General features: G+C 62.5%; 57 protein-coding genes, 1 tRNA gene and 2 rRNA genes (2 of these 60 cut by a window edge). 52 read left to right on the forward strand and 8 right to left on the reverse strand.

The genetic code is table 11. From position 1 onward, the window contains the following. From AYJ57_RS09190 to gghA, 5 genes are all read left to right on the forward strand, one after another. Window positions 1–1,961 (forward strand): 23S ribosomal RNA (locus AYJ57_RS09190); it begins 873 nt to the left of the window's first position. A gap of 195 nt (window positions 1,962–2,156) precedes the next feature. Further along, window positions 2,157–2,271: ribosomal RNA gene (rrf, locus tag AYJ57_RS09195) — 5S ribosomal RNA — on the forward strand. 57 nt (window positions 2,272–2,328) lie between these two features. Next, window positions 2,329–2,405: transfer RNA gene (locus AYJ57_RS09200), tRNA-Met, on the forward strand. Between the two features lie 335 nt (window positions 2,406–2,740). After that, entirely contained in the window at window positions 2,741–4,915 is a 2,175-nt protein-coding gene (gene glgB / locus AYJ57_RS09205; RefSeq protein WP_066104000.1) for a 1,4-alpha-glucan branching protein GlgB, read from the forward strand. Between the two features lie 48 nt (window positions 4,916–4,963). Continuing rightward, window positions 4,964–7,342 carry a glucosylglycerol hydrolase gene (gghA, locus tag AYJ57_RS09210; RefSeq protein WP_237220138.1) on the forward strand — a complete coding sequence of 793 codons (2,379 nt, stop codon included), beginning with the start codon at window positions 4,964–4,966 and terminating at the stop codon, window positions 7,340–7,342. On the opposite strand, the gene AYJ57_RS09215 is transcribed toward gghA, so the two are convergent. From AYJ57_RS09215 to AYJ57_RS09235, 5 genes are all read right to left on the reverse strand, one after another. Next, window positions 7,299–7,808 (reverse strand): hypothetical protein, encoded by a 510-nt coding sequence (locus AYJ57_RS09215; protein ID WP_066104004.1) that lies wholly within the window; start codon window positions 7,806–7,808, stop codon window positions 7,299–7,301. The two genes, gghA and AYJ57_RS09215, sit on opposite strands and share 44 nt — an antisense overlap. Before the next feature lie 128 nt (window positions 7,809–7,936). Further along, window positions 7,937–9,418 carry a S8/S53 family peptidase gene (locus AYJ57_RS09220; RefSeq protein WP_066104007.1) on the reverse strand — a complete coding sequence of 494 codons (1,482 nt, stop codon included), beginning with the start codon at window positions 9,416–9,418 and terminating at the stop codon, window positions 7,937–7,939. A gap of 12 nt (window positions 9,419–9,430) precedes the next feature. Then, entirely contained in the window at window positions 9,431–10,339 is a 909-nt protein-coding gene (locus tag AYJ57_RS09225; RefSeq protein ID WP_066104009.1) for a phosphatase PAP2 family protein, read from the reverse strand. Window positions 10,340–10,355: 16 nt separating this feature from the next. Next, entirely contained in the window at window positions 10,356–11,885 is a 1,530-nt protein-coding gene (locus tag AYJ57_RS09230) for a tetratricopeptide repeat protein (RefSeq protein WP_157374039.1), read from the reverse strand. Between the two features lie 435 nt (window positions 11,886–12,320). Beyond that, window positions 12,321–12,878, reverse strand: coding sequence for a hypothetical protein (locus tag AYJ57_RS09235; RefSeq protein WP_066106917.1), 558 nt, complete (start codon window positions 12,876–12,878; stop codon window positions 12,321–12,323). Between the two features lie 413 nt (window positions 12,879–13,291). Here AYJ57_RS09235 and secE point away from each other — a divergent pair, with 413 nt between their 5' ends. The 9 genes from secE (at window position 13,292) to AYJ57_RS09280 (ending at window position 26,895) form a co-directional block, all read left to right on the forward strand. After that, entirely contained in the window at window positions 13,292–13,483 is a 192-nt protein-coding gene (secE, locus tag AYJ57_RS09240) for a preprotein translocase subunit SecE (RefSeq protein WP_066104015.1), read from the forward strand. 290 nt (window positions 13,484–13,773) lie between these two features. Further along, complete coding sequence (gene nusG, locus AYJ57_RS09245) at window positions 13,774–14,307, forward strand: transcription termination/antitermination protein NusG (RefSeq protein ID WP_066104017.1); 534 nt, start codon at window positions 13,774–13,776, stop codon at window positions 14,305–14,307. 123 nt (window positions 14,308–14,430) lie between these two features. Continuing rightward, complete coding sequence (gene rplK, locus AYJ57_RS09250) at window positions 14,431–14,880, forward strand: 50S ribosomal protein L11 (RefSeq protein ID WP_066104020.1); 450 nt, start codon at window positions 14,431–14,433, stop codon at window positions 14,878–14,880. Window position 14,881: 1 nt separating this feature from the next. Continuing rightward, entirely contained in the window at window positions 14,882–15,580 is a 699-nt protein-coding gene (gene rplA / locus AYJ57_RS09255) for a 50S ribosomal protein L1 (protein ID WP_066104024.1), read from the forward strand. Window positions 15,581–16,075: 495 nt separating this feature from the next. Beyond that, window positions 16,076–16,588, forward strand: coding sequence for a 50S ribosomal protein L10 (gene rplJ, locus AYJ57_RS09260; RefSeq protein WP_066104027.1), 513 nt, complete (start codon window positions 16,076–16,078; stop codon window positions 16,586–16,588). 74 nt (window positions 16,589–16,662) lie between these two features. Next, window positions 16,663–17,043, forward strand: a complete 381-nt coding sequence (rplL, locus tag AYJ57_RS09265; protein WP_066104030.1) for a 50S ribosomal protein L7/L12 — start codon at window positions 16,663–16,665, stop codon at window positions 17,041–17,043. 252 nt (window positions 17,044–17,295) lie between these two features. After that, on the forward strand, window positions 17,296–21,432 hold the full coding sequence (gene rpoB, locus AYJ57_RS09270) for a DNA-directed RNA polymerase subunit beta (RefSeq protein ID WP_066104033.1): 4,137 nt from the start codon (window positions 17,296–17,298) through the stop codon (window positions 21,430–21,432). 77 nt (window positions 21,433–21,509) lie between these two features. Next, window positions 21,510–25,763 carry a DNA-directed RNA polymerase subunit beta' gene (gene rpoC, locus AYJ57_RS09275; RefSeq protein WP_066104036.1) on the forward strand — a complete coding sequence of 1,418 codons (4,254 nt, stop codon included), beginning with the start codon at window positions 21,510–21,512 and terminating at the stop codon, window positions 25,761–25,763. A gap of 223 nt (window positions 25,764–25,986) precedes the next feature. After that, a complete protein-coding gene (locus AYJ57_RS09280) occupies window positions 25,987–26,895 on the forward strand; it encodes a DMT family transporter (protein WP_066104039.1) in 909 nt (302 codons plus the stop codon). On the opposite strand, the gene AYJ57_RS09285 is transcribed toward AYJ57_RS09280, so the two are convergent. Then, on the reverse strand, window positions 26,871–27,671 hold the full coding sequence (locus AYJ57_RS09285; RefSeq protein ID WP_066104042.1) for a putative rhamnosyl transferase: 801 nt from the start codon (window positions 27,669–27,671) through the stop codon (window positions 26,871–26,873). The two genes, AYJ57_RS09280 and AYJ57_RS09285, sit on opposite strands and share 25 nt — an antisense overlap. Before the next feature lie 375 nt (window positions 27,672–28,046). On the opposite strand from AYJ57_RS09285, the gene rpsL reads away from it, so the two are divergent. The 28 genes from rpsL (at window position 28,047) to AYJ57_RS09425 (ending at window position 45,819) form a co-directional block, all read left to right on the forward strand. Then, a complete protein-coding gene (gene rpsL / locus AYJ57_RS09290; RefSeq protein WP_005862801.1) occupies window positions 28,047–28,418 on the forward strand; it encodes a 30S ribosomal protein S12 in 372 nt (123 codons plus the stop codon). Between the two features lie 12 nt (window positions 28,419–28,430). Further along, a complete protein-coding gene (rpsG, locus tag AYJ57_RS09295; protein ID WP_066104045.1) occupies window positions 28,431–28,901 on the forward strand; it encodes a 30S ribosomal protein S7 in 471 nt (156 codons plus the stop codon). A gap of 21 nt (window positions 28,902–28,922) precedes the next feature. Then, a complete protein-coding gene (fusA, locus tag AYJ57_RS09300) occupies window positions 28,923–31,046 on the forward strand; it encodes an elongation factor G (RefSeq protein WP_066104049.1) in 2,124 nt (707 codons plus the stop codon). A gap of 82 nt (window positions 31,047–31,128) precedes the next feature. Continuing rightward, a complete protein-coding gene (gene tuf / locus AYJ57_RS09305; RefSeq protein ID WP_066102746.1) occupies window positions 31,129–32,304 on the forward strand; it encodes an elongation factor Tu in 1,176 nt (391 codons plus the stop codon). Window positions 32,305–32,608: 304 nt separating this feature from the next. Continuing rightward, window positions 32,609–32,914 (forward strand): 30S ribosomal protein S10, encoded by a 306-nt coding sequence (gene rpsJ / locus AYJ57_RS09310; protein ID WP_066104052.1) that lies wholly within the window; start codon window positions 32,609–32,611, stop codon window positions 32,912–32,914. Between the two features lie 11 nt (window positions 32,915–32,925). Next, window positions 32,926–33,651, forward strand: a complete 726-nt coding sequence (gene rplC, locus AYJ57_RS09315; protein WP_083191199.1) for a 50S ribosomal protein L3 — start codon at window positions 32,926–32,928, stop codon at window positions 33,649–33,651. After that, window positions 33,648–34,265 carry a 50S ribosomal protein L4 gene (gene rplD / locus AYJ57_RS09320; protein ID WP_066104056.1) on the forward strand — a complete coding sequence of 206 codons (618 nt, stop codon included), beginning with the start codon at window positions 33,648–33,650 and terminating at the stop codon, window positions 34,263–34,265. Before rplC ends, rplD begins: the two co-directional genes overlap by 4 nt. Next, complete coding sequence (locus tag AYJ57_RS09325) at window positions 34,262–34,558, forward strand: 50S ribosomal protein L23 (protein ID WP_066104059.1); 297 nt, start codon at window positions 34,262–34,264, stop codon at window positions 34,556–34,558. The genes rplD and AYJ57_RS09325 overlap by 4 nt, the downstream gene beginning before the upstream one ends. Window positions 34,559–34,901: 343 nt before the next feature. Next, window positions 34,902–35,744: a 50S ribosomal protein L2 gene (rplB, locus tag AYJ57_RS09330; RefSeq protein WP_066104062.1), complete on the forward strand. Its 843-nt coding sequence runs from the start codon at window positions 34,902–34,904 to the stop codon at window positions 35,742–35,744. 3 nt (window positions 35,745–35,747) lie between these two features. Next, entirely contained in the window at window positions 35,748–36,026 is a 279-nt protein-coding gene (gene rpsS / locus AYJ57_RS09335; RefSeq protein WP_066104065.1) for a 30S ribosomal protein S19, read from the forward strand. A 3-nt stretch (window positions 36,027–36,029) separates the two neighbouring features. Continuing rightward, a complete protein-coding gene (gene rplV, locus AYJ57_RS09340; RefSeq protein ID WP_066104068.1) occupies window positions 36,030–36,410 on the forward strand; it encodes a 50S ribosomal protein L22 in 381 nt (126 codons plus the stop codon). Beyond that, window positions 36,410–37,120 (forward strand): 30S ribosomal protein S3, encoded by a 711-nt coding sequence (gene rpsC / locus AYJ57_RS09345; protein ID WP_066104071.1) that lies wholly within the window; start codon window positions 36,410–36,412, stop codon window positions 37,118–37,120. Before rplV ends, rpsC begins: the two co-directional genes overlap by 1 nt. Before the next feature lie 13 nt (window positions 37,121–37,133). Beyond that, complete coding sequence (gene rplP / locus AYJ57_RS09350) at window positions 37,134–37,547, forward strand: 50S ribosomal protein L16 (RefSeq protein WP_066104074.1); 414 nt, start codon at window positions 37,134–37,136, stop codon at window positions 37,545–37,547. Between the two features lie 118 nt (window positions 37,548–37,665). Continuing rightward, a complete protein-coding gene (locus tag AYJ57_RS09355) occupies window positions 37,666–38,286 on the forward strand; it encodes a 2OG-Fe(II) oxygenase family protein (protein ID WP_066104077.1) in 621 nt (206 codons plus the stop codon). 207 nt (window positions 38,287–38,493) lie between these two features. After that, window positions 38,494–38,700, forward strand: coding sequence for a 50S ribosomal protein L29 (gene rpmC, locus AYJ57_RS09360; protein ID WP_066104080.1), 207 nt, complete (start codon window positions 38,494–38,496; stop codon window positions 38,698–38,700). 13 nt (window positions 38,701–38,713) lie between these two features. Continuing rightward, a complete protein-coding gene (gene rpsQ / locus AYJ57_RS09365) occupies window positions 38,714–38,944 on the forward strand; it encodes a 30S ribosomal protein S17 (RefSeq protein WP_066104083.1) in 231 nt (76 codons plus the stop codon). Between the two features lie 115 nt (window positions 38,945–39,059). After that, window positions 39,060–39,428: a 50S ribosomal protein L14 gene (gene rplN / locus AYJ57_RS09370; protein WP_005854833.1), complete on the forward strand. Its 369-nt coding sequence runs from the start codon at window positions 39,060–39,062 to the stop codon at window positions 39,426–39,428. Further along, complete coding sequence (rplX, locus tag AYJ57_RS09375; protein ID WP_066104086.1) at window positions 39,428–39,739, forward strand: 50S ribosomal protein L24; 312 nt, start codon at window positions 39,428–39,430, stop codon at window positions 39,737–39,739. Before rplN ends, rplX begins: the two co-directional genes overlap by 1 nt. Next, window positions 39,732–40,292, forward strand: coding sequence for a 50S ribosomal protein L5 (gene rplE, locus AYJ57_RS09380; protein ID WP_066104089.1), 561 nt, complete (start codon window positions 39,732–39,734; stop codon window positions 40,290–40,292). The genes rplX and rplE overlap by 8 nt, the downstream gene beginning before the upstream one ends. A gap of 12 nt (window positions 40,293–40,304) precedes the next feature. Continuing rightward, window positions 40,305–40,610 (forward strand): 30S ribosomal protein S14, encoded by a 306-nt coding sequence (rpsN, locus tag AYJ57_RS09385; protein ID WP_066104093.1) that lies wholly within the window; start codon window positions 40,305–40,307, stop codon window positions 40,608–40,610. 12 nt (window positions 40,611–40,622) lie between these two features. Continuing rightward, window positions 40,623–41,015, forward strand: coding sequence for a 30S ribosomal protein S8 (gene rpsH / locus AYJ57_RS09390; RefSeq protein WP_066104096.1), 393 nt, complete (start codon window positions 40,623–40,625; stop codon window positions 41,013–41,015). 10 nt (window positions 41,016–41,025) lie between these two features. Continuing rightward, window positions 41,026–41,559, forward strand: a complete 534-nt coding sequence (gene rplF / locus AYJ57_RS09395) for a 50S ribosomal protein L6 (protein WP_066104099.1) — start codon at window positions 41,026–41,028, stop codon at window positions 41,557–41,559. 11 nt (window positions 41,560–41,570) lie between these two features. Further along, entirely contained in the window at window positions 41,571–41,933 is a 363-nt protein-coding gene (rplR, locus tag AYJ57_RS09400; protein ID WP_066104102.1) for a 50S ribosomal protein L18, read from the forward strand. A 205-nt stretch (window positions 41,934–42,138) separates the two neighbouring features. Then, window positions 42,139–42,714, forward strand: a complete 576-nt coding sequence (gene rpsE, locus AYJ57_RS09405) for a 30S ribosomal protein S5 (protein ID WP_066104105.1) — start codon at window positions 42,139–42,141, stop codon at window positions 42,712–42,714. A 5-nt stretch (window positions 42,715–42,719) separates the two neighbouring features. Further along, the gene (gene rpmD / locus AYJ57_RS09410) at window positions 42,720–42,908 is read left to right on the forward strand and encodes a 50S ribosomal protein L30 (protein WP_066104107.1); all 189 of its coding nucleotides are present in this window, start codon (window positions 42,720–42,722) and stop codon (window positions 42,906–42,908) included. Window positions 42,909–43,242: 334 nt separating this feature from the next. Beyond that, window positions 43,243–43,707, forward strand: coding sequence for a 50S ribosomal protein L15 (rplO, locus tag AYJ57_RS09415; RefSeq protein WP_066104110.1), 465 nt, complete (start codon window positions 43,243–43,245; stop codon window positions 43,705–43,707). Between the two features lie 109 nt (window positions 43,708–43,816). Further along, entirely contained in the window at window positions 43,817–45,181 is a 1,365-nt protein-coding gene (secY, locus tag AYJ57_RS09420) for a preprotein translocase subunit SecY (protein WP_066104115.1), read from the forward strand. After that, a complete protein-coding gene (locus AYJ57_RS09425) occupies window positions 45,178–45,819 on the forward strand; it encodes an adenylate kinase (RefSeq protein ID WP_066104118.1) in 642 nt (213 codons plus the stop codon). Before secY ends, AYJ57_RS09425 begins: the two co-directional genes overlap by 4 nt. Window positions 45,820–45,933: 114 nt before the next feature. Here the strand turns inward: AYJ57_RS09425 and AYJ57_RS09430 are convergent, their stop codons facing one another. Further along, the gene (locus AYJ57_RS09430) at window positions 45,934–46,326 is read right to left on the reverse strand and encodes a BLUF domain-containing protein (RefSeq protein WP_066104125.1); all 393 of its coding nucleotides are present in this window, start codon (window positions 46,324–46,326) and stop codon (window positions 45,934–45,936) included. A 321-nt stretch (window positions 46,327–46,647) separates the two neighbouring features. On the opposite strand from AYJ57_RS09430, the gene rpsM reads away from it, so the two are divergent. The 8 genes from rpsM to AYJ57_RS09470 all read left to right on the forward strand — a co-directional run bounded on the left by rpsM (window position 46,648) and on the right by AYJ57_RS09470 (window position 52,608). After that, entirely contained in the window at window positions 46,648–47,016 is a 369-nt protein-coding gene (gene rpsM / locus AYJ57_RS09435) for a 30S ribosomal protein S13 (RefSeq protein WP_066104127.1), read from the forward strand. Between the two features lie 13 nt (window positions 47,017–47,029). Next, window positions 47,030–47,422, forward strand: coding sequence for a 30S ribosomal protein S11 (rpsK, locus tag AYJ57_RS09440; RefSeq protein ID WP_066104130.1), 393 nt, complete (start codon window positions 47,030–47,032; stop codon window positions 47,420–47,422). 115 nt (window positions 47,423–47,537) lie between these two features. Next, window positions 47,538–48,554 (forward strand): DNA-directed RNA polymerase subunit alpha, encoded by a 1,017-nt coding sequence (locus AYJ57_RS09445; RefSeq protein ID WP_066104134.1) that lies wholly within the window; start codon window positions 47,538–47,540, stop codon window positions 48,552–48,554. 117 nt (window positions 48,555–48,671) lie between these two features. Then, on the forward strand, window positions 48,672–49,097 hold the full coding sequence (gene rplQ, locus AYJ57_RS09450) for a 50S ribosomal protein L17 (protein ID WP_066104137.1): 426 nt from the start codon (window positions 48,672–48,674) through the stop codon (window positions 49,095–49,097). A gap of 263 nt (window positions 49,098–49,360) precedes the next feature. Continuing rightward, window positions 49,361–50,488 carry an S-(hydroxymethyl)glutathione dehydrogenase/class III alcohol dehydrogenase gene (locus tag AYJ57_RS09455; RefSeq protein ID WP_066104142.1) on the forward strand — a complete coding sequence of 376 codons (1,128 nt, stop codon included), beginning with the start codon at window positions 49,361–49,363 and terminating at the stop codon, window positions 50,486–50,488. Window positions 50,489–50,601: 113 nt separating this feature from the next. Beyond that, the gene (locus AYJ57_RS09460; RefSeq protein ID WP_066104145.1) at window positions 50,602–51,378 is read left to right on the forward strand and encodes a potassium channel family protein; all 777 of its coding nucleotides are present in this window, start codon (window positions 50,602–50,604) and stop codon (window positions 51,376–51,378) included. Beyond that, a complete protein-coding gene (locus AYJ57_RS09465; RefSeq protein WP_083191200.1) occupies window positions 51,378–51,881 on the forward strand; it encodes a GNAT family N-acetyltransferase in 504 nt (167 codons plus the stop codon). The genes AYJ57_RS09460 and AYJ57_RS09465 overlap by 1 nt, the downstream gene beginning before the upstream one ends. 19 nt (window positions 51,882–51,900) lie before the next feature. Continuing rightward, entirely contained in the window at window positions 51,901–52,608 is a 708-nt protein-coding gene (locus AYJ57_RS09470) for an NYN domain-containing protein (protein ID WP_066104148.1), read from the forward strand. A 35-nt stretch (window positions 52,609–52,643) separates the two neighbouring features. Here the strand turns inward: AYJ57_RS09470 and AYJ57_RS09475 are convergent, their stop codons facing one another. Further along, complete coding sequence (locus tag AYJ57_RS09475) at window positions 52,644–53,261, reverse strand: TetR/AcrR family transcriptional regulator (RefSeq protein WP_066104151.1); 618 nt, start codon at window positions 53,259–53,261, stop codon at window positions 52,644–52,646. A gap of 150 nt (window positions 53,262–53,411) precedes the next feature. Here AYJ57_RS09475 and mbfA point away from each other — a divergent pair, with 150 nt between their 5' ends. Further along, entirely contained in the window at window positions 53,412–54,386 is a 975-nt protein-coding gene (gene mbfA / locus AYJ57_RS09480; protein ID WP_066104153.1) for an iron exporter MbfA, read from the forward strand. A 250-nt stretch (window positions 54,387–54,636) separates the two neighbouring features. Then, window positions 54,637–55,972, forward strand: the beginning of a protein-coding gene (gene polA, locus AYJ57_RS09485; RefSeq protein ID WP_066104156.1) for a DNA polymerase I. The gene runs 1,478 nt beyond the window's last position; 1,336 of the gene's 2,814 nt are visible here — the first part of the coding sequence; its start codon is at window positions 54,637–54,639; its stop codon lies beyond the right edge, outside the window.

Below are 55,972 nucleotides of genomic sequence, written 5' to 3' on the forward strand. Positions count from 1 at the left end.
CCCCTGGGGGTAGAGCACTGGATGGGTAATGGGGCCCCACAGGCTTACTGATCCTAACCAAACTCCGAATACCAGGGAGTACTAGATGGCAGACACACTGCGGGTGCTAACGCCCGTAGTGGAGAGGGAAACAACCCTGACCTCCGGCTAAGGCCCCCAATTCATGGCTAAGTGGGAAAGCAGGTGGGACGACCAAAACAACCAGGAGGTTGGCTTAGAAGCAGCCATCCTTTAAAGATAGCGTAACAGCTCACTGGTCTAATTAAGTTGTCCTGCGGCGAAGATGTAACGGGGCTCAAGCCATGAGCCGAAGCCGAGGATGCGCATAGCGCATGGTAGCGGAGCGTAGTGTGACATAGGACTACTCCTCTTCTGCATCCTTCGGGATGTAATGGAGGAGCAAGTCCTTTCTGTGAAGCCGGGCTGTAAGGCATCCGGTGGAGAGATCACTAGCGAGAATGATGACATGAGTAGCGACAAAGAGTGTGAGAGACACTCTCGCCGAAAGTCCAAGGGTTCCTGCTTAAAGCTAATCTGAGCAGGGTAAGCCGGCCCCTAAGGCGAGGCCGAAAGGCGTAGTCGATGGGAACCAGGTCAATATTCCTGGGCCATGTGGTGGTGACGGATTGCGAAGGTTGTTCCTCCTTATCGGATTGGAGGGGCCGCTTAGCAGTTCCTGGAAATAGCCCCACTTTGAGACCGTACCCTAAACCGACACAGGTGGACTGGTAGAGAATACCAAGGCGCTTGAGAGAACGATGTTGAAGGAACTCGGCAAAATACCTCCGTAAGTTCGCGAGAAGGAGGCCCAGTTTCAACGCAAGTTTTGGCTGGGGGCACAAACCAGGGGGTGGCGACTGTTTACTAAAAACACAGGGCTCTGCGAAGTCGCAAGACGACGTATAGGGTCTGACGCCTGCCCGGTGCCTGAAGGTTAAAAGGAGGGGTGAGAGCTCTGAATTGAAGCCCAGGTAAACGGCGGCCGTAACTATAACGGTCCTAAGGTAGCGAAATTCCTTGTCGGGTAAGTTCCGACCTGCACGAATGGCGTAACGACTTCCCCGCTGTCTCCAACATCGACTCAGCGAAATTGAATTGCCTGTCAAGATGCAGGCTTCCCGCGGTTAGACGGAAAGACCCCGTGCACCTTTACTACAGCTTCACACTGGCATCAGGCCATGCATGTGCAGGATAGGTGGTAGGCTTCGAAGCGGACACGCCAGTGTCCGTGGAGCCTCCCTTGAGATACCACCCTTGCATTGCTTGATGTCTAACCGCGATCCCTTATCGGGTTCCGGGACCCTGTGTGGCGGGTAGTTTGACTGGGGCGGTCGCCTCCTAAAGCGTAACGGAGGCGCGCGAAGGTTGGCTCAGAGCGGTCGGAAATCGCTCGTTGAGTGCAATGGCAGAAGCCAGCCTGACTGCAAGACTGACAAGTCGAGCAGAGTCGAAAGACGGCCATAGTGATCCGGTGGTCCCAAGTGGGAGGGCCATCGCTCAACGGATAAAAGGTACGCCGGGGATAACAGGCTGATACTGCCCAAGAGTCCATATCGACGGCAGTGTTTGGCACCTCGATGTCGGCTCATCTCATCCTGGGGCTGGAGCAGGTCCCAAGGGTATGGCTGTTCGCCATTTAAAGAGGTACGTGAGCTGGGTTTAGAACGTCGTGAGACAGTTCGGTCCCTATCTGCCGTGGGTGTAGGATACTTGAGAGGAGTTGCCCCTAGTACGAGAGGACCGGGGTGAACGATCCACTGGTGGACCAGTTGTCGTGCCAACGGCAGTGCTGGGTAGCTATGATCGGACAGGATAACCGCTGAAGGCATCTAAGCGGGAAGCCCCCCTCAAAACAAGGTATCCCTGAGGGCCGTGGAAGACCACCACGTCGATAGGCCGGAGGTGTAAGTGCAGCAATGCATTCAGCTGACCGGTACTAATGGCCCGATAGGCTTGATCCGATCCAGGAACAGCAAGGCTGTTCCAAGATCAATCGAAGCATACAACCCCTACACATACTTGACTTGGTAACTCGTTGATTAGCGCTGCGCCCGGCATGGAGAGGTGCGGCAACGCGTCGTCGCTTCGCGAGACGCTGTCTGCCGCCAACCAAACCAAAAAAAGCCACAACGCGCAGCGTTGTGGGTTTTTCTTGGTTTGGTGGTCATAGCGCAAGCAAAACACCCGGCTCCATTCCGAACCCGGCCGTTAAGTGCTGCCGCGCCAATGGTACTGCGTCTCAAGACGTGGGAGAGTAGGTCACCGCCAAACCTAGTAAAACCCTCAATAAATCAACGTATCTCTCAAAACGATACAAATCGACTCTGTCGCGGGATGGAGCAGCCCGGTAGCTCGTCAGGCTCATAACCTGAAGGTCGTAGGTTCAAATCCTACTCCCGCAACCAGTCGAACCCAAATATCCAAACACATTCAAGCAGCCAGTCAGGCTGCTTTTTGCGTTTCCGTGGTCCGCACGACACTCGACGCCCAATCGCGGCCTGCTGTCGAGTGCGCCAGCGATACTGCGCCGCCTACTGCGCCGTGCGTGGAAGACGTGCAGCCACACGGCGTAACGCCAATATATTGGTCAGGAAATCCTGCCCCCGAGCAGGAGCTCGCCTCTCTGGACTGATTGGGCCGCCCGTTTTTGACCGCGCGCGGGAATGCGTTAGGTCTAGGGGCACCCGCGCCGCGCCATGCGCGCGGGACCTGCAAAGCCGAGCAAGGGAGACCTTTCACCATGCAGCTGGCCCAAGCACGCGCCATCGCCGAGGGAACGGCGGACGATCTTTTCTCCATGCTCGGGCCGCATCCCGCGCGGGGCGGTGTGGCGATCTCGGTGTTCGCGCCCGGCGCCGACCGGATGTTTGCGATCGCGTCTGGCGGAATCGTGGAGCTTGAGCCTGTGCAGGGGGCCGAAGAGATTTTTACCGGCGAGATCGCGGGGCAGGGCGGCTATGTGCTGCGCAAGACCACGACCGCGGGGGAGACCATCAGCTATCGGGACCCCTATAGCTTCGGCCCGGTGCTTGGCGATCTGGACGTGCATCTGATCGCCGAGGGCACGCATCGTCGGCTCTGGGAGGCGCTCGGCGCGCATGTGATGGAGCATGAAGGCGTGCAGGGCACGCATTTTGCCCTTTGGGCGCCGCATGCGCAGCGGGTTTCAGTGGTCGGGCCGTTCAACGACTGGGATGGGCGACGCGACGTTCTGCGCAAACGCGGAAGCGGTGTGTGGGAGATTTTCCTGCCCGACTTGGGCGAGGGGACGCTCTACAAGTATGAGATCGTCGATGGTTCGGGGCAGGTGCTTCCGCTGAAGGCTGATCCGGTGGGCTTTGGTGGTCAGTTGCGGCCCGACAATGCCAGCGTGGTGCGGGATATCTCTGGCTACGCCTGGGACGACGGCGCTTGGATGGAGAGCCGTGCGGCGCGGAACGCGCGGGAGGCGCCGATCTCGATCTATGAGGTGCACCTCGGTTCTTGGTGGCGCGACGGGACGCAGAACGATCGCCCGATCTCTTACAAGGAAGCGGCGGTCAAGCTGGTGGACTATGCGGCGGACATGGGGTTCACCCATATCGAGCTTCTACCGGTGGCCGAGCATCCTTTCGACGGCTCGTGGGGGTATCAGCCGACCGGGCTTTACGCGCCGACGGTGCGGCACGGGCCGCCGCATGAGTTCCGCGATCTGGTGGATGCCGCGCATCAGAAAGGTCTGGGCATTCTGCTGGACTGGGTGCCGGCGCATTTTCCGTCGGATGCGCATGGGCTCGCGAAGTTCGATGGCACGCCGCTTTATGAGTACGGTGATCCGCGCGAAGGCTTCCACCGCGACTGGAACACGCTGATCTATGATTTTGGCCGCCGCGAAGTGGCCAATTTCCTCGTCGCCAATGCCAGCTACTGGGTACAGGAATACCATGTGGACGGGCTGCGCGTGGATGCGGTGGCCTCGATGCTCTACCGCGACTATTCGCGCAATGACGGCGAGTGGGTGCCGAACAAGGACGGCGGTCGCGAGAATTACGAGGCGATCGATCTGCTGCGCCGGATGAATATCGAGGTCTATGGCGCCATGCCCGGCACGATGACCGTCGCCGAGGAGAGCACCGCCTTTCCCAAGGTCTCGCGCCCGGTCGAGGATGGCGGGCTTGGCTTTGGCTTCAAGTGGAACATGGGCTGGATGCACGACACGTTGAGCTATGTCGCGCTCGATCCGATCTATCGCCAGCATCACCATCATCAGGTGACCTTCGGGCTGACCTATGCCTTCTCCGAGAACTTCGTGCTGGCGCTCAGCCATGATGAGGTGGTGCATGGCAAAGGCTCTATGCTGGGCAAGATGCCGGGGCAGTTGGCCGAGAAATTCGCCAACCTGCGCGCATACTATGGGTTCATGTGGGGGCATCCCGGTAAGAAGCTGCTGTTCATGGGGCAGGAGTTCGCGCAGTCGCGTGAGTGGGCCTTTGAGGGGCAACTGGACTGGGACCTGCTGGATCAGCCGCGCCACGCCGGAATGCAAAGCCTCGTGCGCGACCTCAACCGTCTCTACCGCGAGATGCCCGCGCTGCATCGCTACGACTGCCTGCCCGAGGGATTTGAGTGGCTGGACGCCGATGCGGCCGAGCAAAACGTTTTTGCGTGGCTGCGCAAAGGGGCGCCGGGTGATCCGCCGGTGGTGGTGGTTTGCAATTTCTCTGCCGTCGCGCAGGATGGCTTTGCCGTCGGGATGCCGAAGGGCGGGGCATGGCGCGAGATTTTCAACAGCGATGCGACGGCCTATGGTGGGGCTGGCGTGGGCAACATGGGGCGCGTGCATGCCGACCAGCCCGGCCTGAAGGGGCAGCCAGCCTCGGCCCGCATGATGCTGCCGCCCTTGTCGACGCTGATGTTCACCCCCGAAGATTCCTGATCCGCATCAGGGCCCAGACCCGGACCGCAAGACCACAGGAGACGCCACGTGTACGACCGTATGGACCCGCCCGCCTTCGACGCCGAAGCGACCGCCGAGCTTGCCGATTGGTGCGAGCGCATCCTCACCACCGCCGAGGACCGCTTCAGCGCCGGGCGCAGCATCGCGCGGCGTCTTGGAGCTCAGGTCGAAGGAGACCGGGTGGTCTTTGGCTTCTTCGTTCCTGAATTGCAGGACTGGAGCATCGCGGACGGCGACATCTTTATCGAGCTTTTGCGGCCCGAAGCGGGGGCCGAGCTTGATCTTGCGGTCTCGCATAGCGAGATCGCCTTCGAGCGGGTGCTCTTGCCTGTGCAGCGCTGCGAGGCGTTCGCCTTCTGCGTGGTGAGCGGGGTGAAGGCGGGCACGCGCGATGTGACCGGCGATTTCTATGCGCTGGTCTGGCGCGACGCGGATCACAATTACACCCGTATTCTCGACCCGCTGGCCATGTCGGTGCCCTATGGCGCCTTTGCGCCAGCCGAGGTCTATGACGTGGCCGCGATGCAGGAGGCGCGCACCGACAAGGGCTATTTCGAGGCCCTCAAAGGCGATGCGCCGCATAAGTTCACTCCGCCCACCAGCATCCTGCAACTGCATATCCCCACCGCCACTGCGGGCGGCACATTGGCCAGCCTGACCCGGCAGATCCAGCGTCTCGCCGAGCGCGTGGCGCATGGGCTGCCGCTTGAGCCGGCGGATGAGCTCTTTATGGGCTATGATGCGGTGCAGCCGCTCCCGGTGGAGCCGACGACGGTCTATGAGGCCGGACCGCCCTTCTGGACCGAAGGCGCGGCCAGCGAAGAGCGGGTCGAGGCGACGCTGACCCGCCCCAACACCACCAACTGGGGTTACGACGTGGTGATCTCGGGCATGGCGACGGTGAACCCGGTGCTGCTGGAAACCGCGCGGCCTGATGAGTTGGTCGATCTTGCCGCCGCGCTGCACAACTTTCCGGGTAAGCCCAAGAAGCTGATCCTCGACGTGGTGTTCGGGCATTCCGACAATCAGGGGCTTGATGTGCTGTCGAGCCATTATTTCGCCGGGCCCAATATGTACGGCCAGAACCTCGACTATCTGAACCCCTATGTGCGCGGCATCCTTCTGGAGATGCAGCGGCGCAAGGTGAACTTCGGCGCGGACGGCGTGCGGGTCGACGGTGCGCAGGACTTCAAATGGTGGGACTGGGCGGCGCAAACGCTGCGCCACGACGATGACTATCTTGCCGAGATGTCGGGGCTCGAACAGGAGGTGGCCGGGACCAGCTACCAGCCGTGGTTCGTCTTCGAGGATGGCCGTCCGTGGCCCGACGAGGATTGGGAACTGAGCTCGACCTACCGCGCGGTGATCGAGAACCAGACGCATGATCCGGACGTGTTCCAATGGGGGCCGCTGACCTTCGCCCACAACACGCCGTTCATCTACACGTTCTGGCTGTCGAAGTATTGGCGCATCAAAGAGATCCTCGCGCATGGCGCCAATTGGATATCGGGCACGGCCAACCACGACACGCTGCGCCGGGGCACGCAGGTGAACCCCAAGCTCAACATCAACACCCGGCTTGGCGACACCAAGATGGAGATCCTCGACAAGGCCTATGACAACCCGGCGGTGTCGATTCTGACCTATGCGGTGTTCCCCGGCGTGCCGATGGATTTCCTCAACGCCACGGCGCGCGCCAGTTGGGGGTTCATCCGCAATCAGGATGACAAATACGGGGTGAAGGTCGTGGCCGAAGAGGCGATCAGCCTCAAATGGCAGGTCGACAGTTACAGCTATTCGATCCCCGGCAACTTCCGGCGGCTGAAGGAACTGGGCTTTGAGACCCGCGAGGATCTGGCGCGGTTCTTCGAGTTTCTGCCAGCGCTGGTCGAGGTGACCGAATACGACCTCAACACGATTGCTGCGCTGCTCAACGCGGTCGAGCCGCCGCTGGCCGGACCGGATCGGTTCACCGTGGGGCTGCTCAAGCAGATCGCCTGCGCGTGGATGGACGACATGCACGAATACTGCAACGTCTCGCACTACTTGTCGTATCTCGATCCGAACCAGACCGGCTTCATGCGCAAATTGCGCGACTTCCGGCAGTCGAACCCGTGGCTGCGCGGCAATTTCGGCGAGGCCGATCAGTTTCGCTATCTCGAGCCGCTAGACGGGCGCACCGTTTTCGCCGCGCTTCGTAACGGCCCCGAAGGACGCAAGGTGTTCGCCGTTTGCCACATGGAAGGCCGCGAAACCGACGAGATCGAGCCGCTGAAACTGCTGCCGGAGGCCGAGCGCGGGCGGGACTGGCGGCTGGTGCTGCGCAGCCCCGGCATTGGCGATGACTACCTTGGCGGGCCGATCACCCTGCGGGATTCGATGGGGCTGGTGTTCGAGGCGGTGTGAGCGCCTCGGGCCCCGCCAGCGACAGCGTGTCGACGGGCGTGCATCTGCGCCACTCGCCGATCCCCAGCTTGATCTCTTCGGCGGCCCGGTCGATCGCCTGATCGACCAGTTTCTCGGGGCTCGAGATCAGCCCGTCGATGCGCTGCGCCGCGGTGTCTAGCCGGCCTTCCAGCTTGTCGAGCCGCGCGGTGATCCGCTGTGCCGCGTCTGATGTCAGATCCGAACTGTCCTCGCGCAAGGCACCCAGATCGCTCCGCAGCCCGCTCATCTCCGAGGTCATCTCGCCGATCTCGGCGCGCAACGGGTCGAGCGAGACGAGATTGCGCGCGAAACTGTCGGTGATCTCCTGCGCGCGGTGTGTCAGCTGCAAGGCGAGGAACAGGCACAGGGCCAGAAGGATCAGCGTGGCATTGAGCACCGCGAGGATCAGGTTCCAGATCGTTCTGCCAAAGCTCCGGTCGCGCATGACATCCCTTCCGTTTGCCGAGATTGCGTCAGCCTAGGCAGCGCCGGATGATCTTGCAATCACGGCGGGACCCTCTCGCAACCCACGGGGCCGCTGTGCTCACCTGTGCCCATGCCGCCTAATGCCGCCTAGATGTTCGCCCAGTTCAGTTTGGGCTCTGCGGCGCCATCATCGGTGGGATCCATTGTGCCGCGCAGCTTTTGCTTGGCCGCCACGCCGTCACCTCGCGCGATCTTTCCCGCGCTCATCGCCAGTGCCAACATCCCCGCGGCGATGGCGGTTGCCGCCGAGGTTCCGCTGAACCGGCAGTAATACGACCGGTAGTCGGGCAATGTGTCCTCGGAGGGCAGGATCTCGGGGAAGGGGCTGCCGTTATAGCCGGCGGCGCCCGGCACATCGGTGCTGATCACATCGAGCGGAGAGTAGGTCTCCCCATCCTCCAGATAGCTGGGCGAGTGGGTGCTGGCGTAGAAATCCGGCGCCATCTGGTCGAGCCGCACGCTCTGCTGGTCCAGCCGCTCGCTGTCGCCGCTCGGCGCGTAAAGGGTGATCGGAACGGTTGTCGAGCCGGTGTTGGAATAGCCCGCCCGCAGGCCCTCGCTGGTGTGCGCACCGACGAGGATGATGCCATTGTCGTCAGCCGCCAGAGATCCGGGATAAAGCCGGGTGCCGTCGCCGCCATTGCCGCTGGCGCACAGGATCGGACGCTTGAGCGACATCTGCGGTACCAGATCATGCAGCGCGGCCCAGAGTGTGGCCTCCTGCTTCGAGTAACTCACCGGGTAGGTCTTGCGCAGAAGGTGCCGCTCGCGCGGCGCGCTGGTGCCATCGCTGGTCGCGGGAAGGTCGGTCACCGGGCTGCGCCACGGATCGGGGAAGTCGCGCGCCAGAACGATCAGATCGGCGTCGATAAGATGCGCATAGAGCATCGCGGCGAGGAACTGCTCTGGGTCGGGATCGAAGCTGGTCGAGATCGGAACGATCTCGCAGGTCGGATCGACGCCGATATATGGCAGGCCGTGGCCCGCAAGCGGGCTGTCCACCTGCAGATCGGGGCCGTTCGGCAGGGGCCGAAGGTGCGTGCCGACGAGGTTTACGTCCGCGGCGGCAACGGGGCGCGCGCCGATCAGCCCAGCCATGGCGGTGCCATGCCCCGAGAAGGCGGCGGAGGTGGCGGGAAAGATGCGCTGGCTGGTGTCGGTTGCCGACTGCGCAGCGGTGTATTCCGCCGCCATATGCGCCGTCATCTCAGCCTGAAGCGCCTGCGCGGTGGCATTGCCGACGGGCGTGGCGGCGGCCAGCAACGTTTGCAGCCGAGAGCCCGCAGGATCGGGAAAGGTGCCGAGCCGGTTCGAGAAGAAATCCACCGCGAGGTCCCAGGCGATGGCCCCTTCGAGGTTGGGGTGAGACGGGGCCACCGAGACGTCGATCAGCGCAACGCGAATGGGCTCGTCGCCCTGCTTGATGCGCTCTTCTGCCGCGTCCCATGCGCTGCTGTCAAAGCCGTCCGGGTGGTCCATGAGGCCCAGCGTGAAGAGATGCCAAAGCGCGTGGTAGCCATCGTAGCGGCCCGAGCCACGGGTGCTTGCGGGCGGGGTGATGCGTGCCATGATCCTACCTCCTCAGAGCCACTCGGCGCGGGCGCGCAGCATTTGCTCTTCCAGCACCACCTCGAACACCGGCGTCAGCATCCGCGCCAGATCATGCCCGGCCTTGGTGTCGGCGGGGTAGTGGATGCCGGCCCATTCGCGGTTCTCGGCGATGCGCCGGGCGCTGCGGAACAGCTCTACGATGCCCGGATGCTCGGGCAGCACGCGGCTGAAGACGAAGGCAATCGAGAACGACTGCAGCGAATGGTTCGATGGCCATGAGGCATGCGCCGGCACCGGGATATAGGGCCGCAGGCGCGGCTCGACCGCACTGGGGCGCGGCACGTTGAAGCGCTCCTTGTAGCGCATGCCCACCTCCTCGGCGAGGCGGGCCACCATCAGGAAAAGCGCCACCGTGTGGTCATAGCCGGACAGGTTTTCGATCCCCAGTGGCCGCAGGTAGCCCGACAGCTCCAGTTCGGCCTCGCGCAGGATCTCGTCTTTGCGCCCTCGGTGCGCGTCGGTGTCACGCAGCACCTGCTTGTCGAAAAGCTCCAGCGTTTGGGCGTGGAGCACCGAGAGGGCAGGGGGCAGGCCGATCGGCAGGTCGATCCAATAGTCGCGCAATTGGTGCAACCGTTCGATCTCGCGCCACGGTAGCAGGATGTCCCCGTATTCGTAAGAGGCGCTGCCGCCCTCGACGTTGGTGCGGTTCCTGTTGCGGTTGCGATTTCGGTTCCTGTTGCGATTGCGGTTACGGTTCCTGTTGCGGTTCCGGTTCAGAACTGCCGAAGCGCCGCCGCTGCCCGCGGCATTGGCCCCAAGAACCGCCGCGCCGCCCGCCACCAGTCCCGGCGGAGCCTCGGCGGGGGCGCTCAGCTCAAAGCTGTCACCGACCGCAAGCAGCCAACTGTTGCGAAGTGTCTCTCCAAATGAAGACATGTCCCTCTCCCGATCTTTAGCAAATCGCTTTTTTCAAACCCGCGGACAAAATGAGACGTCCGTTTTCATCATTCACCGCCATGCGGTTCCGGTCCACCCAGCTGGGCGAGAAATCCGGGTCCATCTCGCGGATGCGCCCGATGAGGACGCGCGCCTCGTCGAGCTTTCCCAGATGCGCGAGGCTGATGGCGGTGTAGCGCAGTGCCGCGCCGAAGCGGGGCCGCCGCGCCAGAATGCGCTGGCCCAGTGCCGCCGCGCTGTCGAAGCGCGCCTCAAGCGTGTCGATCATGCAGCGCGTCTGCTCATAGGTGAAGGCGAGCGGGCTGCAGTGTCCCAGTGCCTCGGCCCGGCGCGACGCGGTGGAGGCCAGATCGTAGCGCGCGGTGTAAAGCGCGTGCAGCGCAAGGTGGTCCCAGCTGATCGCCATATAGGGATTGATCTCGACCGCCCGCTTCAGCAGCAACTCGGCGCCCAGCATGTCGTGCAGCACATAGGCCTTGGCGTGGCCTGCCAGCGCCATGGCGACGCCATTCCACGGCTGTTCGGCCTCGACGCGGGCGACAAGATCGGCGGTTTCCTCGGCCACCAGCGGCGAGAAGCTCTGCCAATGCTCGCCCACGGTGAAAGTGTTCAGATAGGCGAGAATACTGAGGTAGGTGGTGCTTCGCGTGATGCCATAGGCGTGCTGCAACTCGCCTTTGAGCGCGTCAAGCGCGCTGTGATCGAGACGGAACATCTCGACGATGGCGTGGAACGGGGAGATCACCGCGTCGCGCCGCAGCCCGTGTGGCGAGGTCAGCGTATGGCAAATGCGGTCCATGGCTTCGCCGACGAAACGGGCGAGCGCGGTGCTTTCGACGCTCATCTGTGTTTTGTCGATCGGGGGCGAAGAGAGTGACCAGAGCAGGCTGTTGTCGCTGCCGTGAAACGCCTGAAGCCGAAGGCCCGCGCTGTTGCCGAAGCAACTGCTGCTCATCCGCAGCAGGATGTCCGGGCGATTGTTCAGGCTGTCGCCGGGCACGGTTCCGGGCAAGGTCTCGCGAAAGTCGTTGATCGTCGTCGGCACGAGGTGCTGCACGCCAAAGATCAGCTGTTCGAGCAGCGTGTCGGCCTGAAACCGCAGCATGCTGTCTGCGGGTTGGCTGGCACTGGGCAGAAGTCCGATCACCGCGCCGCGATGGGGGGCGGGGTCTTTGGAGGGCCCGGGTGAGGCTGCCTCTGCCGTCGGGGCCTCCAGCAGACGCTCGCGCCAATGGCTGCGCTGAACCCGCAGCCAATCTTCGAATTCGTCATCCGCCGAGCGGAGGTCGAGCCCTTCGAGCAGTTCGGGAACCGCAGCACCGTAGCGCTCGCGCAGGCGCGCCATTTCGTCTGGCTGATCCAAGGCCAACACGTCAATCCACAGATTTTCGGTCTGCAGAGTGATGCTGGCGCTGTCGGAGAGCAGCAGCCCCTCGCCTCCGGCCTTGGTGAGACCACGGCGCAGCGCATAAAGCGCGCTGCGCAGGCTTTGCGAGGCAAAATGCGCCTCTTTGTTGGACCACATCAAACTCTGCAGGCGGCTGCGGCGGATAGTGCCCCGCGGCGCGAGCGCCAGCATCGCCAGCACCGCCTGCGCGGGCTGACTTTGCGGCGTGCAATCACGACCCTCGCGATCCTGAAGACACAGGGGCCCGAGAAGGTGCAGCCGAATAGACGTGTACTGTTCAATCAAAGGTCTCAAATGCGGCCGCTTTTTACAAAACTTGCAGACAATCTTGCGGCGCATCATGCGCGATGATTGTCGCCGCAGTCAGCAAAAATCACCCAAGTTCAATGCAAAGGGGCCTTCTGCCGTGCTTCATGAGGCGATGTTGCACTCGGAAATTGACGTTAAACCTGAGGTGGAACGCGAAGGGCCGCACCGGAGATTTCCGGCGCGGCCCATATGGCCATGCGGAGGTGACCGAGATCACCTACAGCATATTGCTATGCAGTCGTCTTACGACACAACATCCATGATGCGGCCTTTGAGCTGCGCGTCGTTCTCATCGGTGTAGATGAGGGCGCGGATCTGGCTCACCTGCTCGGCGGTCAGAACGGTCAGGTCAGCGTCGGGCGCGAGGGTCTCGACGCGCGACACTTCTGCCGGGGTCAGCGCCGGGGTGGCTTCGTCGGCGAGCGCCATGAGCTGAGCCTTCACATCGTCATCGGTGTCAGCACCGTTGATGATCGCCAGAGCGTCGCCGCGCTGCTGACCGGTCATCATCATCACCGTTTCGGCGGGCAGGTATTCTTCGATCTGCGCCATCTGCTCGGCCGAGAAGGTCATCGGCTCTTCGTCGCGCATGGCGATGGCTTCGATCTTCTCACCCTTGTGGATGTCCGAGTCGCCGCTGTTGGCGATGGCGAAGGCTTCGATGACCTGCTGGTCGCTCAGCATCTCGACATTGACGTCGGGCGCATACTGGTTGATCAGGTTGGACTGCTCTTCCGTTGCGGCAAGCGCGCCGGTGGCAAGAACCGAAGAGAGGGCGGTAATGGTAAGAATGCGTTTCATCGTATAGTCCTCCATAAAGAGTTTCTCGTAGCGGGTGGCGGGTCGTCGCCTTTTCGCTTCTGGCCACCCAACCCCGCCGGTCGGAAAAGCGTTCCGCCGCTGAGGTGTCGAAATTTCCCGTGTAATTTCCGTGACCTGCCTTGATGGTCGGGCTGGGCCGAGCGAGGCGCGCGCGAACGCGGCGGCACTGATCCAGTTCCATCACGTTCGGCCATGTGCGTTCAGGAGTTTGTCATCGGAAACTCAGCGGTCAGGCGACCAAACTACCGCTCTCTCTGCTTCAAGGCGTGTGCGTCACCTGCAGGTCCGCGCCGCAGCCGCAACAGACCTCGCGAGCGGGACTCTGCTTGTCACACGCGGCGACCGGGCGTATACGACCCGCCAACCGAGGATTTCCCGCAAGGCAGACCTGCATGACCAACCCGCTCCAGTTCATCCAGCAGACGCGGTCCGAGATCGGCAAGATCGCCTGGCCGACCCGTCGCGAAGTGGTGCTGACCACGATCACCGTCTTTGTCATGGCGACGCTGACCGCGATCTTTTTCGCGCTGGTCGACATCCTGATCCGCACGGGTCTGCAAGGCCTGCTGTCCTTCTTCGGCTGAGCCGGGGCAGGGGGCGCTGTCCCCGTCCGCATGTGCGGACTCCCCCGGGATATTTCAGCCAAGAGGAAGCGCCTTTATAGCGCAGAGGGCTTGCCGGCGGGCAGCCCTTGAAATCGGCGCCCGGTGGCGGTAGTGCACGACCAACTTACCCAGAGCGGGCGTGCAGCGATTCGGTTGCACGCCGGTTTTCTTTTGGGGCGCGGCGCATCCGCGACGAACCTGCAGCACGCCTTCGGGCGCGCATCTGAACAGGCCGCTGGCAAGGTGGCCGAGAAACGAAGAGGGGCCCGATGGCGAAGCGGTGGTATTCGGTGAGCGTTCTGTCGAACTTCGAGAAGAAGATCGCGGAGCAGATCCGTCAGGCGGTGGCCGAGCAGGCGCTTGAGGACCAGATCGACGAGGTTCTCGTGCCGACCGAGGAGGTCATCGAGATCCGCCGCGGCAAGAAGGTCACGACCGAGCGCCGCTTCATGCCGGGCTATGTGCTCGTGCACATGGAAATGTCTGATCAGGGGTATCACCTGGTCAACTCGATCAACCGGGTCACCGGTTTCCTTGGTCCGCAGGGCCGCCCGATGCCGATGCGCGACGCCGAAGTTCAGGCGATCCTCGGCCGGGTCCAGGAAGGCGAAGAAGCGCCCCGCACGCTCATCCACTTCGAGGTGGGCGAGAAGGTCAAAGTCAACGACGGCCCCTTCGAGGGCTTCGATGGCATGGTCGAGGGCGTGGACGACGACAACCAGCGCCTGCGCGTGTCGGTGTCGATCTTTGGCCGGGAAACCCCGGTCGAGCTGGAATTCACTCAGGTCTCGAAGCAGGGCTGAGCGTCTCGGCGGGGGTGACCCCGCCAACAGGTGGGAGGCGAGGGCAGCGCGCTGCCCGGACCAGACCACACCATAGAACGCTTGGCGGACGCGTCCGTCGGGCATGGAAAAAGGAGAGGCCAGATGGCCAAGAAACTTGCTGGCAAGATGAAGCTGCAGATTCCTGCAGGCAAAGCCAACCCGTCGCCGCCCGTGGGTCCGGCACTGGGTCAGCGCGGCATCAACATCATGGAATTCTGCAAGGCGTTCAACGCCAAGACGCAGGACATGGAAGTTGGCGCACCCTGCCCGACCGAGATCACCTACTATCAGGATAAGTCCTTCACCATGGACATCAAGACGCCCCCCGCGTCTTATTACCTGAAGAAGGCTGCCGGTCTGAAGCCCGTTGGCAAGCGTAACCGTCCCCGTGGTGCCGAGAACCCCGGCCGCGAGACCGTTGCGACCGTCACCGTCGCTCAGGTGCGCGAGATCGCCGAAGCGAAGATGAAGGACCTGTCGGCGAACGACGTCGAGCAGGCAATGCAGATCATCCTTGGCTCGGCCAAGTCGATGGGCATCGAGGTTAAGTAAGATGGCAAAACTCGGAAAACGCACCCGCGCCGCCCGTGAAGCCTTTGCCGGCAAAGAAGACGTGACCGTTGAAGAAGCGGTCGCTCTGATCAAGGCAAACGCCTCGGCCAAATTCGACGAAACCGTCGAGATCGCGATGAACCTCGGTGTTGACCCGCGTCACGCAGACCAGATGGTCCGCGGCGTTGTCGGCCTGCCCAACGGCACCGGCAAAACCGTGCGCGTCGCAGTCTTTGCACGTGGCCCGAAAGCTGAAGAAGCTCAGGCCGCTGGTGCAGACATCGTGGGCGCCGAAGACCTGATGGAAACCATTCAGGGCGGCACCATCGATTTCGATCGCTGCATCGCGACCCCGGACATGATGCCGATCGTCGGTCGTCTGGGCAAAGTGCTCGGCCCGCGCAACCTGATGCCGAACCCGAAGGTCGGCACCGTGACCATGGACGTCGCTCAGGCGGTCAAGGACGCGAAGGGTGGCCAGGTTCAGTTCAAGGTGGAAAAAGCTGGCGTGATCCACGCCGGTGTTGGCAAAGCGTCCTTCGACGAAGCCAAGCTCGCCGAGAACATCCGTGCCTTCGTTGGCGCGGTCGCCAAGGCGAAGCCGACCGGTGCAAAGGGCACCTACGTTCAGAAGATCTCGCTCAGCTCGACCATGGGCCCGGGTGTGTCGGTTGACGTGACCTCGGCCAACGTCGAGTGATCTGACCCGATCTGATTGCGAAGGCCCCGCCGGAAACGGTGGGGCCTTTTGCATTTGGGTGCGGTGTTAGCTTCGACCGTCGTCAAGTCTCGGCGGGGCAGGGGAGACGGCGGATCTAGGCGCGAATTGCAAGCCGTGGCGCTGGTTCGCATCTTAGACACCTGCGTGATTGCATCTTGCGGAACCGGTGGTAGACTGCGCGTCTCCGCATTTGGGGCGATCCGCCCTTGGCAAGGGGCGTAAAACCCGGTAAGCGGAGCAGACGAGGGCAGCGCACGATTCGTGGCGGCCCTCGATTTCGTCCGAGACGGTGGGTGAGCGGCGGATTCTTGATCTGTTTTCTCTTAAATCCTGCCTGAGACGGGAAGAGACATAACGTTCCGGGCCTTGTGTTCCGGTGGCGCGATGTGACGACCCGATCGGACCTTGAGGCCGGGGAGACCCGGCAGAACGAGCCGGAGGGGTCGAATCCCCTCCATAACTTGGAGTGAAACTGTGGATAGAGCCCAGAAAGAGAAAGTGGTCGAGGAACTCGGCCAGATCTTTGAAAGCTCTGGCGTCGTGGTGGTTAGCCGCTACGAAGGTCTCACGGTTGCCGAGATGACGGATCTTCGTGCCCGCGCCCGCGCGGCTGACACGTCGGTTCGCGTCGCCAAGAACAGGCTCGCCAAGATCGCTCTCAAGGGCTCGGAGTGCGAAAGCATTTCCGAATACCTCGAGGGCATGACCGTTCTGACCTACTCCGAAGACCCCGTGGCAGCTGCCAAGGTGGTTGAGGACTTCGCCAAGGCAAACTCGAAGTTCGAGATCCTCGGCGGCGCAATGGGCGGAACGGCTCTGGACCGGGCCGGTGTCGAGGCCGTGTCGAAAATGCCGTCGCGCGATGAGCTTATTGCTTCCATCGTCGGCTGCATCGGCGCGCCTGCTTCGAACATCGCCGGTGCAATTGGCGCACCTGCATCGAACATCGCCTCGATTCTCTCGACCATCGAAGAGAAAGCGGCGTAACGGCATCCCACCAGATCTTCGTGGGGTTGAAGACCCGCACGTTGGAACACATCTAGCTAGACGGAATACGTAAAATGGCTGATCTTAAAGCACTTGCAGAGCAAATCGTCGGTCTGACGCTGCTCGAAGCACAAGAACTGAAAACCATCCTCAAGGACGAGTACGGCATCGAGCCCGCAGCAGGCGGCGCAGTGATGATGGCTGGTCCGGCAGCTGGCGGCGACGCAGCAGCTGAGGAAGAAAAGACCGAATTCGACGTGATCCTCAAGTCGGCAGGCGACAAGAAGATCAACGTGATCAAAGAAGTCCGCGGCATCACCGGCCTGGGCCTGAAAGAAGCCAAAGAGCTGGTGGAAGCCGGCGGCAAGGCTGTCAAAGAAGGCGTCTCCAAGGACGAAGCCGAAGAGATCAAGAAGAAGCTCGAAGAAGCAGGCGCAGAAATCGAGCTCAAGTAATTGCTGTCCGGGTCTGCCCGGAGCAATTGAGACTACAGGCTGGATCCGGAGTTTTCCGGGTCCAGCCGAACCCGTCTCAGAGAGGCCCCTTCTGCCGAAGGGCCGGGGCCTCTCTCAGGCGAGTTCCAGGATCGGGAGGCCTCTGGTGGGACAGGGGCCAGGAATGGATCGGAACACTGCCGTCTCGGATGGATGTGCTGCTGGTGCCCGACAGCATGCGCGTCCAGTGAGAAGCGAAAGGTGAACAGACCTATGGCGCAAAGCTTTCTTGGCCAGAAACGTCTCCGCAGATATTACGGTAAAATTCGCGAGGTTCTGGAGATGCCGAACCTCATCGAGGTTCAGAAAAGCTCCTACGAACTCTTCCTGAAATCCGGCGACCAGCTGCAGCCCACCGACGGTGAAGGCATCAAGGGCGTCTTCCAGTCGGTTTTCCCGATCAAGGATTTCAACGAGACCGCCGTTCTCGAGTTCGTCAACTACGAACTGGAAAAGCCCAAGTACGACGTCGAAGAGTGCATGCAGCGCGACATGACCTACAGCGCTCCGCTGAAGGTCACCCTGCGCCTCATCGTGTTTGATATCGACGAAGACACCGGTGCGAAGTCCGTCAAGGACATCAAGGAACAAGACGTCTTCATGGGCGACATGCCTCTGATGACCCCGAACGGTACGTTCATCGTGAACGGCACCGAACGCGTGATCGTGTCCCAGATGCACCGCTCGCCGGGCGTCTTCTTCGACCATGACAAAGGCAAGACCCACAGCTCGGGCAAGCTGCTCTTCGCCTGCCGCATCATTCCCTACCGCGGCTCCTGGCTCGACTTCGAATTCGACGCCAAGGACATCGTCTTTGCACGTATCGACCGCCGCCGGAAACTTCCGGTCACGACCCTGCTTTACGCACTGGGCCTTGGCCAAGAAGAGATAATGGATGCCTACTACGACACCGTGACCTACACGCTGCGTCGCGGCGAAGGCTGGGTGACGAAGTTCTTCCCCGAGCGGGTGCGCGGCACGCGCCCGACCCACGATCTCGTGGACGCGGACACCGGAGAGATCATCGCCGAGGCCACCAAAAAGGTGACCCCGCGCGCGGTGAAGAAGCTGATCGACGAAGGCAAGGTGAAGAACCTGCTGCTGCCGTTCGAGCAGATCGTCGGCAAATTCGTCTCCAAGGACATCATCAACGAAGAAACCGGCGCGATCTACGTCGAAGCCGGCGATGAGCTGACCTGGGAAGTCGACAAAGACGGCGACGTCACCGGCGGCACCCTGAAAGAGCTGATCGACGCGGGCGTCACCGAGATCCCCGTTCTCGACATCGACAACATCACCGTCGGCGCCTACATGCGCAACACGATGGCGCAAGACAAGAACATGGACCGCAACAGCGCGCTCATGGACATCTACCGCGTCATGCGTCCGGGTGAGCCGCCGACCGTCGAGGCCGCTTCGGCCCTCTTCGACACGCTGTTCTTCGATAGCGAGCGCTACGACCTCTCGGCCGTTGGCCGCGTGAAGATGAACATGCGTCTGGCGCTCGACAAGCCGGACACCCAGCGCACGCTGGACCGTGACGATATCGTCAAGTGCATCAAGGCGCTGGTCGAACTGCGTGATGGCCGTGGCGAAGTGGACGACATCGACCACCTCGGCAACCGTCGCGTCCGTTCCGTCGGCGAACTGATGGAAAACCAGTACCGTGTCGGCCTGCTCCGCATGGAGCGCGCGATCAAAGAGCGTATGTCGTCGGTCGAGATCGACACCGTCATGCCGCAGGACCTGATCAACGCGAAGCCCGCCGCGGCTGCCGTGCGCGAGTTCTTCGGCTCCTCGCAGCTGTCGCAGTTCATGGACCAGACCAACCCGCTTTCGGAAGTGACGCACAAGCGTCGCCTGTCGGCCCTCGGGCCGGGCGGTCTGACCCGCGAACGCGCAGGCTTTGAGGTGCGCGACGTGCACCCGACCCACTACGGCCGGATGTGCCCGATTGAGACGCCGGAAGGCCCGAACATCGGTCTGATCAACTCGCTGGCCACCTTTGCCCGCGTCAACAAGTACGGCTTCATCGAAACCCCGTATCGTAAAGTTATCGATGCGAAGGTGACCGACGAAGTTCAGTACATGTCGGCGACCGAAGAGATGCGTCACACCGTGGCGCAGGCCAACGCGACGCTGGATGAAGACGGCAAGTTCATCAACGACCTCGTGTCGACCCGCCAGTCGGGCGACTACACGCTCGCGCCGCGCGAAAGCGTCGACCTGATCGACGTCTCGCCGAAGCAGCTGGTCTCGGTCGGTGCCTCGCTCATCCCGTTCCTCGAAAACGACGACGCCAACCGCGCACTGATGGGCGCGAACATGCAGCGTCAGGCCGTGCCCGTTCTGAAATCCGAGGCGCCGCTGGTCGGCACCGGGATCGAAGAAGTCGTGGCACGCGACTCTGGCGCAGCGATCATGGCCAAGCGCGGCGGCATCATCGACCAGGTCGATGCGCAGCGTATCGTGATCCGTGCGACCGATGGTCTCGAGCCGGGCGATCCGGGCGTGGACATCTACCGCATGCGCAAGTTCCAGCGCTCGAACCAGAACACCTGCATCAACCAGCGTCCCCTGGTGAAAGTGGGTGACAAAGTTGGCAAAGGTGAAGTGATTGCAGACGGCCCGTCCACCGACATCGGTGAACTGGCGCTCGGCAAGAACATCATCGTCGCCTTCATGCCCTGGAACGGCTACAACTACGAAGACTCGATCCTGATCTCCGAGCGCATCGCGCGTGACGACGTCTACACCTCGATCCACATCGAGGAATTCGAAGTTGCCGCCCGCGACACCAAGCTTGGGCCGGAAGAGATCACCCGCGACATTCCCAACGTCGGCGAGGAAGCCCTGCGCAACCTCGACGAAGCCGGTATCGTGTATATCGGTGCGGACGTGGAGCCGGGCGACATTCTTGTCGGCAAGATCACTCCGAAGGGCGAAAGCCCGATGACGCCGGAAGAGAAACTCCTCCGCGCCATCTTCGGTGAGAAAGCTTCGGACGTGCGTGACACCTCGCTGCGCGTGAAGCCGGGCGACTACGGCACCGTCGTGGAAGTTCGCGTCTTCAACCGTCACGGCGTGGAAAAAGACGAACGTGCGCTGCAGATCGAGCGTGAGGAAGTCGAACGTCTGGCCCGTGACCGGGACGACGAGCTCGCCATTCTCGACCGCAACATCTATGCCCGTCTCAAGGACCTCGTCCTGGGCAAGACCGCGGTGAAGGGTCCGAAGGGCGTGCGCCCGAACTCGGAGATCAACGAAGAGCTCCTCGAAAGCCTGAGCCGTGGCCAGTGGTGGCAGCTTGCTCTCGCCGAGGAAGCAGACGCGCAGATCGTCGAGGCCCTGCACGAGCAGTACGAGGCGCAGAAGCGCGCGCTCGATGCCCGTTTCGAGGACAAGGTCGAGAAAGTCCGTCGCGGCGACGACCTGCCGCCGGGTGTGATGAAGATGGTCAAAGTCTTCGTCGCGGTGAAGCGCAAGCTGCAGCCGGGCGACAAGATGGCCGGCCGTCACGGCAACAAAGGTGTTGTGTCGCGCGTGGTTCCGATCGAGGACATGCCGTTCCTTGCGGATGGTACCCCGGTCGACTTCTGCCTCAACCCGCTGGGCGTGCCGTCGCGTATGAACGTCGGTCAGATTCTTGAAACCCACATGGGTTGGGCCGCACGCGCTCTGGGCAACCAGATCGACGAAGGCCTGCAGGAATACCGCCGTTCCGGCGACATCACCCCGGTCCGTGAGGCGATGCGTCACGCGTATGGTGCCGAGGTCTACGCCGAGGGCATCGAGGGCATGGAGGAGTATCAGCTTCTCGAAGCCGCCTCGAATGCAACCCGCGGTGTGCCGATCGCGACGCCGGTCTTCGACGGCGCCAAGGAAGCCGATGTGAACGACGCGCTGCAGCGCGCGGGCATCAACCAGTCCGGTCAGTCGGTGCTGTTCGATGGCCGCACCGGCGATCAGTTCGCTCGTGAGGTGACGGTGGGCGTGAAGTACATGCTCAAGCTGCACCACCTTGTCGACGACAAGATCCACGCGCGTTCCACCGGCCCGTACTCGCTCGTCACGCAGCAGCCGCTGGGTGGTAAGGCGCAGTTCGGTGGCCAGCGTTTCGGGGAGATGGAAGTCTGGGCTCTGGAAGCCTATGGCGCCGCCTACACCCTGCAGGAAATGCTGACCGTGAAGTCGGACGACGTGGCAGGCCGGACGAAGGTCTACGAAAGCATCGTCAAGGGCGAGGACAACTACGAGGCGGGCGTTCCCGAGAGCTTCAACGTTCTCGTGAAAGAAGTCCGCGGCCTCGGCCTGAACATGGAACTCCTGGACGCGGAGGACGAGGAATAACGGCCCTTCCAGCCACCGCGCGGGGCATCGGTCCCGCGCGGCTCCTCTCTCCAAGCCCTGTCATTTAGGAAGACGACATGAACCAGGAACTGACGAACAACCCGTTCAACCCGCTGACCCCGCCGAAGGTCTTCGACGAGATCAAAGTGTCGCTGGCGTCGCCCGAGCGGATCCTCTCGTGGTCCTACGGCGAGATCAAGAAACCCGAGACGATCAACTACCGTACGTTCAAGCCCGAGCGTGACGGCCTGTTCTGCGCGCGCATTTTTGGCCCGATCAAGGACTACGAATGCCTGTGCGGCAAATATAAGCGCATGAAGTATCGCGGCGTCGTCTGCGAGAAATGCGGCGTCGAAGTTACCCTGCAGAAAGTGCGCCGCGAGCGCATGGGCCACATCGAGCTCGCAGCCCCCTGCGCGCACATCTGGTTCCTGAAGTCGCTGCCCTCGCGCATCGGCCTCATGCTGGACATGACGCTGCGTGACCTCGAGCGCGTGCTGTACTTCGAAAACTACGTGGTGATCGAGCCCGGTCTCACCGATCTGACCTACGGCCAGATGATGACCGAGGACGAGTTCCTCGACGCGCAGGACCAGTACGGCGCCGACGCCTTCAGCGCCAACATCGGTGCCGAAGCGATCCGCGAGATGCTGGCCGCCATCGACCTCGAAGCCGAGGCAGAGCAGCTGCGCGCCGACCTCAAGGAAGCGACCGGCGAGCTCAAGCCCAAGAAGATCATCAAGCGTCTGAAGGTGGTGGAATCCTTCCTCGAGTCGGGCAACCGTCCCGAGTGGATGATCCTCACCGTGATCCCGGTCATCCCGCCTGAACTGCGCCCGCTGGTGCCGCTGGACGGTGGCCGCTTCGCGACCTCGGACCTGAACGACCTCTACCGCCGCGTGATCAACCGGAACAACCGCCTCAAGCGGCTGATCGAACTGCGCGCGCCGGACATCATCGTCCGCAACGAAAAGCGGATGCTGCAGGAAGCCGTCGACGCTCTGTTCGACAACGGCCGTCGTGGCCGCGTCATCACCGGTGCCAACAAGCGCCCGCTGAAGTCGCTGTCGGACATGCTGAAAGGTAAGCAGGGCCGCTTCCGTCAGAACCTTCTGGGTAAGCGCGTCGACTTCTCGGGCCGTTCGGTCATCGTGACCGGTCCGGAACTCAAGCTGCACCAGTGCGGCCTGCCGAAGAAGATGGCGCTCGAACTGTTCAAGCCCTTCATCTACTCGCGGCTCGAGGCCAAAGGTCTGTCGAGCACCGTGAAGCAGGCGAAGAAACTGGTCGAGAAAGAGCGTCCCGAGGTGTGGGACATCCTCGACGAGGTGATCCGCGAGCACCCGGTTCTGCTGAACCGTGCGCCGACGCTGCACCGTCTGGGCATTCAGGCGTTCGAACCCCAGCTGATCGAAGGCAAGGCCATCCAGCTGCACCCGCTCGTCTGCTCGGCGTTCAACGCTGACTTCGACGGTGACCAGATGGCCGTTCACGTGCCGCTGTCGCTTGAAGCGCAGCTCGAGGCACGCGTGCTGATGATGTCGACGAACAACGTTCTGTCGCCGGCAAACGGCAGCCCGATCATCGTTCCGTCGCAGGATATGATCCTTGGCCTGTACTACACCACCATCATGCGCGAAGGCATGAAGGGCGAGGGCATGAAGTTCTCGAACATCGAAGAGGTGGAGCACGCTCTGACCTCCGGTGAGGTGCATCTGCACGCCAAGATCGAATGCCGCGTCAAGCAGATCGACGAAGAGGGCAATGAGGTCGTCAAACGCTACGAGACGACCCCGGGCCGCGTGCGCCTCGGCGCGCTGCTGCCGATGAACGCCAAGGCTCCGTTCGATCTGGTCAACACGCTGCTGCGTAAGAAAGACGTGCAGAAGGTCATCGACACCGTCTACCGCTACTGCGGTCAGAAAGAGTCGGTCATCTTCTGTGACCAGATCATGTCGATGGGCTTCAAAGAAGCGTTCCGCGCCGGCATCTCGTTCGGCAAGGACGACATGGTCATCCCCGACAACAAGTGGGAACTGGTCGAGGAAACCCGCGATCAGGTGAAGGACTTCGAGCAGCAGTATCTCGACGGTCTGATCACCCAGGGCGAGAAGTACAACAAGGTGGTGGACGCCTGGTCGAAGTGTAACGACAAGGTCACCGACGCCATGATGAACACCATCTCGGCCAACAAGCGCGCCGAGGACGGGTCGGAAATGGAGCCGAACTCGGTTTACATGATGGCCCACTCCGGTGCGCGTGGCTCGGTCACCCAGATGAAGCAGCTGGGCGGGATGCGCGGGCTGATGGCGAAGCCGAACGGCGACATCATCGAGACCCCGATTATCTCGAACTTCAAAGAAGGCCTGACCGTTCTCGAGTACTTCAACTCGACCCACGGTGCCCGTAAGGGTCTGTCGGATACCGCTCTGAAGACGGCAAACTCGGGTTACCTGACCCGTCGTCTGGTGGACGTGGCGCAGGACTGCATCGTGCGTGCGCACGACTGTGGCACCGACCGCGCGATCACCGCAGAAGCGGCTGTCAACGATGGTGAGGTTGTCGCCTCGCTCGCAGAGCGTATCCTCGGCCGTGTGGCTGCGGATGACATCCCGCACCCCGTTACCGGCGAAGTGCTGGTGCGTGCCGGTCAGCTCATCGACGAGCGTATGGCCGACGTGATCGACGAGGCGGCCGTGCAGTCCACGCGCATCCGCTCGCCGCTGACCTGTGAGGCCGAAGAGGGCGTCTGCGCCATGTGCTATGGCCGTGACCTCGCACGCGGCACCATGGTCAACACCGGCGAAGCTGTCGGCATCATCGCCGCGCAGTCGATCGGTGAGCCTGGCACGCAGCTGACGATGCGGACCTTCCACATCGGCGGCGTTGCTCAGGGTGGCCAGCAGTCCTTCCAGGAAGCTTCGCAGGAAGGCATCATCGAGTTCGAGAACGCCTCGACCCTCGAGAACTCCATCGGCGAGACGCTCATCATGGGCCGCAACATGAAGCTGCGGATCATGGGTGAGGACGGCAAGGAACGTGCGAGCCACAAGCTCGGCTACGGCACCAAGCTGTTCGTCAAGGAAGGCCAGAAGGTCGCTCGCGGCGACAAGCTGTTCGAGTGGGACCCCTACACCCTGCCGATCCTGGCGGAGGCCGACGGTGTCGCCAAGCATGTGGACCTCACCAATGGTGTGGCCGTGCGCGACGAGACCGACGATGCCACCGGCATGACCCAGAAGATCGTGATCGACTGGCGTGCGGCACCGAAGGGCAACGAGCTCAAGCCGGAAATCATCCTGATGGATGCCGATGGCGAGCCCGTCCGCAACGCGGCTGGCAACCCGATCACCTACCCGATGTCGGTCGACGCGATCCTGTCGTGCGAAGACGGGCAGGAGATCAAGGCCGGTGACGTTCTGGCGCGTATCCCGCGTGAAGGCGCGAAGACGAAGGACATTACCGGTGGTCTGCCGCGTGTGGCCGAACTCTTCGAAGCGCGTCGTCCGAAGGACCACGCCATCATCGCCGAAATCGACGGCTATGTGCGCTTTGGCAAGGACTACAAGAACAAGCGCCGCATCGCGATTGACCCGGTCGACGACACGCTGGAGCCCAAGGAATACATGATCCCCAAGGGCAAGCACATTCCGGTGGTCGAGGGCGATTACGTCCAGAAGGGCGACTACATCATGGACGGCAACCCGGCGCCGCATGACATCCTGGCCATCATGGGTGTCGAGGCTCTGGCGAACTACATGATCGACGAAGTCCAGGACGTCTATCGACTGCAGGGCGTGAAGATCAACGACAAGCACGTCGAGGTCATCGTCCGTCAGATGCTGCAGAAGTGGGAAATCCACGACTCCGGCGACACCACGCTGCTCAAAGGCGAGCATGTGGACAAGGCGGAGTTCGACGCGGCCAACGAGAAGATCGAGAAGAAGGGCGGCCGTCCGGCGACGGGCGAGCCCATCCTGCTCGGCATCACCAAAGCGTCGCTGCAGACCCGTTCGTTCATCTCGGCGGCCTCCTTCCAGGAGACCACCCGCGTCCTCACCGAGGCTTCGGTGCAGGGCAAGAAGGACAAGCTGGTCGGCCTCAAGGAAAACGTCATCGTGGGCCGCCTGATCCCGGCGGGCACCGGTGGCGCGACCCAGCGGGTGCGTCGCATCGCGACCGAGCGCGACAACAAGGTGATCGAAGTGCGCCGCGACGAGGCCGAACAGGCCGCGCTGCTGGCCGCGCCCGAAGCCTCGGCGGAGAGCGACGTGATCGGTGGCGACGAGTTCGACACGCTGGTCGTGGACACGCCGGAAAGCCGCGAGTAATCGCAGCGGCCGAAAGGTCTGGCAGAGATCGGCCCCCGCGCTTCGGCGCGGGGGCTTTTTTGTGTTTTGGTGGTGCTGAAGGGGAGGGGGCGCTGCCCCCTCGCCGCTGCGCGGCTCACCCCAGGCGTATTTTCAAAGAGAAGAAGACACGGCGGCGGATGTTTTCGTGCGCAGTATCGTTTCCCCGTGGTGATGGCGGGGCGGCGGTGCTAGCGCAGGGCGCATGAAGAGCCTTTCGGACAACAGCCGCGGCGTGCTCCTGATGATCGGGAATATGGCCGCCTTCACCTTCAGCGATGCCTGCGTGAAAGCCATCGGCTCGGCCCTGCCGCTGTCGCAGGTTCTGGTGCTGCGCGGGATCGTCGCGAGCCTGTGCATCGCGCTGCTTGCCGCTCGCCTCGGGGCCTTCCGGCACCGTCCGGGTCGGCGCGACACTGCGCTGATGGCGCTGCGCGGGGTGGCCGAATGCGGCTCGGCCTATTTCTTCCTGACCGCTTTGCGCAACATGCCCTTGGCCAATGCCACGGCGCTTTTGCAGATGGTGCCGCTGACGGTGACCCTGAGCAGCGCGGTATTCTTTTCCGAGCCGGTGGGTTGGCGCCGCTGGCTGGCGATCGCGGGCGGCTTTCTGGGGATGCTGCTGATCGTCCAGCCCGGCACCGAGGGGTTCAACGCCTATTCCCTGCTGGCGCTGGCGGCGGTCGGCTCGGTCACGCTGCGCGATCTGGCCACGCGGCGCCTGGCGCCTTCGGTGCCGTCGATGCAGGTCACGCTGTCGTCGGCCATGTCGGTGCTGCTGCTTGCGGGGCTCTGGTCTCTGGGCGAGGACTGGCAGCCGCTGGACGGCCGGCTGTCGCTGCTGATGCTCGGGACCAGCGTGCTCATCGTCGCGGGCTACACGCTGAGCGTGATGGCGATGCGCGTGGGCGACGTGGGGTTCATCGCGCCGTTCCGCTACACCGGGCTCATATGGGCGCTGCTGCTGGGGCTGGTGGTCTGGGGCGAGGTGCCCGCGCCGCTCACCCTAATGGGGGCGGCGGTCATCGCGGTGATGGGCAGTTTCACCCTTTGGCGTGAGCGCCAGTTGCGCGGGGCAGGTCGGGGCGCTCAGGCAAAGACGCGGCGGATGTGATCGCAGTCGACGGCGAAGCGGCGTTTGATCTCGGCTTCGCCCTCGGCATCGAGCCGCGGCAGCTCGACCGGTTTCACGTGTTTCTTTTGCCGCGAGTCGTTGTGATCATTGTGCCCGCGTAGATACATCGGGCTGTCGGTGAAGCTGAGCGTCGGCATGAACTGGATGAGCTTTTGGTGGCCGAAGTTCATGATGCTCTGCCGCACGCCCGGCGCCACGGCGACCGCCTGCGCCACGCCCCAGAAAGGGGTCATGCAGGGCTCGGCGCAGAGGCCTTCGGCATCGGGGCGGGCGACATAGCCACGGTTCCAATCGAGGGCGACGAGGCGGTGGCGCGCGCGCAGGGCGGAAATATCGAGGGCGGCTGCGCGCAGCTCTTCGATGAAGTTCACGGCCACCGCGTCATCGTCGTCATGGCGGAACTCGAGGCAGGGTTGGCTCATATCCCGCGCCGCGTTGATCACCTGCTGACAGACTTGCCGGTGCGGACCGGGCGGGCGGGCGACGATGCGGGCCTGTGGAAAATCGGCGATGAGCGCGCGCAGCCGTTCGAGGTAGACCGCGGGCATCGCCTCGCCGACCAATATGAGGAAGATGAAGTCGCCATCGCTCTGCGCCTTCAGCCCGGGCAGGCAGATGCATTCGAAATGGCGCAGTCTTTCCTCCATCCGCGCGGGCGCGTAGAGATAGGCGGTGCGGGCCTCGATGCTGTCGTGTTCGACCTGAAAGCCGCCCTCGGCGGGGTAGGAAAAACGGCACAGGCCGATGATCTGCATGGGCGAATGGCTCCTCTTGGGTGTCCCGCATATGCTTGGCATCGCCGCCAGCGGCTGACAAGCGGCGGGTCGTGTTGACAAGCCGGGCGACTCCCCCTATACGCGCCTCAATCCGGTGGTAGGCCCAAGTGCGTCCGCCGCATTCTACAGAACTAGCGTGGTCAAGATCGGCGTCACAGGCCCCGATCCTCTGCAGACCCACCGCGACGTCACCCATGTCCGGGGACGTATGCGGTATTTTGTCGTTACTGCCCTCTGGGTCGGTTGCGGCACGGACAAAACCGGTGACCTGCGGACGCGTAGGGCGCCTTTTGCTTGAACCGCATGGGGGGCTCCCCGTGCACACATATGTGAGAATTACGGGGAACAACCCATATGCCCACGATCCAACAGCTGATCCGCAAGCCGCGGCAGCCGAAAGTCAAACGTTCGAAGTCGCAGCACCTGGAACAGTGCCCGCAGAAGCGCGGCGTCTGCACCCGCGTCTACACCACCACGCCTAAGAAGCCGAACTCGGCAATGCGTAAGGTGGCCAAGGTGCGTCTGACCAACGGCTACGAAGTCATCTCCTACATCCCGGGTGAATCGCACAACCTGCAGGAGCACTCTGTTGTGCTCATCCGCGGCGGCCGTGTGAAAGACCTTCCGGGTGTCCGCTATCACATCCTGCGCGGTGTCCTCGACACCCAGGGCGTCAAAGACCGGAAGCAGCGCCGCTCCAAGTACGGCGCGAAGCGTCCGAAGTAAGAGGATATATAAATGTCTCGTCGTCACGCCGCCGAAAAACGCGAAGTCCTGCCCGACGCCAAGTATGGCGACCGGGTTCTGACCAAATTCATGAACAACCTGATGATCGACGGCAAGAAGTCGGTCGCAGAGCGCATCGTCTACAACGCCCTCGAGCGCGTTGAAGGCAAAGTAAAGCGCGCGCCCGTGGAAGTGTTCCACGAGGCTCTCGACAACATCAAGCCGGCCGTCGAAGTTCGTTCGCGCCGCGTTGGTGGTGCCACCTACCAGGTTCCCGTCGAAGTGCGCCCCGAGCGCCGCGAAGCCCTGGCAATCCGCTGGCTGATCGCCGCATCGCGTTCGCGTAACGAGAACACGATGGAAGAGCGTCTCGCGGGTGAGCTTCTGGACGCCGTGCAATCGCGTGGCTCCGCTGTTAAGAAGCGCGAAGACACCCATAAGATGGCCGACGCGAACAAAGCGTTCAGCCACTACCGCTGGTAAGCTCCGGAAAGGCAAACCAACATGGCACGCGAATATCCCCTCCAGCGTTACCGCAACTTCGGGATCATGGCCCACATCGACGCGGGCAAGACCACGACGACGGAACGCATCCTGTATTACACCGGCCGTTCGCACAAGATCGGCGAAGTCCACGATGGCGCAGCCACCATGGACTGGATGGAGCAGGAGCAGGAGCGCGGCATCACCATCACGTCCGCCGCGACCACCACGTTCTGGCAGTGGCAGGAAGATCCGACCGAGGAAGGTACCTCGGACACGAAATTCCGCTACAACATCATCGACACTCCCGGCCACGTTGACTTCACTATCGAAGTCGAGCGTTCGCTGGCCGTGCTCGACGGTGCGATTTGTCTCCTCGACGGCAACGCCGGTGTGGAACCGCAGACCGAGACCGTGTGGCGTCAGGCTGACCGCTACAAGGTGCCGCGCATCGTGTTCGTCAACAAGATGGACAAGATCGGCGCTGACTTCTTCAACTGCGTGAAGATGATCAAGGACCGTACGGGCGCAACCCCGGTTCCCGTCAACTTCCCGATCGGTGCAGAAGACCAGCTCGAAGGCATCGTCGACCTCGTGACCATGGAAGAGTGGGTCTGGCAGGGTGAAGACCTCGGCGCATCCTGGGTGCGTCAGCCGATCCGCGACGACCTGAAGGACGTGGCAGACGAGTGGCGTTCGCACCTCATCGAGAATGCTGTTGAGCAGGACGATGCGGCGATGGAAGCCTACCTCGAAGGCGAAGAGCCCGACGTTCCCACCCTGCGGAACCTGATCCGTAAGGGCACGCTGTCGCTGTCCTTCGTTCCGGTTCTGGGTGGCTCGGCGTTCAAGAACAAGGGCGTTCAGCCCCTGCTCAACGCTGTGGTCGACTTCCTGCCCGGCCCCCTCGACGTTCCGCCGTACATGGGCTTCTCGCCGGATGACGAGACCGAGACCCGGAACATCGAGCGTCGTGCTTCGGACGAAGAGCCCTTCTCGGGCCTCGCGTTCAAGATCATGAACGACCCCTTCGTGGGCTCGCTCACCTTCACCCGTATCTACTCCGGTACGATGAAGAAGGGCGATTCGATCATGAACTCGACCAAGGGTAAGAAAGAGCGCATCGGTCGTATGATGATGATGCACTCGAACAACCGGGAAGAGATCGAAGAAGCCTTCGCAGGCGACATCATCGCGCTGGCTGGCCTCAAAGAGACCACCACCGGTGACACCCTGTGCGACTCGCAGAAGCAGGTCGTTCTCGAAACCATGACCTTCCCCGATCCCGTTATCGAGATCGCGGTCGAGCCGAAGACCAAGGCTGACCAAGAGAAGATGTCCCAGGGTCTGGCCCGTCTGGCCGCAGAAGACCCCTCCTTCCGCGTGGAGACCGACCTCGAGTCCGGTCAGACCATCATGAAGGGCATGGGCGAACTTCACCTGGACATCCTCGTCGACCGTCTGAAGCGCGAGTTCAAGGTTGAGGCGAACATCGGTGCGCCGCAGGTGGCTTACCGCGAGACCATCGGTCACGAGATCGAGCACACCTACACCCACAAGAAACAGTCGGGTGGTTCGGGTCAGTTCGCAGAGGTCAAGCTGGTCATCAGCCCAACCGAAGCGGGCGAAGGCTACTCGTTCGAGAGCAAGATCGTCGGCGGTGCTGTTCCGAAGGAATACATCCCGGGCGTCGAAAAGGGCATCAAGTCGGTCATGGACTCCGGTCCGCTGGCAGGCTTCCCGGTGATCGACTTCAAGGTCGCGCTGATCGACGGTAAGTTCCACGACGTGGACTCCTCGGTTCTGGCCTTCGAAATCGCGTCGCGGATGGCAATGCGCGAAGGTCTGCGCAAAGCTGGCGCGAAGCTGCTCGAGCCGATGATGAAGGTCGAAGTGATCACGCCGGAAGAGTACACCGGATCGATCATCGGTGACCTCACCTCCCGCCGTGGTCAGGTGTCGGGTCAGGAGCCGCGCGGCAACGCCGTCGCAGTTCAGGCCTTCGTGCCGCTGGCCAACATGTTCGGCTACATCAACACCCTGCGCTCGATGTCCTCGGGCCGCGCGCAGTTCACGATGCAGTTCGACCACTACGATCCGGTTCCGCAGAACATCTCGGACGAGATCCAGGCGAAATACGCATAAGCAGCGGTGCGGGGCTCGGCCCCGCACCCTACCCAAGTAGGGTGCGTGCACGCACGCACCGCCACCGACCAAGGAGGCCATCATGGCAAAGGAAAAGTTTGAGCGCGGCAAACCGCACTGCAACATCGGCACGATCGGTCACGTTGACCACGGCAAAACCACGCTGACCGCAGCGATCACCAAATACTTCGGTGACTTCCGTGCGTACGACCAGATCGACGGCGCGCCGGAAGAAAAAGCACGCGGCATCACGATCTCGACCGCGCACGTGGAATACGAGACCGAAGCACGCCACTACGCACACGTGGACTGCCCCGGTCACGCCGACTACGTGAAGAACATGATCACCGGCGCGGCGCAGATGGACGGCGCGATCCTGGTTGTGAACGCAGCTGACGGCCCGATGCCGCAGACCCGCGAGCACATCCTTCTGGGCCGCCAGGTGGGTATCCCCGCCATGGTCGTGTTCCTGAACAAGGTCGACCAGGTGGACGATCCGGAACTGCTCGAGCTGGTGGAAATGGAAGTCCGCGAGCTGCTGTCCGAGTACGACTTCCCGGGCGACGACATTCCGATCATCGCAGGCTCGGCTCTGGCCGCAATGGAAGGCCGCGATCCGGAAATCGGCGAAGAGAAGATCAAGGAACTGATGGCTGCTGTGGATGAGTACATCCCGCAGCCGGAGCGTGCCGTTGACCAGCCGTTCCTGATGCCGATCGAAGACGTGTTCTCGATCTCGGGCCGCGGCACCGTTGTGACCGGCCGTGTGGAGCGTGGCGTTGTGAACGTCGGCGACGAACTGGAAATCGTCGGCATCCGCGACACCAAGAAAACCACCTGTACCGGTGTGGAAATGTTCCGCAAGCTGCTCGATCGCGGTGAAGCAGGCGACAACATCGGCGCCCTGCTGCGCGGCATCGACCGTGAAGGCGTTGAGCGTGGTCAGGTTCTGTGTAAGCCGGGTTCGGTGAAGCCGCACACCAAGTTCGAGTGTGAGGTCTACATCCTGACCAAGGAAGAAGGCGGCCGTCACACGCCGTTCTTTGCGAACTACCGTCCGCAGTTCTACTTCCGCACCACTGACGTGACCGGCACCGTGACCCTCCCCGAGGGCACCGAGATGGTCATGCCGGGCGACAACCTGAAGTTCACCGTCGAGCTGATCGCACCGATCGCGATGGAAGACGGCCTGCGTTTCGCCATCCGTGAAGGTGGCCGGACCGTGGGTTCGGGCGTCGTTTCGAAAATCCTCGAGTGATGAATGCGCGCCCGGCACCTACGCCGGGCAGCAGATCGGGAAAGGGCCGCCCCAGGGCGGCCCTTTTTCCATAACCGCGGTTCGCCGATGCGGATGCCTGTGGCCCCGGCACGGCTGAATTGCAGAAATACCCATGCGGCGCCTGCGCGCTGGGGCTTGCCAAGCAAGGCTCTCAGCCGTATATGCGCGCAACGGCCCAAGGGTCGTGAAGGGCGGGGTGATTCCCCGCCTTTTAGGTTCGATGAGGGTGCGGCGATGCGCGTCCATCCTCCTCTCAACCTTAACGCCAAAATAGGACTGTTCGATGAACCAGAACATCCGTATCCGGCTCAAGGCGTTTGATTACCGCGTCCTCGATGCATCGACGCAGGAAATCGTGAACACCGCCAAGCGCACCGGCGCTACCGTTCGCGGCCCGATCCCGCTGCCGAACAAGATTGAGAAATTCACTGTTCTGCGTGGCCCGCACGTGAACAAGAAATCCCGCGATCAGTTCGAGATTCGTACGCACAAGCGTCTTCTCGACATCGTAGATCCGACCCCGCAGACCGTGGACGCGCTGATGAAGCTCGACCTCGCGGCCGGCGTGGATGTCGAGATCAAGGTGTAAGGGGGCAGATCATGTTGCGCTCTGGAGTTATCGCAAAGAAAGTCGGCATGACCCGGCTGTTCATGGAAGACGGCAAGCAGATCCCTGTGACCGTCCTCCAACTCGAAGGTTGCCAGGTCGTCGCACAGCGGACCGCTGACAAGGACGGCTACAGCGCCGTTCAGCTCGGCGCCGGTGCTGCAAAGGCCAAGAACGTGTCGAAGGCCATGCGTGGTCACTTCGCCGCGGCCAAGGTGGAACCGAAGCGGAAGATCGCGGAATTCCGCGTCGATGCAGAGAACCTCATCGCCGTTGGCGAAGAGATCTCGGCAGAGCACTACTTCGAAGGTCAGTATGTCGACGTTGCCGGCACGACCATCGGTAAAGGCTTTGCCGGTGCAATGAAGCGCCACAACTTCGGTGGTCTTCGCGCATCGCACGGCGTGTCGATCTCGCACCGTTCGCACGGTTCGACCGGTCAGTGTCAGGACCCGGGCAAAGTCTTCAAAGGCAAGAAGATGGCTGGCCACATGGGTGCCGTCCGCGTCACCACGCAGAACCTGCAGGTCGTGAAGACCGATGCCGACCGCGGCATCATCATGATCAAGGGCGCGGTGCCGGGCTCGAAAGGTGGCTGGGTCACTGTCAAGGACGCCGTGAAGAAGCCGTTCCCCGAGAACGCTGCTCTGCCGGCTGCCCTGAAATCCGCTGCTGCTCCGGCTGAAGCCGAAGCTGAGAAGAAGGAAGGCGACGAATGAAACTCGACGTGATCAAACTCGACGGCGGTGCCGCGGGCGAAGTCGAGCTGACGGACGCGATCTTTGATCTCGAGCCGCGCGCCGACATTCTGCACCGTGTGGTTCGCTGGCAGCGTAACAAGGCGCAAGCCGGTACGCACAAGGTCAAGACCCGCTCGGAAGTCAGCTACTCGACCAAGAAGATCTATCGCCAGAAGGGCACCGGCGGCGCACGCCACGGCTCCCGCAAGGCGCCGATCTTCCGCAAGGGTGGTATCTACAAGGGTCCGACCCCGCGCAGCCACGCGCATGACCTTCCCAAGAAGGTGCGCGCACTCGGCCTGAAGCTGGCTCTGTCGGCAAAAGCCAAGACCGGCTCGCTCGTGGTGATCGACACCGCGGAGACCGATGGCAAAACCAAGACGCTGGCGGCACAGGTCAAGAGCCTGGGCTGGAAGCGCGCTCTGGTGATCGACGGTGCTTCGGTGAACGAGGGCTTCGCCCGCGCCGCCGCAAACATCGACGGTCTGGACGTGCTGCCCTCCGTCGGCGCCAACGTTTATGACATCCTCAAGCGTGACACTCTCGTGCTCACCAAAGCGGGTGTCGAAGCTCTGGAGGCTCGACTGAAATGACCGCTAAGGCACAACACTACGACGTGATCCGCAAGCCGATCATCACCGAGAAATCCACCATGGTCGGCGAGAACGGCACCGTGGTTTTCGAAGTGGCGATCGACTCGACCAAACCGCAAGTCAAAGAGGCCGTCGAGGCGCTCTTCGGCGTGAAGGTGAAATCGGTGAACACCACCATCACCAAAGGTAAGGTCAAGCGTTTCCGTGGCCAGATCGGCAAGCGGAACGACGTCAAGAAGGCCTATGTGACCCTCGAAGAGGGCAACACGATCGACGTGACCACCGGTCTCTGATCGTTGCCTTTGGCAAGTTCGGGAAAGCCCTCGCTTCGGCGGGGGCTTTTCCAATTCCCGGCTGCATTCCTCGGCCGGGCGGGGGAGGGCGGAAATCGCCCCAAACCCCGGCAAATAAGGGCCTCGACGCCCTTTGCGGCGGCGGTTGCGCTTGACCTTGATCGACTCTTTGACTAGAGCAGGCCATCCGCTGAGCCCCGGATTCGTCCGGGGCTTCGCTTTTGTTCGAAAGAACAGATCGCCTGGGACCTTCGGGGCCCTCTAAATCGGCCACCTTCGGGGGGCTAAACTCCGGCACACCCGATACGCGGGTGCTGTCGCATTACAACGGAAGACAGAAAGCATGGCACTTAAGTCGTACAAGCCGACGACGCCGGGCCAGCGCGGGCTGGTGCTGATCGACCGTTCGGAGCTGTATAAAGGACGTCCCGTCAAAGCCCTCACCGAGGGTCTGACGAAGTCGGGCGGCCGGAACAACACCGGACGGATCACTGCACGCCGCCGCGGCGGTGGCGCAAAGCGTCTCTATCGCATCGTCGATTTCAAGCGGAACAAGTTCGACGTGTCGGCCACCGTGGCCCGCATCGAATATGACCCCAACCGGACCGCGTTCATCGCACTGGTTCAGTATGACGACGGCGAGCAGGCCTACATCCTGGCCCCGCAGCGCCTCGCCATCGGCGACCGCGTCGTGGCGTCGGCAAAGGCCGACATCAAGCCCGGCAACGCTATGCCCTTCTCGGGCATGCCGATCGGTACCATCGTCCACAACATCGAACTGAAGCCCGGCAAGGGCGGTCAGATCGCACGCGCCGCGGGCACCTACGCCCAGTTCGTCGGCCGTGACGGTGGCTACGCACAGATCCGCCTCTCGTCGGGTGAACTGCGCATGGTTCGTCAGGAATGCATGGCCACCATCGGTGCCGTGTCGAACCCCGACAACTCGAACCAGAACCTTGGTAAAGCCGGTCGTAACCGCCACTATGGCAAGCGTCCGAGCGTCCGCGGCGTCGTGATGAATCCGATCGACCACCCGCACGGTGGTGGTGAGGGTCGTACCTCGGGTGGTCGTCACCCGGTGACCCCGTGGGGCAAGCCGACCAAGGGCAAGCGTACCCGCAACACCAACAAGGCGTCGCAAAAGCTGATCATCCGCTCGCGCCACGCCAAGAAGAAGGGGCGGTAATCCATGACGCGCTCTGTTTGGAAAGGCCCGTTCGTCGACGCCTACGTCCTGAAAAAGGCCGAGAAAGTCCGCGAATCTGGCAAGAACGAAGTCATCAAAATCTGGTCGCGCCGCTCGACGATCCTGCCCCAGTTCGTGGGTCTGACGTTTGGCGTCTACAACGGCCAGAAGCATGTTCCCGTGAACGTCTCCGAAGACATGATCGGTCAGAAGTTCGGTGAGTACTCGCCGACTCGGACCTATTACGGTCACGCGGCTGACAAAAAAGCCAAGAGGAAGTAAGCCATGGGCAAGGATAAGAATCCCCGCCGCGTGGCGGACAACGAGGCGATGGCAAAGCTGCGCATGCTGCGCACTTCGCCCCAGAAGCTGAACCTGGTGGCCGCGCTGATCCGCGGCAAGAAGGTCGACCGTGCTCTCACGGACCTGACTTTCTCGAAAAAGCGGATCGCCGTGGACGTGAAGAAATGCCTTCAGTCCGCTATCGCGAACGCCGAGAACAACCACGGTCTGGACGTTGACGAGCTCGTCGTCGCCGAGGCCTATGTGGGCAAGAACCTTGTGATGAAGCGCGGTCGTCCGCGTGCACGTGGCCGCTTTGGTCGCATCAACAAGCCGTTCTCGGAACTCACCATCAAGGTGCGTCAGGTCGAGGAGCAAGCCTAATGGGTAACAAGACCAATCCGATCGGCATGCGCCTCCAGGTCAACCGCACCTGGGACAGCCGCTGGTACGCCGACACCAAGGACTATGGTGATCTGCTTCTGGAAGACATCGCGATCCGCGAATTCCTCCACGAAGAGTGCAAGCAGGCCGGTGTTGCCCGCATCATCATCGAGCGTCCGCACAAGAAGTGCCGCGTCACGATCCACACCGCACGCCCCGGCGTCATCATCGGCAAGAAAGGCGCGGACATCGAAGTCCTGCGCAAGAAGCTGGCGAAGATGACCGACAGCGAGCTGCACCTCAACATCGTTGAAGTGCGGAAGCCCGAGCTCGACGCCCGCCTCGTGGGTGAGAGCATCGCGCAGCAGCTCGAGCGTCGTGTGTCGTTCCGTCGCGCGATGAAGCGTGCCGTGCAGAACGCAATGCGTATGGGCGCCCTGGGTATCCGGGTGAACGTCGCTGGTCGTCTGGGCGGTGCCGAGATCGCACGTACTGAGTGGTATCGCGAAGGCCGTGTGCCCCTGCACACCCTGCGCGCCGACATCGATTACTCGCACGTAGAAGCCACGACCCCCTATGGTATCATCGGGATCAAGGTCTGGATCTTCAAAGGCGAGATCATGGAGCATGACCCCGCAGCCCGCGACCGCAAGTCGCAGGAACTGCAAGACGGTCCGGCTCCGCGCGGCGCCATGGGCGGCCGTCGCTGAGGAGGTTTGAGAAATGCTTCAACCGAAACGCACTAAATTCCGGAAGATGTTCAAAGGCCGCATCAAGGGTGAGGCCAAGGGCGGTTCCGACCTGAACTTCGGCCACTACGGCCTGAAGGCTCTTCAGCCCGAGCGTGTGACTGCTCGCCAAATCGAAGCGGCTCGCCGCGCGATGACGCGTCACATGAAACGTCAGGGCCGGGTCTGGATCCGTATCTTCCCGGACACTCCCGTGACCTCCAAACCCACCGAAGTCCGGATGGGTAAGGGTAAAGGTTCCGTGGATTTCTGGGCCTGCAAAGTGAAGCCCGGCCGCGTGATGTTCGAGATCGACGGTGTGCCCGAGGACGTCGCCCGTGAGGCGCTGCGTCTGGCGGCAATGAAACTGCCGATCAAGTCGCGCGTCGTGGTTCGCGAGGACTGGTAATCCCTTCGGGATAACCGCATGAAAAAGGCCCCCGCCGAGCAATCGGCGGGGGCTTTCCATTTCAATCCCGCGCGGGGCAGGGGGGCCTGTGCTGCGCATCAGGACAGAGGACCGCGCCATGGCCCAGATCCGTTCCCTCTTTGCGACCCGTCTCTACCGCGCCCGGCTGTCGGAGTTCGATCCGGCGATCGACGCCGATGAGCTCGAGGGCTCGTGCTATTCCATCGCCGAGGATGACGAGGCCGGGCAGGAATGGTGCGAGAACAACGCTTATCCGGGATACACCTCCTATGCGTCGCTGACCGATCTGCCGTGGCGCTTTCCGATCTTCGGCGATCTGGTGAAAGCGCTGGACCAGCACGTGGCGGCCTTTGCCGAGGACCTCGAGTTCGACCTTGGCGACAAGGCGCTGGTGCTCGAGGACCTGTGGATCAACATCCTGCCCGAGGGCGGCACGCACAGCTCGCACATCCACCCGCATTCGGTGATCTCCGGCACCACCTATGTGTCGATGCCCGATGGCGCCAGCGCGTTGAAGCTGGAAGACCCGCGGCTGCCGATGATGATGGCCGCTCCGACGCGCCGCAAGGGCTGCCGTGAAGAGCTCAAGAGCTTCATCTATGAGGCCCCTGCAGTGGGCGACGTGCTGCTCTGGGAGAGCTGGCTGCGCCACGAGGTGCCGATGAACATGTCCGAGGACGAGCGCATCTCGGTCAGCTTCAACTACAAGTGGGAGTGATCCGGGGCCTTGCCTCCACCACTGCTGGGGTCCCTGTCTGAGACCCCGGCTAGGGCAACCCAGCCATGCGCGCGGGCCCTTGTTTTACAGGGTTGTCACGGTCCGGATTCTGGCCTATATCGCGCGCTCATCCACCTCCACCGGGAATCAGGGTGACCCGCATAACGACGGGGCTCTCCGGTGATGTTGAAACGAAGGAGCGACCTTATGGACGCCAAAGAACTTGCGAACAAGACCCCGGACCAGCTCCGGGACGAGCTCGTCGCGCTGAAAAAGGAAGCGTTCAACCTGCGCTTCCAGAAAGCGACCGGCGCACTCGAGAACACCGCCCGCATCCGTCAGGTGCGCCGCGACGTTGCCCGCGTCAACACCGTGCTGAACCAAAAAGCCGCTGGCGCGGCCGCAACCGAGTAAGGGAGGCTAAGTAATGCCCAAGCGTATCCTGCAAGGCACCGTGACCTCCACGGCAAACGCACAGACCGTCACCGTTTCGGTCGAGCGTCGCTTCAAGCACCCGGTCATGCAAAAGACCATTCGTAAGTCGAAGAAATACCGTGCCCATGACGAGGCCGGCAAGTTCGCCGTTGGCGATACGGTCCGCATCATCGAATGCGCGCCCAAGTCGAAGACGAAGCGCTGGGAAGTCATCGCAGAATAAGCGTCTAGCCTCGGTCTAATGACCGGGGCATGCGCTTTTCCTGCGATGGTGCTCAGCATCATCGAAACCCTGGGGGGTAGACCAAGAACAACCCCCAAAGGTCGGGAGAAACCAAATGATCCAGATGCAGACCAATCTGGATGTTGCTGACAATTCCGGTGCCCGGAAAGTTCAGTGCATCAAGGTCCTCGGCGGCTCGCATCGCCGCTACGCATCGGTCGGCGACATCATCGTCGTCTCGGTGAAAGAGGCCATTCCGCGCGGCCGCGTGAAAAAAGGTGACGTCCGTAAGGCCGTCGTCGTGCGCACCGCCAAGGAAGTTCGTCGTGAAGATGGCACGTCGATCCGCTTCGACCGCAACGCGGCCGTCATCCTGAACAACTCGGGCGAGCCTGTCGGCACCCGTATTTTCGGGCCGGTGGTTCGCGAACTGCGCGCGAAGAACTTCATGAAGATCATCTCGCTCGCTCCGGAGGTGCTGTAATGGCTGCTAAACTCCGTAAAGGTGACAAGGTCGTCGTCCTGTCCGGCAAGGACAAAGGCAAGACCGGCACCATCGAGTCCGTCGATCCCAAAGGTGGCAAGGCAGTTGTCGGTGGCGTGAACATGGCCATCCGTCACCAGCGCCAGTCGCAGACCGAGCAGGGCGGCCGCACGCCGAAGGCGATGCCGATCGACCTGTCGAACCTGGCGATCGTCGATGCCAACGGCAAAGCAACCCGCGTCGGCTTCCGCATGGAAGGTGACAAGAAGGTCCGCTTCGCCAAGACCACGGGAGACGTGATCGATGCTTGATACCGCGACCTACACGCCGCGTCTCAAGACGCAGTTCCGCGACACGATCAAAGCCGCTCTGAAAGAAGAGTTCGGCTACAAGAACGATATGCAAATCCCCTCGGTGGACAAGATCGTTCTGAACATCGGTTGCGGTGCAGAAGCCGTGCGCGACTCCAAAAAGGCGAAATCGGCTCAGGAAGACCTGACCAAGATCGCTGGTCAGCTGGCCGTCACCACCAAGGCAAAGAAGTCGATCGCCGGCTTCCGCGTCCGTGAAGACATGCCGCTCGGTGCCAAGGTCACGCTTCGTGGTGACCGGATGTACGACTTCCTCGATCGTCTGATCAACATCGCGATGCCGCGTATCCGCGACTTCCGTGGTGTGAAGCCGTCCTTCGACGGCCGTGGCAACTTCGCCATGGGCATCAAGGAGCACATCGTGTTCCCGGAAATCGAATTCGACAAGGTCGATGAGGTTTGGGGTATCGACGTGATCATCACGACCACCGCCGCAACCGACGCGGAAGCCAAGGCGCTGTTGAAGCATTTCAACATGCCCTTCAACGCCTGAGGAGCGAGACACATGGCTAAGAAATCCATGATCGAACGCGAAAAGAAGCGTCAGAAGCTGGTGGAACAGTATGCCGCCAAGCGTGCCGCTCTGAAAGAGATCGCGAACGACGAAACCAAGCCGATGGAAGAGCGTTTCAAGGCTCGCCTTGACCTGGCGAAACTGCCGCGCAACTCCTCGCCGACCCGTCTGCACAACCGTTGCCAGCTGACCGGTCGTCCGCACGCGTATTACCGGAAGCTCAAGGTCAGCCGTATCGCCCTGCGCGAACTCGGCTCGAACGGCCTGGCACCCGGTCTCGTGAAATCGAGCTGGTAAGGAGGGTATGAGATGAACGATCCTATCGGCGATATGCTCACCCGTATCCGTAACTCCCAGATGCGCGGCAAGTCGGTCGTTTCGACCCCGGCTTCCAAACTGCGCGCTTGGGTTCTCGACGTGCTGGCGGACGAAGGTTTCATCCGCGGCTACGAGAAGGGCACCGACGTAAACGGTCACCCGACGCTCGAGATCAGCCTGAAGTACTTCGACGGCACCCCCGTCATCCGCGAACTGAAGCGGGTGTCGAAGCCGGGCCGCCGTGTGTACATGGGCGTGAGCGACATCCCGCAGGTCCGTCAGGGCCTGGGTGTCTCGATTGTCAGCACGCCCAAAGGCGTGATGTCGGACGCAAACGCCCGCGCTGCCAATGTCGGCGGCGAGGTGCTCTGCACGGTATTCTAAGGAGGGACTCATGTCTCGTATTGGGAAAAAACCGGTCGAGCTGCCGTCGGGTGTCTCTGCATCCGTCACCGGTCAGACCGTCGAAGTGAAGGGCCCGAAAGGGACCCAGACCTTCAACGCTACCGACGATGTGACCATCGCGGTCGAAGACAATGTCATCACCGTGACGCCGCGCGGCAACTCCAAGCGCGCCCGTCAGCAGTGGGGCATGTCCCGTACCGTTGTTGCGAACATGGTCCACGGTGTTCAGAACACCTTCAAGAAAGAGCTTGAGATCCAGGGTGTGGGTTACCGCGCCGCGGTTCAGGGCTCGATCCTGAAGCTGAACCTCGGATACAGCCACGATGTGAACTTCGACATCCCGCAAGGCATCACGGTGACCACGCCGAAGCCGACCGAGATCATCATCGAAGGTCATGATGCACAGCAGGTTGGTCAGGTTGCGGCGAACATCCGCGACTGGCGCCGCCCCGAGCCCTACAAAGGCAAGGGTATTCGCTACAAAGGCGAATACATCTTCGCCAAGGAAGGCAAGAAGAAGTAAGGACGCAGAAAATGGCACTCAGCAAACGGGAACTGTTCCTCAAGCGCCGCCTGCGCGTCCGGAACAAGCTTCGCAAGTCCAACGCCGGCCGCGTGCGCCTCTCGGTGCACCGCTCGAACAAGAACATCAGCGTTCAGCTGATCGACGACGTTCGCGGCGTGACCCTGGCCTCCGCCTCCTCGATGGAGAAGGACCTGGGCGTGACCGGCAACGGCGCGAACATCGACGCGGCTCAGAAGGTGGGTGCGGCAATCGCCGAACGCGCCAAGAAAGCCGGCATCGAAGAAGCTTACTTCGACCGCGGTGGTTTCCTGTATCACGGTCGCGTCAAGGCTCTGGCCGACGCAGCCCGCGAAGCAGGCCTGAAAATCTGATCTTGGCGGCGGGTCAGCCCGCCGCAGGATCGAAACACGCAAGGCGGGCTCGTCCCGCCTTGCGCTTTTGCAGGCGGCAACGCCTCGATGATCCGGGATCACGGCCCGCTTGGCGCGTCGATCACCTGGATTGGACCAAACGGTGCCGATGCGGCACGGGCTCCGGCCTGAACCGCCACGCGCCAACCTGAGAAAAGGATGCCAGATGGCAGAACGTGAGAACCGCCGGAACCGTCGCGAGCGCGACGAAGCTCCGGAATTCGCCGATCGCCTTGTCGCGATCAACCGTGTGTCGAAGACCGTCAAAGGCGGTAAGCGTTTCGGCTTTGCCGCGCTCGTCGTCGTCGGCGACCAGAAGGGCCGCGTGGGCTTCGGCAAAGGTAAGGCCAAGGAGGTCCCCGAGGCCATCCGTAAGGCGACCGAGCAAGCGAAGCGCAAAATGATTCGCGTGCCGCTGCGCGAAGGCCGCACGCTGCACCACGACATCGAAGGCCGTCACGGCGCTGGCCGTGTGGTGATGCGCACCGCACCGACCGGTACCGGGATCATCGCCGGTGGTCCGATGCGTGCCGTGTTCGAGATGCTCGGCGTGCACGACGTGGTCGCCAAGTCGATCGGTTCGCAGAACCCGTACAACATGATCCGCGCCACCCTGAACGCGCTGGAGAAGGTGAACTCGCCCCGCAGCGTCGCACAGCGTCGTGGCAAAAAGGTCGCCGACATCCTCCCCAAGCGTGACGAGGCCCCCGCGGAATCGTCGCAAGTGGCTGAGGAGGCCTGAGACCCATGGCTAAGACCATCGTTGTGAAGCAGATCGGCTCGCCGATCCGTCGCCCCGCCGTACAGCGCCAGACGCTGATCGGCCTGGGCCTGAACAAGATGAACAAGACCCGCGAGCTTGAGGACACCCCCGCCGTGCGCGGCATGGTCCGCAAGATCCCGCACCTGGTCGAGATCATCGAAGAGCGCGGCTGAGCCGTCTCTCTTTGCCAATCTCGGAAACGCCCCGGACCTCATGCCGGGGCGTTTTCTTTTGTGCGCCGGGCGCGGGGCAGGGGGCCCATCTCTTGCAATAGACGGGCAGCAGCCTTTGAACGCCGCTCGCGGTAACCAATTGGCAACAGTTCCGGTGCCACACTTCAGCGCTGCGGGCCGGGCGGCAGGTCACTGCCCTTGCACCGCGCCGTATCGGGCGCTATACGCCCCCGGTGGCCGGGTTCTGCGAATCCGCGTCACCGATTCCGAAAACATGCATGCCGCGTTTGCCCCATCCGTCGCTGGGGGGCACATCCGGCAAGGAGAAGCGACAATGAAACTTCATGAACTTCGCGACAACGAAGGCGCAACCCGTACGAAGAAGCGCATCGGCCGTGGCCCGGGTTCGGGCAAAGGCAAGATGGGTGGCCGTGGTATCAAAGGCCAGAAATCGCGTTCGGGTGTGGCCATCAACGGCTACGAAGGCGGCCAGATGCCGCTCTACCAGCGTCTTCCCAAGCGTGGCTTCAACAAGCCGAACCGGAAGTCCTACGCCGTGGTCAACCTCGGCCTGATCCAGAAATTCGTGGAAGCCGGCAAACTCGACGCCGCTTCGATCAACGAAGACACGCTGGTGACCTCCGGCCTCGTGCGCCGCAAGCTCGACGGCATCCGCGTTCTGGCGAAGGGCGAAGTGACCTCCGCTCTGACCATCGACGTGACCGGTGCTTCGAAAGCCGCTGTCGAGGCGGTCGAGAAGGCAGGTGGCGCGCTCAAGACCGCAGCCGCGGCCGAATAAGCGGGTTGTGAGCGGCCGCCGTGCCGCTTACATAAGGCCCCACGTTTTCCACGAACGCCGCCGGAGCCGGAAAGCGCCCCGGCGGCGTTTCGTCTGAGAGAGGACCCTCATGGCATCCGCTGTGGAACAAATGGCCGCCAACACCAGCTGGGCGGCGCTTGGCAAGGCGACGGACCTTCGCAACCGCATCTTCTTTACGTTGGGGCTGCTGATCGTCTACCGACTCGGCACATATATCCCCGTTCCGGGCATCGACGGCGCCGCGCTGCGCCAGTTCATGGAGCAGGCCGGTCAGGGCATCGGCGGCATGGTCTCCATGTTCACCGGTGGCGCGCTGGGACGGATGGGCATCTTCGCCCTCGGCATCATGCCCTATATCTCTGCCTCGATCATCGTTCAGCTGCTGACGGCCATGGTGCCGGCGCTAGAGCAGCTGAAGAAAGAAGGCGAGCAGGGCCGCAAGAAGATCAACCAGTACACGCGCTACGGCACGGTCGCTCTGGCGCTGTTCCAGGCCTACGGCCTGGCCGTGAGCCTCGAGGCGGGCGATCTCGCCCATGATCCGGGCTGGTACTTCCGCGCCGCCGTGGTGATCACCCTTGTGGGCGGCACGATGTTCCTTATGTGGCTGGGCGAACAGATCACCGCCCGCGGCATCGGCAACGGCATCTCTCTCATCATCTTCGTGGGCATCATCGCCGAGATTCCGGCGGCACTGGCGCAGTTTTTCGCCTCGGGCCGCTCGGGGGCCATCTCGCCGGCGCTGATCATCGGCGTGATCGTCATGGTCGTCGCGGTGATCATGTTCGTGGTGTTCATGGAACGCGCCCTGCGCAAGATCACCATCCAATACCCGCGCCGGCAGGTAGGCATGCGGATGACCGAAGCGCAGCAATCGCACCTGCCGATCAAGGTGAACCCGGCGGGCGTGATCCCGGCGATCTTCGCCAGCTCGCTGCTGCTGCTGCCGACGACGATTGCCACCTTCAGCCAAGCTGGCTCCACCGGTCCGATCATGTCGACGATCCTTGCCTACTTTGGCCCGGGTCAGCCGCTCTACCTGCTGTTCTTCGCAGCCATGATCATCTTCTTCGCCTATTTCTACACGCACAACGTGTCGTTCAAGACCGATGAAGTGGCCGACAACCTGAAGAACCAGAACGGTTTCATTCCCGGGATCCGTCCGGGCAAGAAAACCGCCGAGCACCTTGAATATGTGGTCAACCGGGTGCTGGTGCTGGGCGCTGCCTATCTGACGGCGGTCTGCCTGCTGCCCGAGGTCCTGCGCTCGCAGTTCGCCATCCCGTTCTACTTCGGCGGCACCTCGGTGCTCATCGTGGTCTCGGTAACGATGGACACGATCCAGCAGGTCCAAAGCCACCTGCTCGCACATCAATACGAAGGTCTTATCCAGAAATCGCAGCTGCGCGGTAAGGGTAAGGCACGCAAACGGAAGGGACCCGCACGGCGATGAACATCATTCTTCTTGGACCGCCCGGCGCAGGCAAGGGCACCCAGGCCCGGATCCTCGTGGAAGAGCGCGGCATGATCCAGCTCTCGACCGGCGACATGCTGCGCGAGGCAAAGGACAGCGGCACCGAGATGGGTAACAAGGTCGCCGACGTTATGGCGCGTGGCGAGCTTGTCACCGACGAGATCGTCATCGGTCTGATCCGCGAAAAGCTCGAGGCGAACCCCACCGCCGGCTATATCTTCGACGGGTTCCCGCGCACGCTGAAACAGGCGGATGCGCTGGCGGAGCTGCTCGAAGAGCAGGGCCAGACGCTGGATCACGTGGTCGAGCTTCGGGTGAACGACGATGCGCTGGTGGAGCGGATCACCGCGCGTTCGACCTGCGGATCCTGTGGTGAGGTCTACAACGACCTGACCAAGCCGATCCCGGCCGATGGCAAATGCTCCAACTGTGGCGGCACCGAGTTCAAACGCCGGGCCGACGACAATGCGCAGGCGCTGCAGAAGCGCTTGATGGAGTACTACAAGCAGACCTCGCCGCTGATCGGCTATTACTACGCAAAGGGGCAGCACTCCCGCGTGGATGGTCTGGGTGAGATTGGCGACGTCAAAGCCGCCATCGCAGCCAAGCTCGACTGAGCCTTTCCTCCTCCGGGGTCCTGCCTTCCTCTTGGCAGAAATATCCCGGGGGAGTCCGCGCTAGCGGACGGGGGCAGAGCCCCCACCTTCTTCCCCGCCTCATGCAGAACCGCCTCAGGCCGCCCCAGCGATCCGCTGGACCCGGGCAAAGGCCACCGAGAGGTTCCGACCCTCTCCGGCGTAGAGGCGGGCCAGATACGCCCGATCCTCCATCGACAGCGTGCCATAGGCCATCGACCAGCGCGGGAACATGCGCTCGGTGACGTGCCGGTTGACCCGCTCGACCACCGAAAAATGGCGACTGTCCTGACGGATCTCCTCGAACAGGCCCCGCACCGTGCTGCGCGCCCCTTCAAGCACCTGACAGAATCCGCCTTCCTCGCGCAGCAGACAGCCGGTAACCCCGAGGATCAGATTGCGATCCAAGGCCTTGGTCATGATGTCCACGTCCGAAGGATGCCGCCGCGGGAACAGCGACCGGCTGGTGTAGAGCAACTGGTAAATCATTGAAGCGCCTCGCTCACGCGGGGTTGCGCGATGCGGAAAGAGAGGGCAGGGTGGCTGCCGGGGACTTGGGGAAGGGTTGTCGTGACCTGCATGAGACTGTAAACGATGGGGATCGAGAATGGTTCCCGAATGGGTCTTGACGGCCCGTACGAATCCTCATACCCACTCCCATCTCTTATCGAGACTCAATTTGTTGGGCTGGCTTCGCTTGCCTTGCAGATCACCTCATCAGCGGACAGCCCGGCGGCGCCTTCGTGCCTCGGGCTCATGTTGTGAAAAAAGGTTCTGGAGCTACGGAACCGCAACGAAAGGAATAGACACTTGGCACGTATTGCCGGCGTTAACATCCCGACCCATAAGCGGGTGCCGATCGCCCTGACTTACATCACCGGTATCGGCGACACTTCCGCCAAAGCCATCTGCGAAGCCGTGAACATCGACGCAACCCGTCGTGTGAACGAGCTGTCGGACGCCGAAGTTCTGGCGATCCGCGAGCACATCGACGCGAACTACACCGTCGAAGGTGACCTGCGTCGCGAAACGCAGATGAACATCAAGCGCCTGATGGACCTTGGCTGCTACCGTGGCCTGCGTCACCGTCGCAACCTCCCGGTCCGCGGTCAGCGGACTCACACCAACGCTCGCACGCGCAAGGGCCCCGCAAAGCCCATCGCAGGCAAGAAGAAATAAGGGAGGCTGACCAATGGCACGTGATACCCGTCGCGGAGGCAAGAAGAAGGTCTCCAAGAACATCGCCGCAGGCGTGGCGCATGTTAACTCGTCGTTCAACAACACCAAGATCCTGATCTCGGACGTGCAAGGCAATGCGATCTCCTGGTCGTCCGCCGGCACCATGGGCTTCAAGGGCTCGCGTAAGTCGACCCCCTATGCTGCTCAGCTCGCCGCCGAAGATGCAGGCCGCAAGGCTCAGGAACATGGTGTGAAGACGCTGGAAGTCGAAGTTCAGGGGCCCGGTTCGGGTCGTGAATCGGCTCTGCGCGCTCTGGCAGCTGCCGGCTTCAACATCACGTCTATCCGTGACGTGACGCCGATTGCACACAACGGCTGCCGCCCGCCGAAGCGTCGTCGCGTCTGATCGCATCAACTTATCGGGTGGGGCCCTGCCATGAGTGCGGGGCCCTGCCTTCGTCATTTTAACCTCGGGCGTCTGCGCCTTTGGACATGGGGCGCGGACTGGAATGGAGGGACGCATGATCCACAAGAACTGGGCTGAACTTATCAAGCCGACCCAGCTGGAGGTTCGCCCCGGCGCCGATCCTACCCGCGTTGCGACCCTCGTCGCCGAGCCGCTCGAGCGTGGTTTCGGCCTGACCCTCGGCAACGCGCTGCGTCGGGTCCTGCTGTCGAGCCTTCAGGGCGCGGCAATCACCTCGGTGCAGATCGACAATGTGCTGCACGAGTTCTCGTCGGTCGCCGGTGTGCGGGAAGATGTCACCGACATCATCCTGAACCTCAAGGGTGTGGCTCTCCGCATGGAAGTCGAAGGCCCCAAGCGCCTGTCCCTGACCGCCAAAGGTCCGGGCGTGGTGACGGCTGCCGATATCGCGGAAACCGCTGGCATCGACGTGCTGAACAAGGACCACGTGATCTGCCACCTCGACGAGGGCGCGGATTTCTACGTGGAACTGACGGTCAACACCGGCAAGGGCTACGTTTCGGCTGACAAGAACAAGCCGGAAGACGCACCGATCGGCCTCATTCCGATCGACGCGATCTACTCGCCGGTCAAGAAAGTCGCCTACGACGTGCAGCCGACCCGTGAAGGTCAGGTTCTGGACTATGACAAGCTGACCATGAAGGTCGAGACCGATGGTTCGGTCACGCCCGAGGACGCGATCGCATTTGCCGCTCGCATCCTGCAGGACCAGCTGTCGATCTTCGTCAACTTCGAAGAGCCCGAATCCGCTGGCCGTCAGGACGACGACGATGGTCTCGAGTTCAACCCGCTCCTTCTCAAGAAGGTGGACGAGCTGGAACTGTCGGTGCGTTCGGCGAACTGCCTGAAGAACGACAACATCGTCTACATCGGCGATCTCATCCAGAAGACCGAAGCCGAGATGCTCCGCACCCCGAACTTCGGCCGCAAATCGCTGAACGAGATCAAAGAAGTGCTGTCGGGCATGGGTCTGCACCTTGGCATGGACGTCGAGGACTGGCCGCCGGACAACATCGAAGATCTGGCAAAGAAACTGGAAGACCAGTTCTGAGCCAACTGAGGGGCGGGGGAAACCCCGCCTTTCACACAAGGGCAATTCTGCCCCAAGGAGAGGGCCCCGCACGCATGGGGTCCCGGACAAAGCAAAACACGTATCTGGAGATAGAAAATGCGTCACGCTAAAGGTTACCGCCGCCTGAACCGCACCCACGAGCACCGCAAGGCGCTGTGGGCAAACATGGCCGGCTCGCTCATCGAGCATGAGCAGATCAAAACCACCCTGCCCAAGGCGAAAGAACTGCGCCGCGTGGTGGAAAAGCTCATCACCCTCGGCAAGCGCGGCGACGTTCACGCCCGCCGTCAGGCTGCATCGCAGCTCAAGCAGGACATGCACGTTGCGAAGCTCTTCGAAGTGCTTGGCCCGCGCTACGCCGAGCGTCAGGGCGGCTACGTCCGCATCCTGAAAGCCGGCTTCCGCTATGGTGACATGGCGCCGATGGCGATCATCGAGTTCGTCGACCGCGACGTCGCAGCCAAAGGCGCAGCCGACAAAGCGCGCCTCGAAGCCGAAGAGGCTCTGGCAGACGCCGAATAAGATATCCTCTCCATCGGAGAGACTGGGCCCTGCCGGTGACGGTGGGGCCCTTTTCTTTTGCGCCGCGCCTGTTGCGTCGGATGGCGATGAGTATTTGGGGAAAAGATGAAAGCGCAGACAGGGTGGCGCGCTGCGTATTTGTTGAACAATGAAAACCGGGGCGTGTCGTGAAAATTCTGCGAAAGGGCGCATAACTGCTTGCGGCAGAAGGAAAGCCAAAGCTAGGTGCGGACAACCGCATTCCCTTCAGGAAGGACAGAGACATGAGAACCCGTGCAGCCGTGGCGCTGGAAGCCGGCAAACCGCTCGAGATCATGGAGGTGGAGCTTGATGGCCCGAAGGCCGGAGAAGTGCTCGTCGAGATCAAGGCCACCGGGCTTTGCCACACCGATGAGTTCACCCGTTCGGGTGCCGACCCCGAGGGTATCTTCCCGGCCATCCTTGGCCATGAGGGCGCCGGTGTGGTGCTGGAAGTGGGCGAGGGCGTCACCACGCTGAAGCCCGGCGATCACGTCATCCCGCTTTATACGCCCGAGTGCCGCGAGTGCCCCTCGTGCCTGTCGGGCAAGACGAACCTCTGCACCGCGATCCGCAACACCCAAGGCCAGGGGCTGATGCCCGACGGCACCACGCGCTTCAAGATGCTCGATGGCACGCCGATCCACCACTACATGGGGTGTTCCACCTTCGCCAACCACACGGTGATGCCGGAGATCGCGCTCGCCAAGGTGCGCGACGATGCGCCCTTCGATAAGATCTGCTACATTGGCTGCGGCGTCACCACCGGCATCGGCGCGGTGATCAACACGGCGGGCGTGGAGATCGGCTCGACGGCGGCGGTTTTCGGCCTCGGCGGCATCGGCCTCAACGTGATCCAGGGCCTGCGCATGGCGGGAGCCGACATGATCATCGGTGTGGATCTCAACGACTCCAAGGCCGAGATGGCCAAGAAGTTCGGCATGACGCATTTCGTGAACCCCTCGAAGGTCGACAGCACGGTGCAGGCCATCGTCGATCTGACCAAGCGTGGCGCGGATCAGATCGGCGGCGTGGATTACAGCTTTGACGCCACCGGCAACGTCAAGGTGATGCGCGACGCGCTGGAATGCTCGCACCGTGGCTGGGGTGTGTCGGTGATCATCGGCGTGGCCCCCGCCGGGGCCGAGATCAGCACCCGCCCGTTCCAGTTGGTGACGGGCCGGGTCTGGAAGGGCACGGCGTTTGGCGGCGCCAAGGGCCGCACCGATGTGCCGAAATTCGTCGACTGGTACATGGACGGCAAGATCGAGATCGACTCGATGATCACCCACAAGCTGACCCTCGAAGAGATCAACCACGGCTTCGATCTTATGCATGAGGGCAAATCCATCCGCGCCGTGGTCGAGTTCTGAGATCGGCGTGACCCCGCCGGGCCAGATCGCCCTTTGTGAAAATTTTCCCGGCAGGCGCTTGGCTTGCCGGGAGTCCCGCGCCACCCTATAGCTGCAATATTGCCGAACAGGGGATGGCCGAGATGAGCCTGCGCGACAAGCTGAGTGAACTCTACGAGGGCGATAGCGATCTGGCGCACCGCTTTCGCTATGCGCTGCTGGCTTTCGACATCTTCACCGTCGTGTTTGTCATCGGCACCTCCTTCACCGATCACGGGCGGCTGGTGGAAACCATCGACGTGCTTTTTGGTGTGGTGATCCTCGCCGACTTCCTCGCGCGGCTGTGGATCGCGCCGCGCAAGACGCCTTTCCTGTTCAGCCCGGCAACGCTGGCCGACCTTGTCTCGTTGATCTCTTTTCTCGCGCCGTTGGCCGGGGAGGGGCTGGGCTTCCTGCGGGTGCTGCGGACGCTGCGGCTGCTGCACACCTATCAACTCAGCAAGCGTCTGCGCGAAGACTTCAGGGTCTTTCGCCAGAACGAGGACGTGCTGATCGCGGTGGTGAACCTGATGGTCTTCCTCTTTGTGATGACCGGGCTGGTTTACGCCCTGCAGTACCGCACCAATGACGACATCAACAATTACGCCGATGCGCTCTATTTCACCGTGACCACGCTCACCACCACCGGCTATGGCGACATCACGCTCGACGGGTCGTGGGGCCGGGTGATCTCCGTAGTGGTGATGATCTGCGGCGTCACGCTGTTTCTGCGGCTGGCGCAGGTGCTGTTCCGTCCGATCAAGGTGAAGAAGACCTGCGCAACCTGCGGGCTGCGCCTGCATGACGCCGATGCGATCCATTGCAAGCATTGCGGCGAGATCATCCATATCGAGACCGAGGGGCAGAGCTGATGAGCGAGACGATGGAACTGCGCGCCTATGCGCCCGAGGATGCCGAGGGCCTGTGGCAGATGCTGGAGCCGGTGTTCCGCGCCGGCGACACCTATGCCATCGACGCAGACATCTCGCGCGAGGCGGCGATCGCCTATTGGACCGGGCCCGAGCGGCGGGTCTTCGTGGTGAGCGACGGGGCGCGGCTGCTGGGAACCTACTATATCGTGCGCAACCAGAAGGGCGGCGGTTCTCACGTGTGCAACTGCGGCTATGTCACCGCGGGTGAAGCGCGCGGCAAGGGGATCGCCCGCAGGATGCTGGCGCATTCGCTCAAGATCGCGCCGCAGCTTGGCTTTCGTGCCATGCAGTTCAATTTCGTGGTCTCAAGCAACCGCCGTGCGGTCGAGACCTGGCAGAGGGCGGGCTTTGACATTGTCGGCCGCCTTCCCGGTGCTTTCCACCACCCCGCAGAGGGCGACGTGGATGCGCTGGTCATGTACAAGACGCTTGCGGGAAACTGAGCCCGCGAAGGAGATAAAGATGCGAGACGACACCCGCCTGCTGGCGGTTCTGATCGACGCCGACAATACGTCGCCGAAATACGCCAAGGCGATTTTTGACGAACTGGCCAGCCTCGGCGAGGCCAGCGTGCGCCGCTGCTACGGCGATTTTTCCAGCCAGCAGATGTCGGGCTGGTCCAAGGTGACCGCCGAGTTCGGTCTGGTGCCGCACCACCAGCCCGCCAATACCGTGGGCAAGAACGCCAGCGACATCGCGCTGGTCATCGACGCCATGGACCTCATGCATTCGGGCCGGTTCGACGGCTTCGTGCTGGTTAGTTCCGACAGCGATTTCACCCGGCTTGCCAGCCGCATCCGCGAGCAGGGGCTGGATGTCTATGGCATGGGGATGCAAAAGACGCCCGATGCCTTCCGCAAGGCCTGCAAGCGGTTCATCTTCCTTGAGAACCTCGACAGCGCGCCCGAGAAGGCGGCGGGCATCAAGCCGCAGAAGAGCGGCAGCCTCGAAGATGCGCGCAACCTCATCTTCACCGCCATGGATGCGATCGAGCAGGAAGACGATTGGTATACGCTCGGCCAGCTGGGGCAGTTCATCACCGCCGCCAACCCCGATTTCGACACCCGCAGCTACGGCAAGCGCAAGCTGTCGGATCTGGTGGATGAGCTGAAGGTCTTTGAGACCAAGCGCGGGCCAGGCAACCAGATGCTGGTGCGGCGGCTCGACTGACCCGGACAGCCGGGTGCCCCAATCAGGCGCCCCAGTCAGGCACCGTAGCGGGCAAGGAAGGTGGCCACCGCGCCATCGGCCACCCGGGTGATCTCTGCCGGGCCGGGGCGCGCGGCAACGCCGAATACCGCGCGGATCCAGATACCGGCCTTGCACAGTTCGGTGAATTGATCGGCGGCCAGTTCGATATCCTCGACCTTCAACTCGCCGCGGGCCTGTGCCGCCTCGAGGTAGCCGGTGAGCTTACGGTGCATGAACATCGGCCCGGTCTGATAGAACTGGCGGCCGAGATCGGGAAAGCGGTCGGCCTCGGCGATGCAGATGCGAAAGATCCGCTGCCCGGTGTCCGAAAGCACGAAATCAAGGAAGCTGCGCGCCACCAGCGGCAGCACCACCGCCGGCGGCTGGCCGGGATCGATGGTGGTCATGGCGCTTTCGGACTGCAGCGCGCATTGACGGCTGGCCATCTCCATGAAGAGCAGGCGCTTGTCGGGGAAGTAGCTGTAGAGCGTCGCCTTGGAGACCCCGGCGGCCTTGGCGATCTCATCGACATTAGCGCCTTCGAACCCATCTCGGAGAAAGATCGCCCGTGCCCCATCCAGCACTTGTTCGAACTTCCGCCCGCGGCGCACGCCAGCTGTCTCGGTCCTCATCGGGCTGCTCCTTTGTCCGGACAAGCATAAACCGCCCAGTTCAGTTCAAGCAAGCAAGATGCCGGAAGAAGGGACATTCTGCCGCCTTGCTTCCGCGGTGGAATTCCCTAGATTAGAATTATTCTAAACTGGTGCTCCCGGAGTCCTCCCATGCGTTTTTTCACCCAGCGGCGTCACTTCCGCGACCTGAGCGAGCAGGAAGTGCTCGCGCTGGCGATTTCCTCGGAGGAGGATGACGCCCGCATCTACCGCTCCTACGCCGAGATGCTGCGCGCCGACTATCCCGATACGGCGGCGATCTTCGACGGTATGGCAGAAGAGGAAGACGGCCACCGCCGGGCCCTGATCAACCTGCACCGCATGCGCTTTGGCGAGGTGATTCCGCTGATCCGGCGCGAGCATGTGGCGGGTTTCTACGCGCGCCGCCCGGTCTGGCTGGTGCAGAATCTGCCGCTCGAGCGTATCCGCGACGAGGCCGAGGCGATGGAACGCGACGCCGAGCGCTTCTATGTGGAGGCCGCCAAGCGCAGCAGCGACGCCGCCACGCGCAAGCTGTTAGGGGATTTGGCGGCAGCGGAGGCGGGCCACGAGGAGCGCGCGGGGGAACTGGCCGAGAAACATCTCGATGGCGCGGCGCGCGAAAGCGAAGACCGCATGGCGCACCGCCAGTTCGTGCTGACATGGGTGCAGCCGGGGCTGGCGGGGCTGATGGATGGCTCTGTCTCGACGCTGGCACCGATCTTTGCCACCGCCTTCGCCACGCAGGACACATGGACGACCTTCCTCGTCGGCCTCGCCGCCTCGGTTGGCGCGGGCATCTCCATGGGGTTCACCGAGGCGGCGTCGGACGATGGTGAGCTGTCGGGCCGCGGCTCGCCGCTGAAGCGCGGCATCGCCTCGGGGGTGATGACCACGCTGGGCGGTCTCGGCCACGCGCTGCCCTATCTGATCCCGCACTTCTGGACCGCGACGATCATCGCCTGGATCATCGTCTTCTGCGAGCTTTGGGCCATCGCCTGGATCCAGAAGCGCTATATGGAAACCCCGTTCCTGCGCGCGGCGATGCAGGTGGTGCTCGGCGGCGGGCTGGTGCTGGCGGCTGGGGTGCTCATCGGCAGCGGTTGAGCGCTTGCCCAGCTTGCCCAGGGGCGCGTCCGGCGGTGCCTCCGGGCCTGCCTCCGGCGGGGATATTTTAGCCAAGAGGAAGTTTGCGGTGGCTCCGGGCTTCCTCTTGGCGGAAATATCCCGGGGGAGGCCGCGTCAGCGGGCGGGGGCAGCGCCCCCTGCAACCTTCGCATAGCCGTGATCGCCTCTGGCACCCTGCGCCTGCCCGTGGCAAACCGATGCAAACGCGCGAGGCCAAGGAGACGCCACCATGACCCAGTTCGGCAAGGGCTGCCATCTGCATCTGATCGACGGTTCGGCCTTCATCTTCCGGGCCTACCACGCGCTGCCGCCGCTCACCCGCAAGTCCGACGGGCTGCCCATCGGCGCGGTCAGCGGCTTTTGCAACATGCTGCAGAAATACGTCGAGGACAGCTCCGGTCCCGATGCGCCGACCCATGTGGCGGTGATCTTCGACAAGGGCAGCCACACCTTCCGCAACGATCTTTATGATCAGTACAAGGCCAACCGCGAGGCGATGCCCGAGGATCTGCGCCCGCAGATCCCGCTCACCCGCGACGCCACCATCGCCTTCAACATCGCCTGCAAGGAGCTTGAGGGCTATGAGGCCGACGACATCATCGCCACGCTCTCATGTCAGGCGCGCGATGCGGGCGGGCGCGTGACCATCATCTCCTCGGACAAGGATCTGATGCAGTTGGTCGGTGACGGCGTCGAGATGCTGGACGCGATGAAGAACCGCCGCATCGACCGTGACGGGGTGGTCGAGAAATTCGGCGTCGGCCCCGAGCGCGTGGTCGACGTGCAGGCGCTGGCCGGGGATTCGGTCGACAACGTGCCGGGCGCGCCGGGCATCGGCATCAAGACCGCGGCGCTGCTGATCAACGAATATGGCTCGCTCGAAGAGCTTCTGGACCGCGCCGAGGAGATCAAGCAGCCCAAGCGCCGCCAGACGCTGGTCGAGAACCGCGCACAGATCGAACTGTCCAAAAAGCTGGTGCAGCTCGATTGCGAGACGCCGCTGGATTTCACCCTCGACGATCTCGAGGTGCAGGATCCCGATCCCGAGAAATTGCTGACCTTCCTCGCCGAGATGGAATTCAGCACGCTGACCAAGCGCATCGCCAACACCCTCGGGGCCGAGGCGCCGGTGATCACCGAGGCCAAGGCGCCCGCCGCCGACACGCCCGCCGCCGGTGACGCGCCCGAGATGCCGCCCATCGATCCTGCCGCCTACACATGGGTGAAAAGCGCCGCGGATCTTGCGCCGTGGATCGCGCAGGCCCGGCAGTGCGGCTGGGTCGCGGTGGACACCGAGACCACCGGCCTCAACGAGATGACTTGCGATCTGGTCGGCGTCTCGCTGGCCATCGAGCCGGGGCAGGCCTGCTACATTCCGCTGGCGCATCGCGCGGCAGGTGGCGAGAGCGACCTTTTCGGCTCGGACGATCTGGCAGAGGGGCAGATGCCGATGAACGAGGCGCTGGACCTGCTGAAACCGCTGCTCGAAGACCCGGCGGTGATGAAGATCGGCCAGAACATGAAATACGATGCCAAGGTGCTGTCGCGCTACGGCATCGGCGTCG

It is taken from the genome of Salipiger sp. CCB-MM3 (assembly GCF_001687105.1).
GTDB lineage: Bacteria > Pseudomonadota > Alphaproteobacteria > Rhodobacterales > Rhodobacteraceae > Salipiger.

Excerpts from the sequence above, each read along its gene's own strand:
- AYJ57_RS09470 (WP_066104148.1), top strand. The coding sequence starts at position 51,901 with ATGCGAGACGACACCCGCCTGCTGGCGGTTCTGATCGACGCCGACAAT.
- rplO (WP_066104110.1), top strand. The coding sequence starts at position 43,243 with ATGAAACTTCATGAACTTCGCGACAACGAAGGCGCAACCCGTACGAAG.
- rpsH (WP_066104096.1), top strand. The coding sequence starts at position 40,623 with ATGAACGATCCTATCGGCGATATGCTCACCCGTATCCGTAACTCCCAG.
- rpsG (WP_066104045.1), top strand. The coding sequence starts at position 28,431 with ATGTCTCGTCGTCACGCCGCCGAAAAACGCGAAGTCCTGCCCGACGCC.
- AYJ57_RS09235 (WP_066106917.1), bottom strand. The coding sequence starts at position 12,878 with ATGAAACGCATTCTTACCATTACCGCCCTCTCTTCGGTTCTTGCCACC.
- rplL (WP_066104030.1), top strand. The coding sequence starts at position 16,663 with ATGGCTGATCTTAAAGCACTTGCAGAGCAAATCGTCGGTCTGACGCTG.
- secE (WP_066104015.1), top strand. The coding sequence starts at position 13,292 with ATGACCAACCCGCTCCAGTTCATCCAGCAGACGCGGTCCGAGATCGGC.
- rpmC (WP_066104080.1), top strand. The coding sequence starts at position 38,494 with ATGGACGCCAAAGAACTTGCGAACAAGACCCCGGACCAGCTCCGGGAC.
- rplX (WP_066104086.1), top strand. The coding sequence starts at position 39,428 with ATGGCTGCTAAACTCCGTAAAGGTGACAAGGTCGTCGTCCTGTCCGGC.
- rplA (WP_066104024.1), top strand. The coding sequence starts at position 14,882 with ATGGCAAAACTCGGAAAACGCACCCGCGCCGCCCGTGAAGCCTTTGCC.
- rplV (WP_066104068.1), top strand. The coding sequence starts at position 36,030 with ATGGGCAAGGATAAGAATCCCCGCCGCGTGGCGGACAACGAGGCGATG.
- rpsL (WP_005862801.1), top strand. The coding sequence starts at position 28,047 with ATGCCCACGATCCAACAGCTGATCCGCAAGCCGCGGCAGCCGAAAGTC.
- AYJ57_RS09475 (WP_066104151.1), bottom strand. The coding sequence starts at position 53,261 with ATGAGGACCGAGACAGCTGGCGTGCGCCGCGGGCGGAAGTTCGAACAA.
- rplK (WP_066104020.1), top strand. The coding sequence starts at position 14,431 with ATGGCCAAGAAACTTGCTGGCAAGATGAAGCTGCAGATTCCTGCAGGC.
- AYJ57_RS09220 (WP_066104007.1), bottom strand. The coding sequence starts at position 9,418 with ATGGCACGCATCACCCCGCCCGCAAGCACCCGTGGCTCGGGCCGCTAC.
- secY (WP_066104115.1), top strand. The coding sequence starts at position 43,817 with ATGGCATCCGCTGTGGAACAAATGGCCGCCAACACCAGCTGGGCGGCG.
- rplC (WP_083191199.1), top strand. The coding sequence starts at position 32,926 with ATGTTGCGCTCTGGAGTTATCGCAAAGAAAGTCGGCATGACCCGGCTG.
- rplE (WP_066104089.1), top strand. The coding sequence starts at position 39,732 with ATGCTTGATACCGCGACCTACACGCCGCGTCTCAAGACGCAGTTCCGC.
- rpsQ (WP_066104083.1), top strand. The coding sequence starts at position 38,714 with ATGCCCAAGCGTATCCTGCAAGGCACCGTGACCTCCACGGCAAACGCA.
- AYJ57_RS09465 (WP_083191200.1), top strand. The coding sequence starts at position 51,378 with ATGAGCGAGACGATGGAACTGCGCGCCTATGCGCCCGAGGATGCCGAG.
- rplB (WP_066104062.1), top strand. The coding sequence starts at position 34,902 with ATGGCACTTAAGTCGTACAAGCCGACGACGCCGGGCCAGCGCGGGCTG.
- tuf (WP_066102746.1), top strand. The coding sequence starts at position 31,129 with ATGGCAAAGGAAAAGTTTGAGCGCGGCAAACCGCACTGCAACATCGGC.
- AYJ57_RS09355 (WP_066104077.1), top strand. The coding sequence starts at position 37,666 with ATGGCCCAGATCCGTTCCCTCTTTGCGACCCGTCTCTACCGCGCCCGG.
- rplN (WP_005854833.1), top strand. The coding sequence starts at position 39,060 with ATGATCCAGATGCAGACCAATCTGGATGTTGCTGACAATTCCGGTGCC.
- fusA (WP_066104049.1), top strand. The coding sequence starts at position 28,923 with ATGGCACGCGAATATCCCCTCCAGCGTTACCGCAACTTCGGGATCATG.
- AYJ57_RS09430 (WP_066104125.1), bottom strand. The coding sequence starts at position 46,326 with ATGATTTACCAGTTGCTCTACACCAGCCGGTCGCTGTTCCCGCGGCGG.
- mbfA (WP_066104153.1), top strand. The coding sequence starts at position 53,412 with ATGCGTTTTTTCACCCAGCGGCGTCACTTCCGCGACCTGAGCGAGCAG.
- nusG (WP_066104017.1), top strand. The coding sequence starts at position 13,774 with ATGGCGAAGCGGTGGTATTCGGTGAGCGTTCTGTCGAACTTCGAGAAG.
- AYJ57_RS09445 (WP_066104134.1), top strand. The coding sequence starts at position 47,538 with ATGATCCACAAGAACTGGGCTGAACTTATCAAGCCGACCCAGCTGGAG.
- AYJ57_RS09215 (WP_066104004.1), bottom strand. The coding sequence starts at position 7,808 with ATGCGCGACCGGAGCTTTGGCAGAACGATCTGGAACCTGATCCTCGCG.
- AYJ57_RS09230 (WP_157374039.1), bottom strand. The coding sequence starts at position 11,885 with ATGTGGTCCAACAAAGAGGCGCATTTTGCCTCGCAAAGCCTGCGCAGC.
- rpsJ (WP_066104052.1), top strand. The coding sequence starts at position 32,609 with ATGAACCAGAACATCCGTATCCGGCTCAAGGCGTTTGATTACCGCGTC.
- AYJ57_RS09425 (WP_066104118.1), top strand. The coding sequence starts at position 45,178 with ATGAACATCATTCTTCTTGGACCGCCCGGCGCAGGCAAGGGCACCCAG.
- rpmD (WP_066104107.1), top strand. The coding sequence starts at position 42,720 with ATGGCTAAGACCATCGTTGTGAAGCAGATCGGCTCGCCGATCCGTCGC.
- rplQ (WP_066104137.1), top strand. The coding sequence starts at position 48,672 with ATGCGTCACGCTAAAGGTTACCGCCGCCTGAACCGCACCCACGAGCAC.
- AYJ57_RS09455 (WP_066104142.1), top strand. The coding sequence starts at position 49,361 with ATGAGAACCCGTGCAGCCGTGGCGCTGGAAGCCGGCAAACCGCTCGAG.
- rplP (WP_066104074.1), top strand. The coding sequence starts at position 37,134 with ATGCTTCAACCGAAACGCACTAAATTCCGGAAGATGTTCAAAGGCCGC.
- rpoB (WP_066104033.1), top strand. The coding sequence starts at position 17,296 with ATGGCGCAAAGCTTTCTTGGCCAGAAACGTCTCCGCAGATATTACGGT.
- rpsC (WP_066104071.1), top strand. The coding sequence starts at position 36,410 with ATGGGTAACAAGACCAATCCGATCGGCATGCGCCTCCAGGTCAACCGC.
- rplR (WP_066104102.1), top strand. The coding sequence starts at position 41,571 with ATGGCACTCAGCAAACGGGAACTGTTCCTCAAGCGCCGCCTGCGCGTC.
- AYJ57_RS09225 (WP_066104009.1), bottom strand. The coding sequence starts at position 10,339 with ATGTCTTCATTTGGAGAGACACTTCGCAACAGTTGGCTGCTTGCGGTC.
- AYJ57_RS09325 (WP_066104059.1), top strand. The coding sequence starts at position 34,262 with ATGACCGCTAAGGCACAACACTACGACGTGATCCGCAAGCCGATCATC.
- AYJ57_RS09280 (WP_066104039.1), top strand. The coding sequence starts at position 25,987 with ATGAAGAGCCTTTCGGACAACAGCCGCGGCGTGCTCCTGATGATCGGG.
- rplD (WP_066104056.1), top strand. The coding sequence starts at position 33,648 with ATGAAACTCGACGTGATCAAACTCGACGGCGGTGCCGCGGGCGAAGTC.
- rpsN (WP_066104093.1), top strand. The coding sequence starts at position 40,305 with ATGGCTAAGAAATCCATGATCGAACGCGAAAAGAAGCGTCAGAAGCTG.
- rplF (WP_066104099.1), top strand. The coding sequence starts at position 41,026 with ATGTCTCGTATTGGGAAAAAACCGGTCGAGCTGCCGTCGGGTGTCTCT.
- AYJ57_RS09460 (WP_066104145.1), top strand. The coding sequence starts at position 50,602 with ATGGCCGAGATGAGCCTGCGCGACAAGCTGAGTGAACTCTACGAGGGC.
- rpsE (WP_066104105.1), top strand. The coding sequence starts at position 42,139 with ATGGCAGAACGTGAGAACCGCCGGAACCGTCGCGAGCGCGACGAAGCT.
- glgB (WP_066104000.1), top strand. The coding sequence starts at position 2,741 with ATGCAGCTGGCCCAAGCACGCGCCATCGCCGAGGGAACGGCGGACGAT.
- rpsS (WP_066104065.1), top strand. The coding sequence starts at position 35,748 with ATGACGCGCTCTGTTTGGAAAGGCCCGTTCGTCGACGCCTACGTCCTG.
- rpoC (WP_066104036.1), top strand. The coding sequence starts at position 21,510 with ATGAACCAGGAACTGACGAACAACCCGTTCAACCCGCTGACCCCGCCG.
- AYJ57_RS09285 (WP_066104042.1), bottom strand. The coding sequence starts at position 27,671 with ATGCAGATCATCGGCCTGTGCCGTTTTTCCTACCCCGCCGAGGGCGGC.
- rpsK (WP_066104130.1), top strand. The coding sequence starts at position 47,030 with ATGGCACGTGATACCCGTCGCGGAGGCAAGAAGAAGGTCTCCAAGAAC.